Raw genomic sequence first — 49,654 nt, 5'->3', positions numbered from 1 at the left:
GAAAACTGGCTCACACTTACTACTTCCTTTACTCGCTCATTTAAAAATACTGCAGGTAAAGAACAAGCAATCACAGCTTATACAAATCATATGAAACGAAAACGAAGAAGCTCTATTAGCACTAGTCGTGCACTATTTGCCTAAACCGAAACTCGAAAATGTTTAAAGTAGCCTTACCCTTGGGCTAAGCTTGCCCAAAGTCAGGCCCTAGTCAGACAATGCCCCACAAAATTTTGTAAACATAACATTTTGATGTACAGATTAATTTAGTTAATTAATTTTGAGCGACTAAACTAGTTGCTCTTAGAGTTAGCTATTAAAAACTTCTACTATAGTGGGTGTCTTAATAGTTTTTATAATCTGTACCTGACTGACAGTGTCTCCTTCAAATCAATCATGTACATAAAAACGAAGTTCACATTTTTAATGTGTGTGTGTCTAATTAACTCTAAAGTGGATGTCTCGATAACTTAAAAAAACATACTTAAAGTTAAGTTTAATTAATACAGAATAAAAAAGAGTTCTAAAGAAAGCTTTAAAATGGAATTTAAATGAAGAAAGTCACCCAAAGGAGATTTTGGGTGGCAGTCTTACCAGCCGCATCTCGGCACACACGTCACACGCTGTGGCTGCTCCCTTCCGGGCCTGACCAGGTTCACCTGCTAGTGTTGCGAGAGGACCAATAAGACTACCATTGAGGGCCTTGTTTGGCGCGGGAGGGATTATCTCTACTTTTAGCCTGTTATTCAAGGGATATTCGAAAAAGAAAGTGCGATTGCATACTTGGTATACAATCGCACTGTCATTAAGGGGGTTATCGCTTACTTTTCAAGTTCAGCTTTGATGTTGCGCAGTGCTGCTTTCACTTTTTTCATATTTTCTGGGCCCATACGCAGTAATTGTTTTTGCGCATCAGGTAGGTTTTCCCACTCAGAGTAAGCATATTGATACGTAACTGAGTTGCGAACAAGTGGCATATCACCTTTTGGCTCTGGCGTATCAAGTAGTACGTCAATAGCCTCTTCTAGCGTGCCTGTGAATGCATCACCTTCGTAGCCAATTTCTGCATAAGCTTCGTTGATAAGTGGTTTGTATTCATCATACATACGAATTACTTGGGCCGCGCTCAGGCTGGTAAATAGTTTTACGTATGGCGTGTAGCGCTCATAACTATTTGGGTCGATTGTTAAAATGTCGCCCTCAATAACTTTAAATGACTCTTTAGGGCGCTCAACAGGTGCATGGCTTAATGCCACTTTACCTTTGGCGATGTTATCAACATACACAACACCACGGCGAATAAGATCGTCGGTCACCATTAAGCTCATCACTTGGTCACTTAGTAACTCATCCATACGGGCAACAACCACTTCATCGCTTTCATTTAACGTTGGTAATGGTTCAACTTCTGGAACTGGCTCTGGAGTGCGCTCTGGAGCAGTGTCCACTACAACTGGTTCTGGCTCAGGCTCTGTCACTTCAGACTCTGGTTCAGGCTCTTGGTACTCAACAACTGGCGCTTCTTCTGCAACAATATCTTCAACAACTTGCACTGGTTTATCTTCAGGCTTCAATAAAATAAACGCTGCCACACCAGCAACAAGAATAAGCACAACCACCGCAAAAATCAGGTTGTTATTTGATGAACCCTTTTGTACTTCAGGCTCTGACGAATGCTCTGACATAGACACTCCCTTAAAAATAAAACAGATAAAAATACGAAAAAACCATTTAGCCTTGAGCTAATCTTTGCTTCTTCTAGCTTAAAGACTTACAGTTGATAAATAAAGTAAAGACGCACAACTATTTAAATGCAACCATGAGCAGTAAGTTAAAAAAAACACAGCACTCTAAAATCGCTTTATTACTAACAGGTGGTGGCGCGCGAGCGGCTTATCAAGTTGGTGTGCTTAAAGCGATTACGCAAAGCATGCCTCGCACAGCACCGCTACCCTTTACTATTATTAATGGGACATCAGCTGGCGCCATAAATTCCGCTGCATTAGCATGTTATGCATCGTGTGCGCATTTAGCATGCAAAAAACTTGAATGGGTGTGGAAAAACTTTTCGACTTCTCAGGTTTATAAAAGCGACTTTTTAAGTGTGTTTTTGCATATTACTCGCAACATGCTTACGAGTTTTCAATCTGAACATATTAATCACCCACCTGCGAGCTTGCTAAATAATAAGCCTCTTAGAAAGTTACTACACGAAATACTCGATTTATCGCGTATCGAACGAAATCTACATAAAAACTACCTAGATGCAGTATCGATTACCGCTTCGAGCTATACCACGGGTGACTCTGTGGCCTTTTTTCAGTCACTTACACAAAAGCCGTGGCGCAGAGCAAAACGTGAGGGGCAAGCAACCCGCATTAATGTTGAGCACTTAATGGCATCGAGCGCTATTCCGATGGTGTTCCCGAGCGTGAATGTTTATAACCACTATTTTGGCGACGGCTCTATTCACCAACTTTCGCCACTGAGTCCGTCGGTTCACTTAGGTGCAGAAAAAATCTTTATTATTGGTGTTGATGAACCAAAAGAGTTGCACCCACCGGGTTACCAGCCTCATTACCCGGGCCTTTCTAATATTGCAGGTCACTTACTCGATAGCGTCTTTACCGACACGCTACAGTCTGATTTAGAACGTTTACAGCGTATCAATCGCACGCTGAGCCTATTACCTGCCCGCGACAAACACCAAGAGTTAAAACAAATCGAAACATGCGTGATCAACCCATCGCAAAACTTTAATGCAATCGCCGCTCAGTTTTATGATGACATGCCTATGGCAATCAAACTGTTACTACGCATGATAGGCGTGAAGAAACGTTCACAATCGAGTTTAACTAGCTACTTACTGTTTGAAAAACGTTATACCCAAAAGCTCATTGAAATTGGCTACCAAGATGGTCTTAAAAAGCTACCTGAAATTCGTAAATTCTTAGAGCTGGAGTAGCTATTAGCTACTCCATACCATCGAGTAAAAACCTCTCTACCCGCTCTACTCGGCGAGGCTTACCTTGCAACACTAAAATATCACCTGCCAATAAAATAGTTTGTGATGAAGGTGCGTCAATTTCTCGGTCTTGTCGGCGCAGCGCTCTAACCGACACACGGCGCTGCTCAAGTTTAAGCTCACTAATTTTCTGATTAACCGCATAAGCGTGTTCTGGCAGAGCTATAACATGTAAATACTCAAGCCTATCTGAACTTGCCTCTTCGCCATCGAGTTTATCGCCAGTGAAAAAGCCATTTAAAAACTTATAACGATTGCGCCGCTCTTTACTTACACGGCGAATGATCCGTGTCATCGGCACGCCAGACATATAAAGCACATGCGAAACTAACATGAGGCTTGCTTCAAGGGTTTCTGGTACAACCTCAGTAACACCTAGCTCTTTAAGTGTTTCCATCTCGGTATCATCGCGCATCCGTACCAGTATCTTCACGTCAGGAGCTATTTGCTTGATGGCATCAACAACAATTTGCGTTTGCTCAAAATCAGTAAAAGTAATAATGACTAGCCTTGCCCGCTCTACGCCCGCTGATTTTAAAATATCTTTTTGATTTACATGGCCAAAAATAACTGGCTCGCCAGCCGCTTTTGCTTCTTGCAATAAGATGGGGTTGCTCTCAACCGCGACGTATTCAATAGCTTCTGGTTTTAAAAAGCGTGCTACGGTTTGCCCCACACGAGAAAAGCCACAAATCACAATATGATTTTGATACAAGGGGCTACTTGTCGCAGGCTGCTGCCAATACTGCCCTGCATGGCTTAAAAGGCCAAGTTTTTTAAGAATAAGCGGTGTTTTTTCAATAAGGTAAGGCGTTAGCGCCATTGAAAGTACGCCAACTGCTATTAAAAACGAAGCTTGCTCTGAGCTTATCAGCAAATGCTGCGAAGCAAGTGCAATTAACACAAAGCCAAATTCTCCCATTTGCCAAAGCATAATACCCGCCGATACCGCATCTTGCTTACGCTCCCCCATCACTTGCGCAGAAATTGCGAGAACTGCTATTTTAAATAGCAATAAACCAATTAATACAGCGATGATCCAGTACCAACTATTAAGTACATAGAGCGCATCTAACTGCATACCGACGGTCACAAAGAATAGCCCCATCAAAATATCGCGAAACGGTCTAATATCGGCTTCTAGTTGGTGACGATAATGGCTTTCTCCTAACATCATGCCGGCTAAAAAGGCACCTAACGCCATCGATAAACCAAATAGGTAAGTCAGGCCTGCGGCAAACAAGGCAACCAATAAAGTCGTTAGCATAAATAGCTCATCGGTTCTTACCAGCGCTATTTCGCTAAACACTTTAGGCAAAATCCATTTACCTATGCCGAACAATAAAATACACACTAAAGCGCCTTTAGTGAGTGCAAGAGCCAATGCTCCAGCAATTTCTTCAGAGCCACTTTGAGCCAGTAGAGGATAGACAATGAGTAAAGGAACAACGGCAATATCTTGAAACAACAACACCCCTATTGCCAACTGGCCGCGGCGCTGGTTTAAATCTCCAGACTCTTTAAGTAACTTAACCACCACCGCCGTTGAAGATAGCGCCATTAAACTGGCGATGGTAAAACTATTTAAAAGGCTGTGCTCTAACAGCAGTAAAATCAGCATAAATACAATGCTGGTCACCACGACCTGCAAGGAGCCAAGGCCAAAAACAATATTTCGCATTGCCATTAAACGCGGCAACGAAAACTCAAGCCCTAAGCTAAACAGTAAAAATACAATGCCAAGTTCGGCAACAAAGTGCATTTCGTGGCTTTGCGCCATCCAGCCAATACCATGACTCCCCGCCAACACGCCGGTGGCAAGATAAGCAAGAATAGGTGGTAAACCAATTCGTTTGAAGAACCAAACAAATAATACGGCAGCGACGAGCAAGCCAAACACTTGAATCAGCACATTTTGCAAGCAATAAACTCCCTTCTACTTGATGATAAAGCTGTACCCTACCTTAAATATAGCAACCATCTGTTTTTCAGCCAGTTTAAAAATGTGGCACAAATCTCGCTAAGTATGAGTATCTAAACACTCCGGGGGGAGAATTATCATGGAAAATGTCCATATTTTGACGCAGCGGGTGTCTGCGCGAGGCGAGTTTCTGCCGTTTTCGGCAGAGCATTACCGAATAAATGAAACAAATAGTCCACACGATTTGGTCGCAAGATTACAAACTACGTTATCAATCGAAGAAATTTTGACAATTTTTGCCGAACACGCAAAACAACTGATCAATTTATCTGGATTACAGTTCCAATCTGCACTCGGAGTGTCACAAAGTGCTGGCAGCGATACCAGTCAAACACCGTACTCTTTTGATTTAGATATCGAAAGTGAACGCTTAGGGCAGTTAATTTATTTTAGCCAGTTCCCTATGGGTAAAGCGATTGAAGCAAAATTAAAGCAGCTTCATACAGCACTCGTTTACCCATTACGTAATGCGCTTATGTATACCCGCGTATTACGTTTAGCGACTAAAGATGCGCTAACAGGCTTAAACAACCGTAGTCAATTTAATGACAGCTTGGCACAAAAGCTAGAACGTTGCCGCCGTCAGCATCGTCCATTTAGTTTAATGCTGCTTGATTTAGATAACTTTAAACAAGTTAACGATAACTTTGGTCATAAAATTGGCGATGATGTACTGCAAGAATTTGCTAATGTATTACGCACTAGCGTGCGTGGCACTGACTCTATTTTCCGCTTTGGTGGAGATGAATTTGCATTATTAATCGACGACCCTGAATTCACCACTAATAAGGTAATTGCTGATCGTATTATGAGTTTGGTTGCTAGCTCAGGGTTGATGGCTCAATATGATGTAACATCAAGCATTGGTTATACACTCGCCAATAACCAAGACTGCGAAAACGAAGTGTTTGCCCGTGCTGACAAAGGTCTTTACAAGGCAAAAGCTGCAGGAAGAAACTGCGCAAGAGCTTACTAATTGAGTAAAAGCCTAGCATCCCCCGCTAGGCTTTTTTGTTTATAAATTTATAACCAAGTAATACTAACCAAAAACCAGCGAAGAAGCCGCTTAATAAGTAAAGCAAGGCAGCCATGGTGGTAAGGGGCGATACCATCACTAAAGCCAACGGCGTAAGTACGCCCAGAATAAAGAAAATACCGCCTTTGCCTGACCAGTAACCTAGCAGCAATAATGAGCAAACTAAGCCGCCAGCTAGTGCATAAAAAAGTGTATTTATTGTCAGCTCTGCATAAGCAAAACCGGCAACTACAGCTACTAGCACCGACAACACAAAGCCAAGTGGTGCCTTATTAACTAGTGATAAACCAACATGTGGTTGTTCACTCATAGAGTGTCTCCCATAGAATTCCATCTTCAACACTGTGCTGCTCACTAATAAAGTAGCCAACTACTTGCACAAGTTGATCGTTATAAAAAATTAGTGGTGTCTGCGCACGTAACCAAGGAGCTACTTTGGCATCTTTAAACCAATGCTTTAAAGTATTTGAGCCGGGTTTATGCAAAGGCTTTATACGCGCTTGTGGCTTATTAAATTCAACCCTTACTTGCTCATCCGGCTTTGGTTGTCTAATACCCTTACCCGCTTTCACTATTAGTTTTCGGCCACCAATCAGTTCAACGCTTTGCAAAGCAATATCCATCGCCTCAGGTATTGCCTGCTCTTTCACAAAGTACCAATGTTGCTGATGCCGACGAACATCGCCGCTTTGCAAACAAATTTTTAACTGAGCATCAGTTTTTGCCGTTAAACCTTGCTCAATAATTTGCTGTAGCTGATTCTCTGAAGGTAGTTGATGGGTAAACTGATTCAGCCACGCACGTACAAGGTTTGCTTGTCTGGGCTTACTAAACCCCGCAATTGCCTCGCAGCTTAAACCACCCTGTGAATTTTGGCAGTTTGTAAGGTCGCTTTGAGTATATTCATCGAGCAGTGATTGCTGCTTTTGTAACAGCCGAATACTGCGCGCTGCACTTTTTTCAAACCCTTGAAAACGCTCCGTTAAAATGGGCAGAACCTGATGACGTAAAAAATTGCGGTCAAAGCGCTCATCAACATTTGAATCATCGGTGATATGGGTAATAGCAAATTCACTGGCAAATTGTTCAATTTGCTCACGAGTGATATTAATCAGCGGTCTAAAACATACACGCCCAGACGCTAACAATCGCGTTTGTGGCATCGATGCTAAACCCTGCAAGCCAGAACCACGCTTTAGACGAAGTAAGAAGGTCTCAAGTTGATCATTTAAGTGCTGACCAAGCAGTATTACACTACCTGGTATACAGTTTTCGTCTAGTGCTTGGTAACGAGCCTCTCTTGCTTGTGCCTCAAGTGATGTACGCGAGCGCTCATAAATTTCAACGTGCACCGCTTTAAATGCGACATCGAGCTCTTCACACAGCGATTGGCAAAACCCCTGCCACTTATCAGCATACTTGCTCAAACCATGATTAACATACACAGCTTCAATTTTAAGTTCTGAGTGCTGCTGTTGAGCTTGTTTTATTAAATGTAACAATACAACCGAATCAATACCGCCAGATAAGGCAACGCTAAAGCTACTTTGCTGAGCGTTCAGTAAAGGCTGCAATTGTGCTAAAAAATGGTGGTATAAATCTGATGTTTGCATTTAAAACCAATGAGTATACAAGCGTCTTTGTTATCGGCATTATAAAACAAAAAAAGCCGCAAAAGCGGCTTTTTTCAATTTTAAGCTGTGTTTAGCAATAGCCAAACGACATTAAACGTTTGTAACGCTGATCAAGCATTTCATCTAGTGAAAGGCCTTGTAAGTCAGCTAGGTCACGCTTAAGTTGGTTTTTAAGGTTACGCGCCATCGCATCGTAATTACGATGTGCGCCACCAAGTGGCTCATCAATTACGTTGTTGATTAAATCAAGCTCTTTAACACGTGCAGCTGTTACACCCATGGCTTCTGCAGCTAATGGTGCCTTGTCTGCGCTTTTCCATAAGATTGATGCACAACCTTCTGGCGAAATTACAGAGTAAGTGCTGTATTGCAACATGTTAACGCGGTCGCCCACACCAATTGCTAATGCACCACCAGAACCACCTTCACCGATAACAGTACAGATAGTTGGTACTTTTAACGCAGCCATAACTTTAAGGTTACGCGCAATTGCTTCACTTTGACCACGCTCTTCAGCGCCAACACCTGGGTATGCACCTGGAGTGTCGATAAAAGTCATGATTGGCATTTTGAAACGCTCAGCCATTTCCATTAAGCGTAATGCTTTACGGTAACCTTCTGGCTTTGGCATTCCAAAGTTGCGTTTAATTTTTTCAGCCGTGTCACGCCCTTTTTGTTGGCCAATAACCATCACTGGTTGACCTTCAAAACGTGCAACACCACCTAAAATAGCTGGATCGTTAGCAAAAGTACGGTCGCCTGCTAGTTCGTCAAATTCCGTGAAAATGCGCTCGATGTAATCACGAGTATAAGGACGCAACGGATGACGGGCTAACTGAGAAACCTGCCAAGCACCTAATTCAGAGAAAATTTTCTCTTTCATTTCAGCACTTTTCTCTTTTAATCGACTGACTTCCTCTTCTAATCCAAGGTCTAATTCGCCAGCGCGGCTTACATTTTGTAATTCTTCAATTTTTGCTTCTAATTCTGCGATTGGAAGCTCAAAATCAAGATAATTGAGGCTCATGCTCTAAACTACCTAATTAATTAAATTCTAGTTCTACATCTTGCGCCGCCATCAGCGATAACTTATGAAGCAAGTCATCACTCGGCGTAACACACCATTCGGTTCCTAAGGTAATCTCAGCCAACGCATCCGGACGTTGATAGAATACTTTAATAGGACAAGTACCAAACTTATAAGGTTCCAGTACTTTTTGTAAATTATCGAAGAAGTTCGCCTCGATCTGCACCATATTCAAGGTCATTTTAATCGCTTTTATACGTTTTTCTCGCGCCTCAGCGATGGTGCATATGTCTCTAGCGGTCATTGTAATGCCACCAGAGAAGTTATCAAAGCTGACCTGTCCAGATATTACCAAGATATTGTTTACTTGCAGCAAATCTTGGTACATTTCAAACTGTTCTGGGAATAAGCGTACATCAATACGGGCACTCTTGTCATCTAAAGTTACAAGACCCCATCGATTTCCCTTTTTGTTTATCAAGGTACGGGCAGAAATCACTAAGCCTGCAGCCGTTGACTGCACATCGCGGTTAGTGGGTTGTAAATCAACCAGCCTTCCTGATGTATAATGCTTTAACTCTTTACGATACTGATTAATTGGGTGGCCAGTTAAATACAGACCTAAAGTTTCTTTCTCACCATCTAGCCACTCATTGTCGGTTAAATCTGTGGCTTTGATAAATGCTTGTTCAACTTCATCTGGCTCTGTGGCAAGTAATCCAAATAAATCTGCCTGCCCTAATGACTCAGCCTTATGATGCTGATCGGCCGCTCGCATGGCATCTTTTAAGCTTGCTAATAAGGTTGCACGGCCAGGTTGGGTTTTATCTGGGCCAAGTTGATCGAGCGCTCCGGCATAAATAAGCTTTTCAACAACTCGCTTGTTTAAACGCTTTAAGTCAACACGGGCACAAAAATCAAATAAGTCCTTAAACGGGCCACCTTCGCTACGGGCTTCTAAAATAGCTTCAACAGGCGCCTCACCAACCCCTTTAATGGCACCGATACCGTAAACAATTTCACCTTGTAGATTAACCGTAAACTTGTACTCACCGGCATTTACATCTGGCGGTAACAAGGTCAGTTTCATGTTTTCACATTCATCTACCAAGGTAACAATTTTATCGGTGTTATCCATATCCGCCGACATTACCGCAGCCATAAACTCTGCTGGGTAGTGGGTTTTCATCCACAACGTTTGGTACGATACTAAGGCATAAGCAGCTGAGTGAGATTTGTTAAAACCATAACCTGCGAACTTCTCTACCAAGTCGAAGATTTTCATTGCAAGTTCGCCGTCAACTCCGTTATTAACAGCACCTTCTTCGAAGGTTGAACGTTGCTTTGCCATCTCCTCTGGTTTTTTCTTACCCATCGCACGACGCAGCATGTCAGCGCCACCTAGCGTATAACCAGCCAGTACCTGCGCAATCTGCATTACCTGTTCTTGATAAAGAATGATACCGTAGGTCGGTTCTAGAATGGGTATCAAGCTATCGTGTTGCCACTGCACATCTGGGTAAGATAACTCTTCGCGGCCGTGCTTACGGTCGATAAAGTTATCTACCATGCCTGATTGCAATGGACCAGGGCGGAATAGTGCTACCAGTGCGATCATATCTTCGAAGCAGTCGGGCTTTAGACGACGAATAAGGTCTTTCATACCACGAGATTCTAACTGGAATACCGCGGTGGTTTCGGCGCGTAGCAGTAACTCAATACTTGGCTTATCATCAAGTGGAATAGCGTTGATATCAACTGGCTCTTTACCCTCTCGGGCTAAGCGCTCGTTAGTCATATCAATTGCCCATTGCAAGATGGTAAGTGTTCTTAGACCTAAGAAGTCAAACTTAACTAAACCCGCCGTCTCAACGTCGTTTTTATCAAATTGCGTTACCGGGAATTTACCCTCATCATCACAATAAAGGGCTGCAAAGTCAGTGATAGTGGTTGGTGATATTACAACACCACCAGCGTGTTTACCGGCGTTACGTGTACAGCCTTCAAGGATGCGACACATATCAATAAGCTCTTTGACCTCTTCATCACCGTCGTAGGCTTCTTGTAAACGAGGCTCAACATCAAACGCTTTAGCCAAGGTCATACCCGGATCGCCCGGTACTAGTTTAGAAATACGATCAACAAAGCCGTAAGGGTGACCAAGTACACGGCCTACGTCACGGATAACCGCTTTTGCAGCCATGGTACCAAAGGTGATGATCTGAGATACCGCGTCACGACCATAAAGTGCCGCTACGTGATCAATTACCTCATCACGCCTATCCATACAGAAATCGACGTCGAAATCGGGCATTGAGATACGTTCTGGGTTCAAGAAACGTTCGAATAGTAAGTCAAATTCAAGCGGATCAAGGTCGGTGATCTTCAGTGCATAAGCAACCAATGAACCAGCACCAGAACCACGCCCTGGACCTACCGGAATATTGTTATCTTTACTCCACTGAATGAACTCCATTACGATCAAGAAGTAACCTGGGAAACCCATTTGGTTGATTACGTCGAGCTCTATTTTCAGACGCTCATCATACTCGCCACGTTTCTCTTTACGCTCTTGCTCATCTGGGAATAAAAACTGTAAACGCTCTTCAAGGCCATCTTCAGAAACCTTAACCAAGAAGTCTTCAATTTTCAGCGAACCGGTTGGGTAATCTGGTAAGAAGTAAGTCCCGAGCTGTACGGTCACATTACAGCGCTTAGCAATTTCAACGGTGTTTTCTAACGCTTCAGGAATATCGCTAAATAGCTCAGCCATTTGCTCTGCTGTTTTAAGATATTGCTGCTCAGAAAAACGTTTTGGTCTACGTTTATCTTCTAAGGTGTAACCGTCATGGATTGCTACGCGGATTTCATGGGCTTCAAAGTTTTCTGGTTTTAAAAACACCACTTCGTTCGTTGCCACTACAGGTAACTGCTCTTTTGTAGCAAGCTCAACAGCTAGGTGTAAATAGTCTTCTTCTAAAGCACGTTCCGTACGAATAAGCTCAATGTAATAATGATCGCTAAAATGTTGCTTATAAAAACTAACAACCGATTCAATAAGGCCTGGGTTACCCTTTAATAGGGCTTTACCTAAGTCGCCATCTTTAGCGCCAGATAATAAAATTAGGCCTTTTTTGTGCTCCACCAGCCATTCACGGTCAACCACTGGGCGGTGAAATAAATGTCCGCGCTGGTATGCTTTAGAGATCAATAAAGTAAGGTTTTTATAACCTTCGTTATCTTTCGCTAAGATGGTAATTCGGCTAGGTTCATCTTCAAATTCAGGGCTTCTTAACCAAAAGTCTGCGCCGACAATAGGCTTAATACCAGCGCCATGGGCAGCGCCATAAAAACGCACCAAACCACATAAGTTCATCTGATCGGTGATAGCCAACGCAGGCATTTGCAGCTCTTCTGCTTTAGCGACAATTGGCTTAGTTTTAGCTAGGCCATCCACCATTGAGAAATCTGAGTGAACACGTAAGTGAACAAATTGTGGCGCAGGCATTACAGTTGCTCTCCTTTTAACGCCAAAATGCGCTGAACAGGTTTAAAGCTTTTACGATGCTCTGCAATAGCACCGTATTGTTCAAGTGCTGCAAAGTGTGCTTTAGTTGGGTAACCTTTATGGCCTGCAAAACCATAGTCAGGGTAACGCTTATCAAGCTCAATCATTTCATCATCACGAGCAACTTTCGCTAGAATAGATGCTGCCGAAATCTCTTCAACTAGGCTATCGCCTTTTACTACCGCCTGTGCTGGCACAGTTAATTGGCTAGGCACACGGTTACCATCAATAAAGACAAACTCAGGCTTTACGCTTAAGCCTTCAACCGCGCGGCTCATCGCGAGCATAGTGGCATGCAAAATATTTAACTCATCAATCTCACTTGGACTACAACGACCAATAGCATAGCACAGGGCTTTTTCTTTTATTTCTGCAGCTAATAATTGACGTTTTTTGTCTGATAACTTTTTAGAATCTGCTAACCCTGCAATAGGCTTATTTGGGTCCAATATTACCGCAGCGGTAACAACATCACCCACTAATGGACCACGGCCAACTTCATCTACACCAGCAATATAATTAACATTCGGTCGTTCAATTTGCATTTAGTAACTCCGCGACTGCTGCTGCAGCTTGTTCATTGGCATTTAATCTAATGTTTTTATGTATGGCTAAAAAGCGCGCTTTTAGTTCGCTGTTATCGGTATTCAACATAGGTGTTAGCGCAGCCGATAGGTTTTCAACATTACATTCAGTTTGTAAGTATTCTGGAACGAGTTCTTCATCGGCTAATAAATTAGGCAACGAGAAATACTTAATGTTAAAAGTAAATAAGGTTTTGAAAATCCAGTAACTCAGTGGCTTAATTTTGTAGCCCACAACCATCGGCTTTTTATACAGCATACCTTCAAGCGTTGCGGTTCCTGAGGCAAGTAAAATGGCATCAGCCGCTTGCATTGCAAGGTTTGACTGACCATCCAATAATTGCAGTTTTAGATCAGGGGCTGTTTTTTCTAAAATTTCACAAAACTGTGCTTTTCGTTTTTCATTGACTAACGGAACCACAATTTTAAGGTCAGGATTTTGCGCTTGCAATTTAGCCGCTGTTTCAATGTAGGTTTCGCTTAAAAGCCCTACTTCAGAACCTCGGCTACCTGGTAGTAATGCAAGCACTTTATCAGTTTGTGCTAAACCTAGTTGGTTACGAGCCTCGGATTGGTCGTGCTCAAGGGCAATATCATCAGCCAAAGTATGACCCACAAAGGTACAAGGTACATCGTGCTTATCGTAAAAGGCTTTTTCGAACGGTAATAATGCCAGTACTAAATTAGTTGCAGCACTGATTTTATGAATACGTTTTTCGCGCCACGCCCACACTGATGGGCTAACATATTGTACTGTTTTAATGCCCGCCTCTTTTAACGGTTTTTCGACACGTAAGTTAAAGTCAGGGGCATCGATACCAATAAATACATCTGGTGGGTTGTCGATAAAATGCTGCACCAATTGTTTGCGTATTTTTAGTAGGCGCGGTAATCGGCCTAGTACTTCAACTAGGCCCATTACAGATAATTCGTCCATATCGAATAATGTTTTACAGCCAGCCGCTTGCATACGCGGGCCTGCAATCCCTTCAAATATGGCATCCGGAAAACGGCGTTTAAGTGCTTTTACTAGCCCTTCACCTAAAATATCACCTGAAAACTCACCTGCCACCAAGGCAATACGTAACGGCTTTGTTTGTTCTTTCATTCGTTGATAATTCGCAACTTTTGGCACTAATAAAAACGAGTTTACCGTGTTTTAGCAGTCGGATAAATGTCACAGAGTTAATAAATACTAGAAATCGAAATTAGCCTGCCTACTTGCTCATTGGTTGAGCATTTATTTGCGTGTGTAGCCTGCAGGTTTACTCGCTACTATCTAAAAAGAGCTTAAAAAAGAATAAAATAAGCCATAGCAAAACGGCTTTTTATAACGATTAAATATTTGAAACTTTAGAGCTTTATCTCTAATCTGTAGAAAAGGTGAGCAGGATTAATTCATCTTTATTTCGTATTTTCCTATTGACTAAAATGAATACAGGTTTAATATTCATAAAGTTTCAATAATTACTGAAATTTCATAACCAATATTTGTCGTGTCTACCGCACCCGCTAACAAGGAGCTAAACAATGATAGATGAAACATTTGTGGATCTATCGCGATTGCAATTTGCAATCACTGCCCTATTTCACTTCCTATTTGTTCCCCTTACCTTAGGTATGACGTGGATTTTAGTGATCATGGAATCCGTTTACGTGATGACAGGTCGCGAAATTTATCGTGATATGACTAAGTTCTGGGGTAAGTTGTTTGGTATTAACTTTGCGATTGGTGTGGCGACAGGTCTAACCATGGAGTTTGAGTTTGGTACCAACTGGTCTTATTACTCTCACTATGTGGGCGATATATTTGGCGCACCGCTAGCGATTGAAGGCTTAATGGCTTTCTTCTTAGAATCAACCTTTGTCGGTATGTTCTTTTTAGGCTGGGAGCGTTTGAGTAAACGTCAGCATCTAGGTGCTACCTTCTTAATGGCTTTAGGGACTAACTTATCTGCGTTATGGATTTTAGTAGCAAATGGTTGGATGCAAAACCCAGTAGGTGCTGAATTTAACTACCAAACCATGCGCATGGAAATGACTAGCTTTGCTGAATTGGTATTTAACCCAGTCGCACAGGTTAAGTTTATTCATACCGTATCAGCAGGTTATGTTGCAGCATCTATGTTTGTACTTGGTATTAGTAGCTGGTACATCTTAAAAGGTCGCGACCTTGCTTTTGCTAAGCGTTCGTTCTCGGTTGCTTCAGGGTTTGGTTTAGCGTCTATTCTTTGTGTTATTTTACTTGGTGATGAATCTGGCTACGAAGTTGGCGAGGTGCAAAAAGTCAAACTCGCAACCATTGAAGCTGAGTGGCATACCGAAGAAGCCCCTGCCGCATTTACGCTAGTTGGTATTCCTGACTCAGAAGAACAAGTCACCCATGCCGCTGTAAAAATCCCTTATGCACTTGGCATCATTGCGACTCGCTCTATTGACGAGCAAGTAACAGGTATTAAAGACCTTGAAGAGCAGCACGAAGTACGTATTCGTAACGGTATGATTGCATACGAATACTTAGAAAAGCTTCGTGGCGGTGAAGACACACCAGAAAACATTGCAAAGTTCGATACCTTAAAAGACGACCTTGGCTATGGTTTGCTACTTAAGCGCTATACCCCTAACGTGGTAGATGCAACAGAAGAGCACATTCAAAAAGCAGTGAAAGACTCAATCCCTCAAGTCGGCCCTATGTTCTGGTCATTTAGAATCATGGTTGGCTGTGGCGTGATCATGCTTGGCGTATTCGTCCTCGCATTTTATTACAACGCACACCGCATTATTGAGCAAAAGCGCTGGTTATTATGGGCTGCGGTATGGAGTATTCCTCTGCCTTGGATTGCCATTGAATTTGGTTGGATTGTTGCGGAGTACGGCCGCCAACCGTGGGCAATTTCGGAAATTTTACCGACCTTCTTGGCAACCTCGTCACTCACGGTGAATGACTTATTGATTAGTATTACTGGTTTCTTAGTTTTCTATACAGGTCTTGCTGCTGTAGAAGGCTGGCTGATGCTGCGCTTTATTAAACAAGGCCCAAGCTCACTTCATACCGGTAAATATCACCATGAACTTGCTAAAGCGGATTCACTTGCAAGCCAAGGAGCTCAGTCATGATTTTTGATTACGAAACACTAAAACTAATCTGGTGGCTGTTAATTGGTGTATTACTAATTGGCTTTGCAGTAACCGATGGTATGGACATGGGTGTGGCAATTTTGCTTCGCCTAGTTGGTAAAACAGATGTTGAACGCCGTACAGTTATTAACACCATTGGCGCTCACTGGGATGGTAACCAAGTTTGGTTCATCACCGCTGGGGGCGCACTGTTTGCGGCTTGGCCTATGGTTTACGCGGCCGCTTTCTCTGGCTTTTACTTTGCTATGATGCTGGTGTTATTTGCGTTATTTTTCAGACCGCTTGGTTTTGATTATCGCTCAAAAATAGATTCACCGCGCTGGCGTAATAACTGGGATTGGGGCCTATTTGCTGGCAGCTTTATTCCTGCTTTAGTATTTGGTGTAGCATTTGGTAACTTATTACTGGGCGTGCCTTATCATATCGACGACCTACTGCGTGTCAGTTATCAAGGTTCATTCTTTGCGTTATTAAACCCATTTGCCATTGTAGTTGGCTTAGTGAGTGTACTGATGCTGGTTGGTCACGCTGGTATGTGGTTACAACTTCGTACTGATGCAGAGGTTGCTAAACGCTCAGCACAATATGGTCAATATGCACTGATGGCGTTTATTGTATTATTTGCCTTAGCTGGTGTGTGGGTATCACAAATTGACGGATATAAAATCGTTAGCATGGGCGATACTCAAGGGTTTGCAAACCCGCTTGCTAAAACAGTAACGCAGGCACCGGGTGCATGGCTTGATAACTATACAAAAATGCCATTAACCATGCTATTTCCTGCCCTAGCATTCGTGATGGCGGCACTGGCAATTGTATTATCTAAATTACAAAAACCAGCAATGGCATTGGCTGCGTCAAGCTTAATGCTTGCAGGCGTGATCTTAACTGCGGGTATGTCAATGTTCCCGTTTGTGATGCCTTCGAGCAACAACCCAAATATTAGTTTAACTATGTGGGATGCGGTTTCGAGCCATATGACACTTAACGTGATGTTTATCGCTGCGGTTATTTTTGTACCACTTATTCTTATCTACACAACATGGTGTTATGTGAAGATGTGGCGCAAAGTAACGATTAGTGAAATTGAAAACAACACTCACGGTAGCTATTAAGGAGATTTAAATATGTGGTATTTTGCCTGGATTTTAGGTGTTCTATTAGCCTGTACACTTGGGGTGATCAACGTAATGTGGTACGAATTTCACCAACATAAAGATTCGATTGCTGATGATGAGCTAGAGCTGTACGCGAGACTCAAAAACACCGATGACAACTAAACCCCGACCAAATCGCGCGCAGCAGCAAACGCTGCGCGCTTTTTTAAAGCAGTATAGCCAGTCCGCTTCAGGGCTTCTTAAATTAAGCATTAGTTTGGGCACACTCAACGCCCTATTAATGATTGCCTCTTGTTATCTTCTTGCAAACGCGGCTCATCAAGTCATGTTTGAACAAGCAAACTTGCAAGCCGTAAGCCCATTATTATGGCCGCTGGCTGGGCTAATTTTAGTTCGTGCTTTGTTGGTTACGCTAAGTGAACGGGTGAGTAACCTCGCCGCGTTAAAGATAAAAAACGTGATGCGTAATACACTGCTAGAAAAGCTCAGCAAACTTGGGCCAGCCTACAGTCAACAAAAAGGTCACGGCGCAACACTTAACACCTTACATAATGGGGTGGAAGCACTGCATCAATATTACGCAAACTACATTCCGAGTGTGGCTTACAGCGCGCTTATTCCATTAGCGATATTGGTGGTGATTTTTCCAACCGATTACAAAGCAGGCCTCATATTCCTTTTAACAGCGCCACTTATCCCTTTTTTCATGATTTTAGTGGGCCATAAAGCGGAGCAGTTAAACCAAGAACGCTGGCAACAACTGGCGGTACTTGGTAATTACTTTTTTGACCGATTACAAGGCCTGACTCAACTCAAGCTCTTCAATGCAACCAAGCGTGAGCTAAATAGCATCAGTCAGATTTCTGATGATTACCGTGGAGCAACCATGGGTGTATTGAAAGTCGCCTTTTTATCGTCTTTCGCCCTTGAATTTTTAGCCACCATTAGTGTGGCCCTTGTTGCTGTAATCATTGGCTTTAGATTATTTTTTGGTACGCTCGATTTTGCCACTGGATTTGTGGTGTTACTACTGGCCCCTGAGTTTTACTTACCACTTAGACAAATGGGTACTCACTATCATGCAAAACTTGAAGGGATCAGCGCTGCTGCTGATATGGTCGACATAATCAATCAAAGCGACGCTGATAAACATGTCGGGTCATCTAAGCTTGAGTTACCGATAAAAGATATACAGCTGAGTGCGCTTACCTTTCACTACCCTGAAACAAACGAAGGGGTAACTGATATCAACTTAAGCTTACCAAGCTCAGGCTTAATTGCCTTTGTGGGTGAAAGTGGTTCGGGTAAAAGTACCTTGTTTGATTGCCTATTGGGTTTTCATCATCAGGCCAATAGTGCCATTAGCATTAACGAGCAACCACTGAGTGATACTGCATTAGCTGATTGGCAAGCACAGCTGGCATGGATACCACAGCAAGCCACGTTATTTTATCGAACCGTTGCAGACAACCTGCGTTTAGCTAAACCCGATGCAAGCCAAGCAGAGCTCTATGAAGCAGCAAGTAAAGCTGGAGCACTTGAGTTTATTACTGCACTACCTGATGGCTTTGATACCTTGCTAGGTGAACAAGGAGAAGGCCTCTCTGGAGGGCAAAAACAGCGCATAGCCCTTGCCCGTGCATTTTTGAAGAATGCCCCTGTGCTGATGCTAGATGAGCCTACCGCTCACTTAGACAGCCAAACAGAGCATTTAATCAATCAAGCAATCCGCGATTATGCAAAAGACCATTTAGTACTGGTTATTGCTCACCGACTGAATACGGTAAAACACGCCGATAATATTTACGTTATGCAACAAGGTCACATTGTTGAATCTGGTCAGTACCAGCAACTGACTGAGCAAGCAGGCCTATTTGCTAAACTTGTGAGCCAAGGTGACACCCATGCATAACTTTATACGTCTATTAAAACTATGCAAACCTCATACTGGCATGTTGCTTTTAGGGGCTTTTTTAGCAAGCTTAACGGTACTCGCTAATGTGGGCTTGCTCGCTATATCTGGGTGGTTTTTAGCAGCCATGGCAGCGGCGGGCATTGCTGGTGTGCAGATGAATTACTTTACCCCAGCTGGAGTGATCCGCTTTTTAGCTATCGTGCGCACAGCGTCTCGTTACGGTGAGCGGATGATAACTCATAATGCTACCTTTTTATTGCTGAGCGAAATTCGCGTAAACATGTTCAAGACTCTGAGCCAACTGAACAACGTTGACTTAGCAATGAGTCGTAGTAGCGATTTATTTAACCGCCTACAGAATGATGTCGATGCGCTGGATAAATTCTACCTCAATGTGCTGCTGCCGATTATTGTCGCCTTGATCAGCATTCCTATCGTAATGGCCTTCATGGCCATGTATAACGCTGAGGTCGCATTAGTTTGCTTTACTTCACTGATGATTATTGGCGTGCTGCTTCCCGTATTGTTAAGCCATAAGCTTCATCAACAAGCGGATACTGAAACCCAACTTTCAGCCGAGTTAAGAGCTGAACTTGACGATACACTATCAGGTGCCAGAGAGCTTGCTGTCTATCAAGCACAGGCTGCGCAATTAGCGCATTGTGACTCACTCAGTAAACAATACAACAACCAGCTCTATAATCGCCACAAAGCCGTGGCAAATAGTAATGGTTTAAGCACTTTGGTGATCCAACTTACCATGCTGGCCAGTGTATTTATGATTATTCCACTGGTTGCAATGGGGACTATGAAAAACGTTGAACTGGCGATGCTCGCGTTATTTGTATTAGCAAGCTTTGAAACCGTGCTTACCCTGCCTACGGCATTTATTGAATTGCCGCTTACTTTAAGTGCCGCAAAGCGACTGTTTGATCTTGAAGATAAACACAGCAGCTTAGCCGAAAAGCCAAACAACCTAGATGATCAGCTAGCAAACCAATTAGCTGACAAATCAGGGCTTGGTCTTGAGCTAAGCGAGGTCAATTACCAATACTTGGGGGCAAAAAGTAAAGCCCTTAGCAATATCAATTTTGCGATTACACCCGGCAGTAAAGTTGCCCTAGTCGGTGCCAGTGGCAGTGGCAAAACCACCCTAGTTAACTTACTCACGGGCCTTTGGCCGCTGCAATCAGGCTCATTAAAGCTCGCCACCAAGCAAGAAGGCACCTTTGAACTTGAAAGCTTGAGCACTGCAACACGCTTTAAGCAGCTAACGATAGTTGCCCAGCAGCATCATATTTTTGATGGCACGCTACGTGAAAACCTTCGCTATGCAGCTTTTGATGCGACAGATGAGAGGCTTATTGAGGCCTGTGAACAAGCTGAACTTGGCTCTTGGCTTAGTAACTTAAAAGATGGGCTAAACACTCGTTTAGGAACCGCAGGCAGAAAGCTTTCTCATGGTCAGTCACGTCGTATTGCTATTGCCCAAGCTCTATTAAGGCAAGGTAATTTAATCATTCTTGATGAACCAACAGAGAGCTTAGATAATCACACTAAGCAAAACTTGCTGACTACAGTTGAGAGAATATGGGCAAATAAAACTATGCTGACCATTACCCATGACCCTGCAATGCTAAGTCGTGTTGATAAGGTTATTTGGTTAGAGCAAGGACAAGTAAGAGCCTTTGCGAGTCATGCTGAATTAGTGGCGAATGAAGCCGACTACGTAGAGCTTATTACCCGTTTTTAATCGAGCTGCTCAACGGTGACGTCAATCACACCTTGCTTGACTGAGGCAATTTGTGAAAACGCCTTTTTTGATAAGTCGATAATACGACCGCGGATAAATGGGCCGCGGTCATTAATAGTAACAATCACGCTTTTATTATTACTAAGATTAGTAACTTTTACTCTGCTGCCAAAACCAAGCGTTTGATGAGCCGCGCTCAATGCCCGTTGATTAAACACCTCACCACTTGCTGTCGTTCGGCCATGATATTTATCAGCGTAATAACTGGCTTTGCCTTTTTCTATTGCTCCTTTAGATACCGAAGGCACACTACTACAACCAGTTATAATTAAGCTTAATAATGCAAAAACGATGAGTTTGTTCATATTAGTAGATCCTTTTTTGCCGTGAAGATAGCAAGCACTGACTTAGCAAAACCTGAACTATATCAAGTTACCTAATTAAGCGAATGAGTATAAAAACAAAAAAGCCACCTTACGGTGGCTTTTATAGAAGTTCGCTTATGATTAGCGAATAATTCCGCGCTCAGAGCTTTTCACGAAGTCTATCATCAGCTGAACAGCTGGGTACTTCGCAGCATCTTCACTTAGCTCAGCGATTGCTTCTTCAACACCTAAGCTCTTACGATAAAGCGTTTTATATGCTCGGCGTGTTGCCATGATTTCATCGCTTTCAAAGCCACGGCGTTTCATGCCTTCAGTATTGATTGCTACAGGGCCTGCCGGTGTACCAATAGTAGTTACAAATGGCGGTACATCTTTATTAACGCCTGAGTACATACCTACAAATGCATGTGAACCAATTTTACAGAACTGGTGAACACCTGAATTACCTGCAAGGATCACCCAGTCACCTACGTGTACGTGGCCAGCAACAGAGGCATTGTTAGCAAAAATAACGTTATCGCCCACAACTGCATCATGTGCAACGTGTGTGTAAGCCATAAATAAGTTGTTGCTACCAATTTTTGTTACACCTTGGTCTTGAATCGTACCACGGTGAATTGTCGCACACTCACGGATCACGTTGTTGTCACCAATGATCAAAGTCGTTGGCTCATTCGCATACTTTTTGTCTTGGCAAGCTTCACCGACCGAAGCAAATTGGAAAATATGGTTACCAGAACCAATCGTCGATGGGCCTTTTACAACCACATGAGATTCGATGATACAGTTATCACCAATAGTTACATCGTTACCGATATAGCTGTAAGGGCCAACTGATACGTTATTTCCAAGTTTTGCACCTGGTTCGATTATCGCCGTAGGATGGATCACTATTAAAACTCTCTTCTCGCACACATGATTTCGGCAGTACACACTACTTTGCCGTCAACTTTTGCTTCTGCTGCAAATTTCCATATATTGCGGCGCTCTTTTACAAACTCTACATGCAAATGCATAGTATCGCCAGGTAATACCGGCTGTTTGAATCGCGCATTGTCGATCGCTGCGAATAAATATAGTTCGTTATCGCTACGATTTTCAACTGTCTTAAAACCAAGTAAGCCAGTTGCTTGAGCCATTGCTTCTAAAATCAACACACCTGGAAAGATAGGTTGATTAGGAAAATGACCCGTAAAAATAGGTTCGTTCACTGTTACATTTTTAATAGCATGTAACGACTCGCCTGGCGTGTAATCAAGTACACGGTCAACAAGTAGCATCGGGTAACGATGCGGAAGTAAACTCAAGATATCCTGGATATCAAGACTATTTAATTCATTTGCCAAAATAGCATCCTTATTTGTCTTCAATATTGAGTGACTTAGTCAGTGACTCAAGTGCTTTAATGCGGTCTTTCATATCGCCAAGGTTACGGATATGGGCAATACTACGTCGCCATTCTTTGTTGGTTAGATGTGGCAAGCCTGAAGAATAAATTCCAGGTTCTGTGATTGCCTTAGTCACCATACTCATGCCGGTGATTATAGCACCATCGCATACGCTAATGTGACCATTAATTGCAACCATACCGCCAATCTGACAATTCCTACCGATCACTGTGCTGCCAGCAAATACCGTACAACCAGCAACCGCTGTACCCGAACCGATCTCGACATTATGCGCTATTTGACATTGATTATCGATAATTACATTACTATGGATGATAGTATCGTCTAGCGCACCACGGTCAATCGTAGTAGACGCGCCTACCTCAACCTTATCACCGATGATTACTCGGCCAAGTTGCGGTATTTTCACCCATTCGCCACGCTCGTTAGCGTAACCAAAACCATCACTGCCCACTACCGTATTCGCTTGGAATAAACAGTCGCTGCCAATCTCTACTTCATGGTAAACGCTTACATTTGCCCAAAGCTTAGTGCCTTGGCCAATTTTTGCGTGCTCACCAATAAAACAGCCTGGGCCAATCTGCACATCGTTTGCAATTACAGCACCCGCTTCGATCACCACATTGGCGGCGATCGCGACATTATCGCCAATAGAGGCTGAATCGTGAATGACTGCACTTGGGTGAATACCGGTCACTGCTGAGCGCGGTGTGGTATCCATTAGCTGAGCAAGTTTGGCGTAACAAACATAAGGATTAGCAACAATGAGCTTATTACCCGAAAAGTACTCAGCATCTGCTGGTGATAAAATCACCGCACTTGCTTGAGTATCTTCTAATTGCGAGCGATATTTCTTGTTCGCTAAAAATGCAATATGCCCATGTTGGGCATTTGCAAGTGTAGATATTTTTTTAATCTCTGTGGCGCCGTCACCTTGAAGGTCAGCGCCCAGAAGATCCGCTATCTGCGAAAGCGTGTAGTTTTGCATATATGATTTCTATTGCTTACTTACTTTTTCAACAACTTTGCTTGATAAGTCATCGACAGTTTTAGGGTTAACATAAATCGTTGTTTCTTTAACTTTAACTTCATCGAATTTGCCAGCTTTCGCTACTTCTTCGATTGCATCTAAGATTAACTTTTGAACTTTAGCTAGTTCTTGGTTTTGACGCATTTTGATTTCTTGCTCTAAAGGACGACCTTTTTCAGCAAGTTGCTGCTGCATACCTTGGATCTTAGTACGTAATTCTTCTTTTTGCTTGTCGCTCATCGTTGTTGCTTCACGCTTGAACTTTTCAGCTTCAAAACGGATATCACCTTGAAGTTTTTCTAGTTCTTGACGACGCTCTGAGAATTCAGCTTCTAAAGTTTGCTCTACTTTCGCCATTTGTGGGATTTGCTTGTAGATTTCTTGCATATCAACGATACCTACTTTGTGCGCGAATGCGTTAGTAGATAGACCCATAGATAAAGTAGCAAGTAGTGCAAAAGCTGTTGATTTAATTGATTTATTCACGAAAAAACTCCTTTAGAATGTATTACTAATGTTAAAGCTGATGGTCTTCGTATCGTCATCTTCTTCTTTTTGCAATGGATACGCAAAACTGATCAGCATTGGACCCATCGGAGAGATCCATTGTAGAGAAAGACCGGTTGAAACCCTAAAGCGCATTGGATCTGAGTAATCATCCAATTTTGCACGTTCATCTGTTGAAAGGTTTTGATAACGGTCAATATTAAACTCTGTATCCCATACATTTGCAGCATCTACGAAGAAGCTAGTACGTACAGAGCTGGTGTTTTCTTCATCTAAGAAAGGTGTTGGAACAATAAGCTCCATCCCTGCTACCGCTTTGGCGTTACCACCAATTCGGCCTGCTGTTTGTAATTGGTCAAATTCTGATGCACCACCAATGCTACCTGTTGTCGTACCATCAGGTAACGGTGTACCAGGAATGCTTTGCGGAAAACGTGATACAGCACGAGGTAAGATCGTATTACGGTCAAAGCCACGTAGTTCCATTTCAGTAATTCTGAAGAACTCTTGGAACGGCAGTGTTTGGTCATAACCATTGGTTGTACCGTAACCATTACCGTAACCAAGTGCCGCACGCGTTGAGAACACCCAGCGGTGGTCATTACTGATTGGCCAGTAGAAACGCGAGTCATAATTTAGCTTAAAGTACTGTAAATCAGAGTTTGGCGTTGTCGCAGTTAAGTTAAGAGATTGGCGCGAACCTGCTGTTGGAAATAAACCACGGTTAACAGTAACACGTGACCAACCTGCGCTTAACTCGTACTTAGTAAAGTCAAAGCCTGCGTCTGGATTTTCAGGGTCTAAGAATGTTTCACGAATAACACGTGTTTGCTCATATTCTGCAATATCAGACAGCTCTTCTTGCACCCAACGCACACCAAAGTTAATACGGTTTACTGCATCGATTGGGAAACCAATGTTTGTACCAATACCATAACTCTTCGATTTATAGTCGATTAGGCTGAATTTACTTGCATCATAGTTACTGTAGAAGATGCTACTACCTTGCGATACACCATCCGGCGTAAAGTAAGGGTCAGTGTAAGACACACTAATACGCTCAGAACCACGTGAAGTATTGATGTTAAAACCAATTTGGTTACCGGTACCTAAGAAGTTTGATTCACTCACACCAATGTTAAATTGCAGACCCAAGTATGAACCATAAGCAAGGCCTGCGTTAAAGCTACCTGCAGATTGTTCTTTAACAGTAAAATCTACATCAACTTGGTCATCTACACCTGGTACTGGTACAACATTAAAATCAACGCTTTCCATGTAAGGTAAACGCTGGATTTGCAGTTTAGAGCGCTCAAGGCTTTGGTTTGATAACCATGCACCTTCAAGCTGTGTCATTTCACGACGAACCACTTCATCAGAAGTATTTTGGTTACCGCCCACAATGATACGACGAACATAAACACGTTTGCCCGGATTAACAGAAAGCGTTAATTGAACTTCTTTGTTTTCGTCATCAATCTCAGGGATGGTACGTACTTCAGCATTGGCATAACCAAAACGTGCTAAGTAGCTTTTGATAAACTCTTCTGATGATGTCACCACAGAGCCGTTATAAAGCTCGCCAGTTTTTAGCGGGATAACGCTCTTAATAAGCTCTTCACGGCCTAACAGGTCACCAATAAAGTCAAAGCCTTTAACTTTGTATTTAACACCTTCGGTGATATTTGCTGTTACATAAACAGAATCACGCTCAGGGCTAACTGATACTTGTGTCGAATCGATATTAAAACGTAGGTAACCACGGTCTAGGTAGTAACTGCGGATTTTCTCTAAATCGCCTTCGATAGTTTGCTTTTGATAACGGTCGCTCGACATGAACTGCCACCAAGGCAAATCTTGTTGAGACTCGGCTAACTTAAGAAGCTCTTCATCTGAGAAAAGCTCGTTACCAACCAAGTTGATTTGACGAATTGACGCTGCGTCACCTTCATCAAATGTGAATAAAAGTTTTACACGGTTACGCGGTAACTTAGTAATGCTTACATCCACTTTTGCATTGTATTTACCAATACTGTGGAAGAATTCAACTAAGCCTTTTTCAATGTTATCAAGGACTGTTTTATCAAGCGGCTCACCAGTACGGATATCTTGCTGGTCTAGCGACTCATTAAGTTGCTCATCTTTGATGTCTTTATTGCCATCAAATTCGATCATGCTGATCGTTGGGCGCTCAGTCACTCGGAAGATAACACTGTTGCCATCACGTAATGCTTTAATATTGTCAAAGTGACCTGAACGATAGAGAGCCTTTATGGTTCTAGAAATTGTGTACTCATCAATATTATCGCCCACGTTGATCGGAATATGCGTTAACGCTGCACCCAGTGCAACACGCTGTAAACCTTCAACTTTTAAATCATCTACAATAAAGGAGTTTTGGCCTAGGGCTGCAAAGCTAGCACCTAATAAACTTGAAACTGCCAAATGTTTTTTTATAGCCATTTTGTTATCTTTATCCTTTACAACTGTATTACCGCTCAACACCTTATAAATTTAACTTTTGCGGTGTTTTACAATCGTGTTCAAATTGGAATTTTTCGCTTACTTGTTATAAACGCGATACATCATTGAACAAAGCGAAACATGTTAAAAACAGAAGCAGCAAGGCCCCCACTTTAAAACCAAATTCTTGCGTCTTTTCAGAGACCGGCTTTTTGCGAAAAAGTTCAATTATGTAATACATTAAGTGCCCACCATCTAGCACTGGCAGCGGTAATAAGTTAAATACGCCAAGGTTTACACTAATTAATGCTAAAAAGCTTAAAAATGCAACCAAGCCATAGCTTACGCTAGTTCCCGCGCCAACTGCAATGCCCACCGGGCCACTTAAATTTTTAACCGACACCTGACCGGTAATTAAATTACCAATCATGTCAAAACTAAGGGTAATTAAACGCCATGTTTCTTGTATGCCCAGCACAATACTATCGACAGGGCCATAATGTCTAGTTTCAATATAGTTTTCTGGCCATGGCTCAACCACTGGAGACACACCTAAAAAGCCCTGAGCAACGCCCGCATCATTGGTTCTGCTTTGTGGCGTCACTGACAGCTCTTTTATACTATCTTGCCTTTGTACACTAAATTGTAAGGATTTGTTAGGTGATTGCTGAATTAGTGAAACTAACTGGGTCCAACTGCTGATATTTTCACCATTTACAGCAAGAATTTTGTCTTTAATCTGTAAGCCTGCAGCTTCTGCCGCCGAGCCTTTACTGATCATTGCCACTTCTAAAAGTGCTTTAGGACGAAACGGCACAATGCCAATCGAGGTTAATGGTGGTACGTCTTGTTGATCTAATTTCCAACCATCTAAGTTAAGAGTACGCACATGCTTTTGATAATTCTGATCACGAAGCGTTACCACAACACTTTGCTCACCTAAGCGGCTCATTAGCGAGAATGTTGCATCTTGCCAAGTATTGATATCGTCTTCACCAATTTTAATAATTTGCTGATTTGGCTGAATATTAGCAGCTGCGGCACGGCTGCCTTGAGACACCTCACCCACCACAGGTTTTAATGACTGAACGCCGACCATATACATTACAGCAAGGGCAAAAATAGCGAATAAAAAGTTTGCCATCGGGCCAGCAGCCACAATCGCAATACGTGCTTTTACTGATTTAGCATTAAATGATAAATGTCGCTGCTCTGGCGGGACTTCGTCAACACGCTCATCAAGCATTTTGACATAACCACCTAGTGGGATTGCTGCAATCACATATTCGGTTTGCTGTTTGTCGTACCACTTGATCAACGGCTTACCAAAGCCAATTGAAAAACGCAGCACTTTCACGCCGGCTTTTCGCGCAACCCAGAAATGACCATATTCATGCACAGTCACTAAAATACCCAGAGCAAGAATAAATGAGCCAAGATTCCAGAAAAAATCAAACATGCTAGTTGATGCCTCTTTTTAAAAACTCAGTCGCTTTTACACGTGCAGCTTGGTCGCAAGCTAAAATCTCATCGAGGGTCTGCACGTTGATATTTTGTGTTGCATTAAGCGTTTCAGCGTTAACTCGATAAATATCTGTAAAGCCGATTTGACCATTTAGAAATGCTGCAACCGCTATTTCATTCGCCGCATTTACTGTGGTGGTTGCACCTTGCCCCATTTCACACGCATCAATGGCAAGTTTTAAATTAGGGTAACGAGCATAATCTGGTTTAGTGAAAGTAAAATCTGCCATTTGTGAAAAATCGAGCGGTTTTACACCCGCATCGACACGCTCAGGAAAAGCTAAAGCATGAGCAATTGGTGTGCGCATATCTGGATTGCCCATTTGCGCAAGCACTGAGCCATCTTGATATTGCACCATAGAGTGAATAATACTTTGTGGGTGGATCACCACTTCAATATCACTGGCACAGCAGTTAAACAGCCACTTGGCTTCTATAAACTCTAGGCCTTTATTCATCATAGTCGCTGAGTCGACAGAAATCTTTTGTCCCATTGACCAGTTTGGATGTGCCACTGCTTCTGCAACAGTCACTGATGGTAGTGTCGATAAATCACGTTTTAAGAAAGGACCACCAGAACCTGTAAGCAAGATTTTACTCACGCCATTGTCGGCAAGTAGGCCAGATGCATTTTGTAATGATGCTGGCATACATTGGAAAATCGCATTATGTTCGCTATCGATAGGCAGTAAAGTGGCGCCATGTTGTTTTACTTTATCAATAAACAACTGACCCGACATAACTAGCGACTCTTTATTCGCTAGCAACACTTTTTTGCCTGCTTCAACTGCACTTAGAGTCGGTAACAGACCCGCTGCACCTACTATCGCCGACATCACTGCATCAACATCGGTATGTGCAGCAAGCTCACACATCGCATCAACACCTGCTAGCACCTGTGTGTTACACGAGCTATTTGCAAGTAAATTTGATAGCGCACTAGCGGCTTGTTGATCAGCCATTACAGCAAACTTAGGCTGATGTGCGACACACAGTTCAGCCATTTGCTCGGCATTTTTACCCGCCGCTAAAGCAAAAACCGCAAAGCGCTCTGGGTTTCTAGAAACAACATCTAAGGTGCTTAAACCGATTGAACCAGTTGCGCCCAGTACGACAAGTTGCTCTACTTTGCTCATAAACTCAGTGTCCATGCGTAGCAAAGTACAAAGATTGGCGCAGCTGCGGTTAAGCTATCGATACGATCTAAAATACCGCCATGACCTGGTAAACATGAACCGCTGTCTTTCAAGCCAACTTCACGTTTAAACATACTTTCGAGTAAATCGCCTACCGCTGAGAATAACGCGATAAATGCCGTCATCACGGCATAGATTGGCCAAACACTCATATCAACATTAGTGAAATGGCAAAAGGCTAAAACAAAAACAACCGAAGCCACTACACCACCTAATAAACCTTCAATTGTTTTATTGGGACTTACCTTTGGCATTAGTTTACGTTTACCTAAGTTCTTACCAGTAAAGTAAGCACCAATATCTGCGCTCCACACAATACCAAGTACAACTAAAATTAACATTGAACCAAAGTGAGTAGATTCGCCATAACCTGCGCTACGTAGTGTATTTAGTGCAAGCCAAAGTGGCACTAGCGTTAAAAAGCCTGCAATGGCACGCATTACAATGCCTTCATTCCAAGCCTTTGCCATAGCTGGGTAGCGCCAAACTAAATAAGTTGCCACAATCCACCATGCAAATGACAAGGTAAATAGGTAGTTTGCATCACCCACTAATTGACCATTTTGCCAAAGTGATTCAATGGGCCAATGCCAGTTCAGTAATGCCAAAAATGCAGCCGTTGCTGCAACAAATCCAAAACGTTTAACTTTATCGCATAGGCCCATAAATGCAGACCACTCCCATGCACCGAGTAAAACAATACCGGCGGCGATATAACTAAATAGTGTTAATGGGGTATAAAAAACCAAAATAAGTGCAAGTGGTGCCAACACGAGCGAGGTTAAAATTCGTTGTTTTAGCAATGTGTGTACCTTCAACTAGTAATTAGGTCTCGGCGAGTAATTGTTTTATTTGTTCGCCTGTACAACCAAATCGTCGCTCTCTGGCAACGTAACATGCGATAGCGTCAGCAAATGCAGCTTCATTGAAGTCTGGCCAAAGCGTATCGGTAAAGTAAAGCTCAGCATAAGCCGCTTGCCATAAAAGGAAGTTACTGATGCGTAAATCTCCACCGGTGCGGATCATTAAATCAAGCTCACCTTGGTCGGCCATACTCATTTGTTCAGCCATTAGCTCTTCAGTAATATCTTCTGCGGCCATTTCACCGGCTGCGACTTTTTTCGCAAGCGTTGTTGCGGCGTTAGTAATATCCCAACGTCCACCATAATTAGCTGCCACGTTTAACTGTAGACCCGTATTATTACGAGTTAATTCATGGGCTGCATCAACTTTATTGCGCAAACCTTCTGAAAAGCGTGATAAATCACCAATTATGTTTAGCTTTACATTATTTTTATGAAGTTTTTTAACTTCTTTGCCCAGTACAAATAAAAATAGCTCCATGAGCGTATTTACTTCGTCTTCTGGACGTCGCCAATTTTCGCTACTAAATGCGAATAGTGTTAACGACTGTATACCTAAGCGAGTACAAAATTGCACTGATTGACGAACCGCATCAACGCCCTTTTTGTGCCCATAAACACGTGGGCGATTTTTCGCTTGTGCCCAACGTCCGTTGCCATCCATGATTATAGCGACATGCTTAGGCAAACTTTGCTGGGAAATTTTATCAGCGTTAAGAACCATAAATATCGAGTATTCCATAAAAAAACGCCGTCTAGTATACCCTAGACGGCGTTTCAAAACTAATAAATTTAGTTGCGCCTGTTTACTTGCAGAATCAATGTCTGAAAGATAAACAGCAGCGATTAGATTTCCATTAACTCAGCTTCTTTTGCAGCTAGTTGTGCGTCCATCTCTTTGATGAACTTATCAGTAAGCTTTTGGATCTCGTCTTCTGCTTGACGTGCTTCATCTTCAGAAATGTCTTTTTCTTTCAATAAGCTCTTAATGTCGCCATTTGCGTCACGACGGATGTTACGTACAGCAACACGGCCGCTTTCAACTTCACCACGTACGATTTTAATCAGGTCTTTACGACGCTCTTCTGTTAGTGGAGGAAGTGGAACACGAATAACAGTGCCTGCAGACATTGGGTTTAAACCTAAATCTGAAGCCATAATCGCTTTTTCTACTGCTTGAGCTAGTGACTTATCGAACACGCTAATTGCAAGTGTACGTGAGTCTTCAATTGTTACGTTAGCAACTTGGTTTAATGGTGTGTCTGCACCGTAGTAAGACACTTGAATACCGTCAAGTAATGCAGGGTGCGCACGGCCTGTGCGAATTTTAGATAATTGACTGCCTAGTGCCGCAACACTTTTTTGCATACGTTCTGACGCATCTTTTTTGATATCGTTAATCACGGTTCAATCCTAATCTATTTGCTAGTTTCATCTGAGGCTTGTGAAGAGATAAGCGTTCCTTCATCTTCGCCCATAATAACACGCTTAAGCGCGCCTGATTTATTCATGTTAAATACGCTTAATGGCATGTTGTGGTCACGCGCCAGCGTAAATGCAGCTAAATCCATAACCTTAAGCTCTTTATCAATGATTTCATTGTAGCTTAAGTGGCGATATAGTGTAGCGTCTGGGTTTTTCACTGGGTCATCAGAGTAAACACCATCCACTTTAGTCGCTTTGATTACAGTATCTGCTTCAATTTCAATACCACGTAAACACGCTGCTGAGTCAGTCGTGAAGAATGGGTTACCTGTACCCGCTGAGAAAATTACAACGCGGCCAGATTTTAATAGGCTGATAGCTTCTGCCCAGTTGTAAGCATCACACACACCGTTAAGTGGGATAGCAGACATTAAACGACAATTTACAAATGCACGGTGCAGTGCATCACGCATTGCTAAACCATTCATTACAGTCGCAAGCATACCCATGTGGTCGCCAACTACGCGGTTCATACCCGCTTCTGCTAATGAACCACCACGCAAGAAGTTACCGCCACCGATAACTAAACCTACTTCTACGTCGAGCTCTACAAGTTCTTTAATTTCTTGAGCCATACGGTCAAGTACTTTTGGGTCGATGCCGAAGCCTTCGTCTCCCATTAATGCTTCACCGCTAAGTTTAAGAAGAACACGTCTAAAAATAGGTTTACGATTGATAGTCATAATATTTGGGCCAGCCTTAGTAATGAGATAAAAAATAACCGCGCTATGGTTACACATAAAACGCGGTTATTTTAAAGAATTTTCATCAGTGACGCAAAAGCTAATAGCAGATTAATTTCATCTTATTGCCCTACGTCACTAAGTTAGAAAATTACTCGCCTTTTGCAGCAGCGATTTGAGCAGCTACTTCAGCAGCGAAGTCTTCTTCTTTACGCTCGATACCTTCACCAACTTCTAAACGGATGAAGTTAGAAACAGTTGCGCCTTTCTCTTTAAGAATTTCGCCAACTGATTTTTTAGGTTCCATGATGAAAGCTTGACCAGTAAGAGAGATCTCACCAGTGAATTTCTTCATACGACCGATAACCATTTTCTCAGCGATTTCAGCAGGCTTGCCTTCGTTCATCGCGATATCGATTTGAACTGCTTTTTCTTTTTCAACAACGTCAGCTGGTACGTCTTCTGGGTTTACGAACTCAGGCTTAGACGCAGCTACGTGCATAGCAACTTGCTTAAGTGTTTCTTCGTCAGCTTCACCAACTACAACAACACCGATACGGTCGCCGTGGCGGTAAGAAGAAAGCTTGTCACCGTCGATGTACTCAACGCGACGAACGTTGATGTTTTCACCGATTTTAGCAACTAGAGCAACACGAGTTTCTTCGAATTGTGCTTTAAGTGCTTCGATGTCTGCTTTAGTTTCTGCAGCAGCGTCAAGAACTTGGTTAGCGAAACCAAGGAAGTTAGCGTCTTTAGCAACGAAGTCAGTTTGACAGTTAACTTCAAGAAGTGCAGCGAAACCGTTACCTTCTTTGATTAAGATTGTACCTTCAGCAGCGATGTTACCTGCTTTTTTAGCAGCCTTTGCAGCACCGCTCTTACGCATGTTTTCGATCGCTAACTCGATGTCACCGTTAGTTTCAGTTAACGCTTTTTTACAATCCATCATGCCAGCGCCAGTACGCTCGCGTAATTCTTTAACTAGGGCAGCAGTTACAGCCATTAGAATATCCTCAATTGAATTCTGTTATAGGGAAGCGGTATAGGCCGCTTAACAAGAATAACAAGTCTTCACCTTAAATAGATGAAGACTTGATGACAGCTAATTACTCAGCTTCTACGAAGTCGTCTTTCTCAGCTTGAGCAACGATGTTGTTCTCACGACCTTCAGTGATCGCAGCTGATACAGCGCCTGTGTAAAGTTGGATAGCACGGATCGCATCGTCGTTACCAGGTACGATGTAATCAACACCGTCTGGGTTAGAGTTAGTATCAACGATAGCAACAACTGGAATACCTAGGTTGTTAGCTTCACGGATAGCGATGTGCTCGTGGTCTGCATCGATAACGAAAAGCGCGTCAGGAAGACCGCCCATGTCTTTGATACCACCAAGGCTCTTTTCAAGCTTTTCCATTTCACGAGTAAGCATTAACGCTTCTTTCTTAGTTAATTTCTCGAAAGTACCGTCTTGGCTTTGCGCTTCAAGGTCTTTAAGACGCTTGATTGATTGACGAACTGTTTTCCAGTTAGTCAACATACCACCTAACCAACGGTGGTTTACGTAGAACTGCTCGCTTTGGATCGCTGCTTCTTTAACTGCTTCGCTTGCTGCGCGCTTAGTACCAACGAAAAGTACTTTACCTTTGTTAGAAGCTGCGTTCGATAAGAACTTAAGTGCTTCGTTGAACATTGGTACAGTTTGCTCTAGGTTGATGATATGAACACGGTTACGAGCGCCGAAGATGAAAGGCTTCATCTTAGGGTTCCAGTAACGTGCCTGGTGACCAAAGTGAACACCAGCTTGAAGCATATCGCGCATTGAAACGTTTGCCATTTGTATAATCCTCTATAATTTAGGGTTAGGCCTCCACATATCCCATAGCACCAACACCGTAGTTAATTTGTAACTTAAGTGCACCCAAGTGTATGTGACGATACGTGTGTGTGTTAAAATAAAATTGTGTTTGCCTTAAATACAAAAAATCAGTTAAGAATTTATTTGTAAAAAGACGGCGCGCTTTATACCATATTAAAATTGAAAACTCAACGTCTAGTGCAAAATTTGTGCACTAAAAACTGACCTGAAAAACAACTTTGGAGCCTCAATGAGTGCTGTGATCAAGACCCCTGAAGAAATCGAAAAAATGCGTGTTGCCGGGCGCTTAGCCGCCGAGGTACTAGAAATGATAGAACCGCATGTGGTGCCAGGTGTAACCACAGATGAACTAAATACAATTTGTCATGATTATATTGTTAATGTTCAAGATGCTATTCCAGCACCGCTTAATTATCACGGTTTCCCAAAATCAATTTGCACCTCAGTGAACCATGTAATTTGTCACGGTATTCCAAATGACAAACCACTTAAAGAAGGCGATAGCGTAAATATCGACGTAACTGTGATCAAAGATGGCTATCACGGTGACACATCGAAGATGTTCCACGTTGGTACGCCTAACATTCAAGGCAAGCGTCTTGCTGATATCACACAAGAAAGCCTTTACCTTGCGATTAAAATGGTAAAACCAGGCGTACGCTTAGGTGATATTGGTGCTGCAATTCAAAAATACGCAGAGGGCTTTAGCTATTCAATCGTTCGTGAATATTGTGGTCACGGCATTGGTGCTGAGTTCCACGAAGAGCCACAAGTAATGCACTATGGTAAAGCAGGTACTGGCGAAGTATTAAAAGCAGGTATGTGCTTAACAATCGAGCCTATGGTTAATGCTGGTAAACGCCAATGTAAGCTACTAAAAGACAACTGGACTGTCGTAACAAAAGACCGTTCACTGTCTGCACAGTGGGAACATACACTGTTAGTGACTGAAAATGGTGTTGAAATTTTAACGCTCCGATCAGATGATACTATTGACAGGATCATCGAACACTAGGAGCCAGCCCCAGTGGCATTACCCAATAAAGTAAAAAAGTTGCTCAGCCAAGCTGAGCAACTTAGCGATTATCGCGACTGTTCTAGTTATTTTTATAAATGGCTACAGAACGAATTCTCAAAACAACCCGTTAGCAACTTAATTAATGCCCGCGCTGAGTTTATCGACCGCTTATTAATTAAACTGTTTCACGATTACGATCTTGCTCACGAAAGTGATCTTGCCCTGATTGCTGTGGGTGGTTATGGTCGTGGCGAACTACACCCCTATTCCGATATCGACTTTATGTTGCTAGTAAGCGAGCAGCCAAGTGAAGCCGTGTGCGAAAAAATTGGCCAGTTCGTTACCATGCTTTGGGATCTAAATTTAGAAATTGGTCACAGCGTTCGCACTATAGAACAAGCATTAGAACAAAAACGCGAAGATGTGACATTTGCCACCAGCTTACTCGAAAGCCGATTAATTTTCGGTAACCATATCGAATTCGAAAAATTAAAAAATCATTTAATTGATACGCCTATTTGGCGTTCAGACGAATTCTTTTTGGCAAAAGTACAAGAACAAAGTTTACGCCATAAAAAATGCCATGGTACGGCTTATAACCTTGAACCCAATATCAAAGAGAACCCGGGTGGCCTGCGCGACTTACAGACCATTATTTGGGTTGCTAAAAAGCACTTTAGAGCCGAAACATTACAAGAACTCATAAATCACGGCTATCTTACTCACGAAGAATACCAAGAGCTGTCTGAGTGTTTGGAAAACCTATGGAACATTCGTTTTGCGCTGCACATCGCTGCGGGTCGCTCTGAAAACCGCTTATTGTTCGATCATCAACCTAACGCCGCTGAAATTCTTGGCTTTGGTAGTGATGGTAAAGCCTCGGTCGAGCGCATGATGAAACGCTTATTTAGGATCATGAGCCGCGTACGTGAGCTTAACCAAATGCTGCTTTCATACTTTGAGCAAAGCATTTTACCGGGTGCCGGTGAGTTACCTGTGATTGAGCTTGACCGTAACTTTGAGCGTATTGGCCATCAAATTCGTGTTAAGAATCCATCGGTGTTCTTCCGCCGTGATCAGCTATTTGTGTTGTTCGAGCATATTGCTGATAACCCAGAGATCACCCATATTTACCCAAGTACCATACGTACAATGCGCCAAGTTCGCCGTCGTTTATTGGGTGATTTACAAGACTACGCCGCCTGTCGCGAAGCATTTTTGCGTTTAATCAAACACCCTAACGGTATGGGCCGCGCATTTACGCTGATGCACAAACACGGCATTATTGCTGCCTACTTACCACAGTGGCGTAATATTTTTGGGCAAATGCAGTTTGATTTATTCCATGCCTACACCGTGGATGAACATACCCATAAACTCATCAACAATATTTATAAGTACTTTGATAAATCAAAAGTCAGCGAATTTCCGTTATGTAGTGAAATTGTCACTCGCATGGACAAGCCTGAGTTACTTTATTTAGCCGGTATTTTCCACGATATTGCTAAAGGCCGTGGTGGCGATCACTCTGAGCTTGGTTCAGTTGATGCAATTGCGTTTGCTAAGCTACACCGCTTCCCAGCCTCAGATGGCAAGCTGATTTCGTGGTTAGTGGCTAATCACTTACTTATGTCGGTTACAGCGCAGCGCAAAGATATTAATGACCCAGATGTGATTAAAGACTTTGCCAGTAAAGTGAAAAATGAGCGCCAGCTTGACTACTTGTACTGCTTAACGTTAGCCGATATTCGCGCAACTAACGATAACCTGTGGAACGATTGGAAAAATACCCTACTACGTGAGCTGTATTTACACACCCAGCGCGCGCTTCGTTTAGGGCTTGAAAACCCAATGGACCAACGTGATCAAATACGTGATAAAAAACAGCAAGCCAAACAGCGCTTACTGAACCACGGTTGTAACGAAGATCAAATCGACTTAATTTGGAGTCGCTTTAAAGCCAATTACTTTACTGCTTTTAGCGAGCAACAGATTTCGTGGCACACAGAGCACCTACTAAGCTGTGAAGATTTAAGCCAGCCTAGCGTTGCCGTGTCTAACACCGCAATGCATGGTGGTACACAAGTATTTGCTTATAGCCCTTACTCGGGCAGTTTATTCTCACGTTTAGTTAGTGTGATTGGTTCGAAAAAAGCACAAATTCAACATGCGCAGGTACTGACCACAAAAGATGGCTACGTGCTATTTAGCTTTGTTATTTTAGAGGTCAATGGTGACCCGATTGCGAGTAACCGTTCGCAAGGCATTAAACGTGCTTTAGATCTTGCAATTAGCGACCCGAAAAAGAAAATTCGCCTCAAAAAGAATCGCTCTCAGCGCTTCAAAGACTTTAATATCAAACCAAAAATTGTGCTTAGACCGCATGCCCGTAAAGACCGCAGTTTAATTGAAATTCAGGCGGTGGATATTCCGGGTCTATTAACAAAAATTGCAGAAGTATTTCAAGCGCACTTATTACATATTCATGCCGCACGGATCACCACAGTTGGTGAGCGTGCAGAAGATTTCTTCGTGGTATCAAATAACGAATACCAAGCATTAACAGACGAAGAACAGGCTAAAATTCATCAAGCATTGCGTAAAAAACTCAACGCAGAAACCGAATAAGAGGATCTTATGTCAGATTTAAAAACCATGATCGAAAACGCCTGGGACAACCGCGATAGCATCAGCCCAAGCACGGTATCAAGTGAAGTAAAACAAGCTATTATTGACGCGCTTGAATTACTTGATAGCGGCGCTGCACGTGTTGCTGAAAAAATCAGTGGTGAGTGGGTTGTACATCAATGGTTAAAAAAAGCGGTGCTACTGTCTTTCCGTATTCGTGATAACCAACCAATGAGCGATGGTGTTAATCAGTTTTACGACAAAGTACCACTTAAATTTAGCGACTATACACCAGAGCAATTCCAACAAGGCGGCATGCGTGTTGTGCCTAATGCTGTGGCACGTAAAGGCAGCTTCGTAGGTAAAAACGTGGTGCTTATGCCATCTTATGTCAACATTGGCGCCTACGTTGATGAAGGTACCATGGTTGATACATGGGCAACGGTTGGCTCATGTGCACAAATTGGTAAAAACGTTCACTTGTCGGGCGGTGTAGGCATTGGTGGTGTGCTTGAGCCACTACAAGCTAACCCAACTATTATTGAAGACAACTGCTTTATTGGCGCACGTTCTGAAATTGTTGAAGGTGTTGTAGTTGAAGAAGGCGCCGTTATCTCGATGGGTGTTTACATCAGCCAAAGCACTCGTATCTATGACCGTGAAACTGGCGAAATCCATTACGGCCGAGTACCAGCCGGTGCGGTTGTTGTTCCTGGTTCTTTACCGTCAAAAGATGGTTCGCACAGCCTATACGCTGCCATCATAGTGAAAAAAGTTGATCAACAAACTCGTGAAAAAGTAGGTATTAATGCCCTACTTCGCTCGATTGATGAATAATAAAGCGGAGCTTTAACCTGTCAGCCGTCAGCTTTAAGTTTTAGAGATTAAGAAGCGCGATGCTAGCTAGTTTCGCGCTTTTTTATTATCTGTAATGCAATGATTTTTAGCTAGTTTGTTGAGATATACTCACAAATATGTTTTAGTATAAAAAACAAACAAATCAATAGTGAAAATGTTTAAGTCTTTTCGGAGTTTTACCCACACGGAGTTATTTTATTACACAGGGTTATTCTATCTTGTGGCAATCTTGCTGTTTGTATCACGTAGCTATCTATACGAATTGCTTATAACCGATACCAATTCACATCGCGCTGAGGTCAAAAAACTTGAAGTTGCTTTAACATCGCACGTTCGTAAAGAATATGTTTTTGAAGCATTGCAAGCGACCTTAGATGGCCTTGCAACCCCAGATCGAGTTGAAGTTACAATCCAGTGTTATACAGCTTTGTGTGATGTTAGTTTTACGAACCCGTTTATTATCATTAACGACCACAACCACTACAGTGCAGAAGTAAAGCGTGTGTTTGAGCAAAATGTTGCTGCCATTCGCCGAAAAGATATTCATTAAGCTGATCTGCTTCTCATTTAGCGCTTTTTTGTGCTTAGAGCTTAAGGCTTTTAACTTAGAGCTCCCCAGCTAAATTGTTACATCTTATTTCAAATACACATTTTATCGCTTAATTACGGCTATTCAGCGTTACTTCTGAAACACATTTCATTTACCTCACTGGCACTTTTTTTACATCGCACTACAATGCACACAAACTGATTTTGGAACACACACAATGAACCTGACACGTAGTTCGCTGAAAAACCCTGCGAGTGTTATTGTCATCTTGGTGTTGATTATGTTGTTTGGCATGTTGAGTATTTTTAAGCTGCCAATTCAGCTCACACCAGATATCGAGCAACCGCAGATCACTATTTTCTCTGGCTGGCGCCAAGCTGCACCTGAAGAGATTGAATCGGTGATCATTGAGCCGCTCGAGAACGCAGTAAAAAACACCCCGGGTGCCTTAGAGGTTAATACTTACATTAACCGTGGCAATGGCTCTATCACGTTGACTTTTGCTGTTGGGCAAAACATGCAACAGGCCATGCTTGATGTGTTAACTAGCCTTAACCAAGCGCCGCCTTTGCCGTTAGATGCATTTGATCCTGTGGTTTTTGCTGGCGGTAATAATGGAGAAGCCGCTGCAACGTTACTGGTCACCCCAAAAGATTTTAATAGCGACAGCCTTGATTTAGACATGGCGCAGTTCCAAAAACAAATCGATGAATTTGTTGAGCCCCGTTTGGCACGTATTCCTGGTGTTGCCCGCGTTGATTTAGCCAGTGAGCGACCAAAAGAGTTACGTATCACCTTTGACCCTCACAAAGCCGCCGCACTTGGCGTCAGCCTTGACCAAATCAGTAACGTATTAGCCAGCTCACGCGATACCTCTGGTGGCCTTGCCAATGTTGGCCGTCGTCAATATACCGTACGTTTTACTGGGCAATATGATTTATCGAGCATGGCACAAATGCGCGTTGGTTATTCAGGCGATAGACCCATTTACCTTGGCGATATTGCAAGTGTAGAGCGCACTTTTTCTGACCGTTTAGGGATGAGTGGTCGAAATGGTAAACCCGCGTATTACATTCGTATTTCGCGCGCTAACGAAGCCAATACCGTTGCCCTACTCGACGAAATTAACCTTGCCATTAAAGAGCTAAACGAAGGGCCGCTGGCTGAGAATGGCTTATCGATTGAATTAAGTTTTGATGCCTCAGTGCATATTCGTAATGCTTTGTCGTTGGTTAAAAGTAACTTAGGCCTAGGTGTTCTGCTGTCGTGTTTAATCTTGTGGCTGTTCTTTAGAGGCTTAAAGGCCACGTTTGTGATTGCAGCAACAATTCCTGTTTCTTTATTAGTCGCGTTTTTAACGTTAAATATTTTTGACCGCAGTTTAAATGTTATTTCACTGGCGGGTCTTGCCTTTGCTGTTGGCTTAGTACTTGATGCCGCCATCATTGTGCAAGAAAACATCGCAAGGCTCAGAAGTGAAGGCTTTGATAGTAAAAAAGCCGCGCTAAAAGGCGCAGCTCAAGTAACAGGTGCCTTATTTGCCTCAACCACCACCAGCGTTGCTATCTTCTTGCCTATTTTATTTATGGCAGGTATTGAGGGGCAGTTATTCTCTGACTTGGCACTCACCTTATCTATTGCTGTTATTGCCTCTATGATTTGCGCAATTACACTTATTCCGTTGGCTAACCATTTTTGGCCAGACAAAGAGCTCAAAGCGGATCCTTATCGTGAATATTGGCACAAGCTGACTAACTTCATCATGGCGCTTACCAATACCCGCGTTAAACAAATAGTGTGGATAGTGTCGTTATTGGGTGGCTCAGTCGTCGCGACCATGACCATGCTACCGAAAACTGATTTTATGCCGCGCGCACCAACCGATGGCTTTTTCTTTAACTTAAATACCCCGCCTGGCGGCAATGTGCAGTTTATGGAAGAGGAGCTGCTGATGCGTATCAAAAAGCGCTTAATGCCTTATTACACAGGTGAAAAAGAGCCGGGGATAAAAGATTTTAACTTTTATGCTTTTGGTTCGAATGCTGGCGGCTTTATTTATTCTGCCGATCCGCAACGTGTTGAAGAATTAATGAAGGTAGCCCGAGAAGAAATCTTCATCGATTTACCCGACACCCAAGTATTCTTCTTTAGAGGGTCGATGATCCAAGTTGCTAATGGCGGTGATGGTCGTAATATCAATATCGATTTAACGGGCCCGAATATGGACGAGCTAATCGCCGGTGCTAATGTGGCGCTGCAAGCTGTCACCGACGCAATGCCGAATGCCACTGCAAGGCCACAACCACGACTCGATATGGCAGAGCCAGAACTTAGGCTCACACCCAATGACCGTCGTATAACCCAAGCTGGGCTAACTCGTCGTGATGTATCTCAAGCAGTGCAAGCCTACACAGGTGGGTTATTTGTTAATGAATACTTTGATGGCAACGAACGCATGAACGTGATTTTGCGCGGTATACCGTGGCAAACCCCAGAAGAGCTTAAAGCACTACCCATTGTGACCCCGCAATCAGGTATTCAAACTTTAGGCGAACTTGCCAATATTGAACGCACCGTAGGACCAACCCAGCTTAGGCGTGTTAATGGCCGTCGTACCGTGAGTATTGTTGTCACGCCACCAGCAGACATGAGCTTGCAACAAGCGCAAACTATTCTCTCAGAGCAAGTTATGCCAAAAGTACGTGCAAGCTTACCCGACAGCTCTGGCGCGATTTTGGCGGGTAACGCACAAAAGATGAATTCGGCCATGCAAGAAATGACAATCAACTTTATCTTGGCTCTGTTTATTTTATTCTTACTAATGACCGCATTGTTTAAGTCAGCCAAAGACAGCGCATTAGTTTTACTGGTCATGCCATTGGCAATTGCAGGCGGTGTCCTGGCCCTATTCGTACTTAACTTATTTACCTTCCAATCACTCGACTTACTGACCATGATTGGCTTTATTATCTTGCTGGGTCTGGTGGTAAATAATGCCATTTTATTGGTTGACCAAACCCGTGTTGCGATGGCCGCAGGACTCAGTCGAGAAGGCGCCGTTCGTCAAGCTGTACTGCTGCGCGCAAGACCCGTTTACTTAAGTACTTTAACCAGCTTATTTGGCATGCTGCCACTGATGCTAATGCCGGGGGTAGGATCAGAAATTTACCGTGGTCTTGCCACTGTGATCGTCGGCGGCATGGCCATTAGCGCCCTATTCACCCTGATATTAATGCCAAGTTTATTGCAACTTGGCAGACAACTGCCGCCTGTTAATAACAAACAGCAACCAGAAAAAACGCCTTTAAGCTTGGTATCGAATCAATGAGTATTAAAACAATGAACACACCTTTTCGTAAATTAACCGCTCGTTTTTGTGCGCTATTCAGTCTTATCGCATTTAACGCCTTTGCAGTCGTACCTGTTACAGTAGAAACCGTCACACAAGCCCCGCTTACAAGCGAAATTGAAGTAAGCGGCACTTTGTATGGCAAAGATGATGTAACCTTAACAGCAGGCGTTAGCGGGCGTTTATTATATGTTGTTGAGCCAGGTACTCTGGTTAAAAGTGGCGATACCCTAGTACGTATGGATACTTTGCCGCTTGAACTTGAAAAAGCACGCCAGCAAGAAATGCTCAATCGCGCCAAAATAAACTTACGTTTATATCAACAAGAACTCGCTCGTTTACAAAAACTCGCCAAAGCCAGCAGTGCTGCAGCAAGCCAAGTCGATGATATGCAAAATAAGCATGATCTTGCGTTATCTGATATCGCACTGGCTAAGGTTGAATTAAAAGTAATAGACGATCAGCTTTCGCGTGCAACAGTGCGCGCCCCATTTGATGGCGTGATCAGCGAGCGCTTTAAACGCGCTGGTCGCGAAATAAATCGTGCAGATGAACTGGTCACCCTGCTTGATATTAATAACTTAGAAGTGCGTTTGTACGTGCCTGTTAAATACTTAAAGTTTTTACACAAAGGCATAGAGTTACCAATTCAAGCCGGCGACTTATCAGCCCCTGATATGACAACAGCCACCGTAACAGCGGTGATCCCATCAACCGATCCGCGTTCACAAACCGTAGAAGTACGTGCCTTACTACCCAATGATGCCGAGCAGACATGGGCAATTGGCCAACTGGTAGATGTAGCCGTGCCACTAAAAAGCAAAGGTGATGTACTACTGGTGAATCGCGATGCACTGATCTTACGCAAAAAAGGCACCCATATCGTCAAAATCGACAACGACAACAAAGCCCTGCAAATTCCCGTAAAAGTCGGTAATGGTAAAGACAAACTTGTTGAAGTCACCCCGACTTCTAACATCACTTTAAATGCGGGCGATAAAGTGGCAGTACGCGGCGCCGAGCAACTACAAACCGGGCAAGAAGTCGAAGTTCAGGTAAAGCAATAACTGCTAGGCTTGAGATGACTGCCAGCTATTTAATATTTTAAGAGCTGGCAGTTCTGATAAAAAGTAGTAACGATTATTAAAAGTTGCGCTTGTTTTTGACTTTCTAGGAAGCAAGACAAGACCTCTTTATTCTTATACTCTGCTCCTAGTTCTACTCTCTTAGTTCCCTCAATGACATACTATATAATAAAGCCTCGTCTAGCGAGGCTTTGGATTCAAACAAATAGACTATAAAGCTTTCCCATCTTCAAACCTAAAGTGCTCTTGAGAAGCTGAAGTAAACCTCCCAATAAACTTAGCCTCGTAATGTAGTGGCTTTTTAGGTGTAAAATAGTCTTTTTCTAAACACCAATCATACACCCCTTGATTTAAGGGGTATTCAGTTAGCAGCCCAGTTAGGCTATGTTTATTAATCCAACTTTCTGCTTGTGAGTAGTCAGAGAATACACCGCTGGAGAAAGTCGCTCCATCTCCGTGAAATACCCAAACTGATTCATTCATTGTTCAAATTCTCCAATAATTGCAAAAAAGATTCACGAGTTGTTTTCTCTATCTTGCAAAACTTTACCTATCTTCTTAACAGCACGCCTTATTTTACTCTTGTTAGCGTCTACCACTTTCTTCTGTTTACCTGTCAACTCTAGACTACCTTTAATAGGCTTACCATTTTGTCCAATTTTGGTTTTTCCACCACCACCGTTAAAATGAACATGTGCAGGGGCGTGATCATTTCCTTTATAATAGTGTTCAACAGTCACTCCATCCTGTTCTGCAATTTTACTGTCAGGTAATTGTGGTTTACCACAATTATGAACAAGTACATTTTGTTCGGTAACAAAGTAAGTATGGAAATCTTCTACAGTGAAATTATACGCAGTATCTATTCTATTCAAAGATTTCAATGAAGACACTTTGATAGGTACGCCTCCATTATTTATGAATTGATCACCAAGTGTAAGGTCAACTGTGTTGACCCAGCCTTTCCCAATTACATAAAACGGATGACTCTCTGTTGACTCAATAGTTTGATAACTTCCTTCAGGAGAGACTATGCCAATTTCATATATGTCTTTGTCTAATACAGTCCATTGATGTGTTACTTTTTTCCATGCAGATTCATTTGTCTCAACATTGGTAGCCCAAACTAAATCACCTACTTGGATATTTTCGATACCCTTATAACCTTCCTTTGTTAAAACTTGAGTACCAGCAACAAAACAACTTAGCGGACAGGGACTACTTTTACTTCCCTTCATTACTTTAGCTAAACGCTTTGCTTTTTGTAATGTTTTAGCCGGGTTTACAATCCCTACAGCTGCATCAGTAACTGCGCTTCCTAAATTCAACTCCCCTGTTTCTGCATAGTTTAATGCGGCTCCAAGTGCGACATCTGCTATAAACTTAATAGCAAAGTTAGCAAATTTACCCGTCGGGTCATTTTTATTTAATGGATCATTACCTACATACGCATACATATTCATCCCATCTTTATATCCAATGGGATCAGTCTGCATAAAACGCCCTAATTCAGGGTGGTAAACCCGTGCTTTGTAGTGATAAAGCTTAGTACCTGGGATTAAGATTTGACCTGTGTAACGAAAACGCGATGAGCTGGTATTAATCGGCTCTCCAAATGGGCCATATTTATGTGTTGCTATTAATGAACCTGAGCCATTCGTTTTCACTAATAAGTTGCCACTTCAGACTTACCAAGGGCAAAAAGCAAGACCTGACCCCTTCATTCCACCACCAAAAAATGACACCAACATTTCTTGACCGGACATACTTCCACCTTTGGAGATATAATCAAAAGTAAGGCCTACATTACCGCCTACAAAACCACAGACTATTGTTTGTAAAAATTCACCTGTAGGATCAACCATATTAATTGGATCATTCCCCACATAAGCATACAAATTCATCTGATTTTGAACTAAAGATCAAAAAAACACAGCTGCCTGCTTGGCCGGAGTTTTCTAATGGGTGACACTTTTGGCTCCCTCGCTCAAAACTAAGCCACTGTTAAGAGGCTTATATTCATGCGGCAAAAGAACCAAGATTATTTATAGTCACTTTCGAGTTCAAGATCAGATACTATTAGCTTTCTTAAGCTCTCTAAAACCAGCAAATACATGGCGTACTCATGGTACTTTAGATGATATTTTGAAAACCAAGATTTAAAATCAGTATTTTCAAATAGTGTTAACTTTTGTAGTTTAAGTAACTTTTCAGAGCGTCCGGAAATAGTCTGTTTAGAGTATTTATAGGCTACACCTTCGATAACTTCAGAATAGAATAGGGCTTCGCCATATATTGAAAATTGATCTTCTTCTAATGCAAAACACTCAACCCCGATAGCTTTAATATCTTTCCTTGCCTTTTCAAATTGCTTAAAACTTAAGTTCAACAAATTTTGAACTTGTTGTTCTGAATCGCTTAAATTCATAACTCTAATTTTTTCCGTATGTTAAAGTTTTCCCGTTCAACTCTATTTTGAATTCTCCATCTTTTCTAGTAAATGTCGTTGAACCATCAATATTGTGCTTTTTCCTAGCTCATTTTTTATTGAAATTACTGTTATGAGGGTCAAGTCTTGTTTTTTGCCTTATAAAAGCAAAAAGCAAGACCTGACAACTTTTACAAATTAGTTTTCTTATGAAGAAAGTACAAAGCGAGTAAGCCCAGTGCAGCTTGATAAACTATAACGAACCCTACTTGAATAATAGCTGTTGTAATTTCATCTGAAGATTCAAGTAGTAAGTATGCATTTTTAGAGACTATTGAAGTAACCAGTAGTGCTCCTAACGTTTTCGATAACAAATACTGCTTCATAACAAAAAGCACGGAAAAAATTACAGAAACGATGATGTTTATAATCTCCCATTGAGAAAGATGTAGAAACTTCGTAAACGCATGTAACAAAATACCGATTGCGGGAAGAAACAAAAAGAAAAAAATAACTATTAGTTTATGAATCATCTTTATTCCACCTTCTTATTAAGTTCTTCTTTTTTAGGGCCTTCAACAGAGGAGTTTGCTTTTTCCTATAGCTCCTACTACCTCTCTTTAAAAATCGCCATTAGTGCAATTAACACAGAAACAAGCACGGATCCCACACCAATAATTAAGATGCCCGTGAGTATGGAAAATAACGTCACATTTTCCGCATCGTCATATAAGAATAACAAAGCAACTCGTAAGGCAGAAAACCCGAAAAGTACAAAAAAGATATATTTAAATACACCTTTCCAATATCGACTAAAATTAGCTTTTTCTTGTTTACTGAACATTATTGTTTTTCCTTTTTTTGTGTAAGGTCCAGTTATATACATCAGCCCATTTACCAATGTATCTCTAATAGATGGTGTATTGCTAATTGATGATTCATTGACTGCATACCCTATTGCTCCAGCTGCACCGCTACCTGCTGGCAGAACGGCACAAATCAGATCCTATTTGCTTTGAGAAGTATTTCAAAGAAATCCTATTAATTCATTGGTTTATCTGCATCTGGGTTAAAGTACAGGTAAACAATTAGTAAGATGTAAACGCAAGCATAAACAAAAGGCCAAGCAAAAATATACCTTATGGCTATTTCAAAATTTGTACCGACCCTTTCTCCTATAGCGAGTCTGATAGTTACAAATATCATAATAAGTACCGTGGCCCATAATGCATGTTTAATTGGGCGTCTAAAAAAAATTTTTTTCTTTAAGCATTAATCAATTTCCTATACGACAACTTAGAGTTGCTTCTTTTTATTTAACTTAGAGTCAACTATCTTCGACGCAGAATTACCGACTAAATCCGACGTTACATCAACAGGCCACTTTATTCCAACCCCTTCGATTACAAATTTTATGTCATCAATCGAGCTTAATGCAGAGCTTAGTATATCCATAGCTCATCTATGCATTCATAGTCTTGTGCAATTTGAAAAACTTTGCCTACACTAGGAATTTGAGAAAATCCCTCAACTCTAATCTAAAACATATCTATTCCACTGATAGGATCAGGTCTTGTTTTTTTACTTATTAAAGTAAAAAAGATAGAGCAGCCCACTTCATATACGCTTAGTTAAAAAACTAAATAAATTTAGCTGAAGTAAGATCAAATTGTGACAATGTACTTTTTCCTTTTTTATATTCAAGAATATTGCCCTTTGATATAGAAAGCTTGCCTAGATAACTATTAAACAAGAGTTCTCTTGGTAGAGTCTTAGCAATAATTAGTTGATCTGCTAATTTGCAATCCAAATAAACAAATTGAGTTAATTTAAATTCATGCATTGAGAGTGTAGCAATGACTTTAGATTCTATTGATTTCTTGGCCGATACTTTTTCAGATTGAACCCATTCATTCTCATAATTGTTAGCTTCGAACCGTTGCAATATATCCAAGCTTTGTTCAAGAGGAATTGGCATTGCAGATATAGCAGCCGACAAAGCTTTTTCTAATATCCTTATGTAATGCTGTTGAAACTGAGAATCCTTTAAATGGCTTATTTTCTCTAACGGGTAATGAACTACAACTTCGAGGAAAGGCACAACTTTCATTGGCTGCACCCTTATCTCTGTACTGCCATCTGTCACATAAACATTTATTCGTGAGTATTTAGAGGTAAACTTGAGTTTACTGATTTCCCTTTCCCAAAAATTACACAAGCAACGAGACTTAAAAAGAAACACCTTTTTATCTTCTTCCGAATAATTACCGTCAAGGTAAAGTTCTATTTGACTTAACTTTGGCATAAATCTATTGCCTCTTAGTTTTAGACTTTTTAGAAGCCGAAAGGTAGCTCCACCCTCCATTTGCTCTAACCAGTAGAGTAATTTTATTTTTCGAGAGTGGCGATTATATTAATGATTGCTAACTCACCACTTATGAATTCAGAAAGACACCAAACAGATGTATTACCCTCTATTGCAATTGGCTGTAAATCGTCCTGTAAGCTACTCTTAAACAAAGAAAGACTTCTTTCAGATGTTTTTATTTCTTCAATACTTAATTGATTTAACCAACCCTTAGTTGCTTCTTGAATATTGTCACCCCTAGACTGAGATATGAAAGTACCGCCATTCCAATCCATTAAAAATGTATACAACTTTTTACCTGACATTTATCTATAACCTTTAATTTTTTTCAATCTATTGGGTTAGATTCTGCTTATGACTTTTTACTCAATAGGCATAAGACCTAAGCCTTCAAAATTAAACAATTCATTATTTTTACCAGCTACAGGGTACTAAAAAGTTAAACCTTACAATTTGTATCACCAAACTTAATTAAGTTGTTTAGTTGATGTTTTGATGCTTGGTATGGTGAGCACAAAACTTTAATGAATTGTGATTTATCTTCCTCATCCATATCAATCCAACTTCTAGTTTCTCGTATCCAATTCTTTATACATTCATAGCCATGCCAATCTTCATTTAGTTTAATTAATGACGACCAACCAATCGCTTCATCGTGCTCGCCGTTTTCTTGCAGAGCATGGACAATATCAGCAAGAATCCTTGATGATAAGTCTGCAATAATCCCACTATATGGAATGGCGGAATCAAAGTGCGACTCTTTGAACTTTGCCTCGACAATGGCTCTGTGAAGGGCCATCAACTCTGATGCTTTTGTAATATTCATATTTCCCAACCTAAAGTTTTAAGAGGGCCAAGTCTTGCTTTTGCCTTATGAAAGAAAAAACAAGGTCAGGGCCCTTCGACTTCCTTACTATCCAGAGTACCTAACTTAATTCCGATGACAGTACCAACAATCGCAAAGGCTATACTCAGAGGCACTTCTACAAACCATAAAGGTGGGATAAATAACGTTTGTAATAGTATCGATACAATTACTGTTCCCATTATAAAACTCAGTAAATATACACTTAGGGCATAAGTTAGTGCATCATTCTTTCTGTAATTTCGCCTGAGCTGGAAAAGGTGCAGGTCAAAGTTTATCCTTTTGATTTACCGACCAAAGTAA

Annotated in this window: 45 protein-coding genes and 1 other RNA gene; 13 read left to right on the top strand and 33 right to left on the bottom strand. The window is 42.0% G+C overall.

Features of this window, described 5'->3' with window-relative positions:
- Nucleotides 1-588: 588 nt before the first annotated feature.
- Together ffs and AN394_RS15575 are read right to left on the bottom strand one after the other, a co-directional pair.
- An RNA gene (gene ffs, locus AN394_RS21735) (signal recognition particle sRNA small type) lies at nt 589-685 on the bottom strand.
- 136 nt (nt 686-821) lie between these two features.
- Nucleotides 822-1,685, bottom strand: a complete 864-nt coding sequence (locus AN394_RS15575; protein WP_054562026.1) for a DUF3014 domain-containing protein — start codon at nt 1,683-1,685, stop codon at nt 822-824.
- Nucleotides 1,686-1,819: 134 nt separating this feature from the next.
- Here AN394_RS15575 and AN394_RS15570 point away from each other — a divergent pair, with 134 nt between their 5' ends.
- On the top strand, nt 1,820-2,965 hold the full coding sequence (locus AN394_RS15570) for a patatin-like phospholipase family protein (RefSeq protein WP_054562027.1): 1,146 nt from the start codon (nt 1,820-1,822) through the stop codon (nt 2,963-2,965).
- A 7-nt stretch (nt 2,966-2,972) separates the two neighbouring features.
- Here AN394_RS15570 and AN394_RS15565 read toward each other — a convergent pair whose 3' ends face one another.
- A complete protein-coding gene (locus tag AN394_RS15565) occupies nt 2,973-4,946 on the bottom strand; it encodes a monovalent cation:proton antiporter family protein (RefSeq protein WP_054562028.1) in 1,974 nt (657 codons plus the stop codon).
- Nucleotides 4,947-5,085: 139 nt separating this feature from the next.
- On the opposite strand from AN394_RS15565, the gene AN394_RS15560 reads away from it, so the two are divergent.
- Entirely contained in the window at nt 5,086-5,982 is an 897-nt protein-coding gene (locus AN394_RS15560) for a GGDEF domain-containing protein (RefSeq protein WP_054562029.1), read from the top strand.
- A 25-nt stretch (nt 5,983-6,007) separates the two neighbouring features.
- Here the strand turns inward: AN394_RS15560 and AN394_RS15555 are convergent, their stop codons facing one another.
- The 6 genes from AN394_RS15555 to lpxB form a co-directional block, all read right to left on the bottom strand.
- Nucleotides 6,008-6,352, bottom strand: a complete 345-nt coding sequence (locus AN394_RS15555; RefSeq protein WP_055021944.1) for a hypothetical protein — start codon at nt 6,350-6,352, stop codon at nt 6,008-6,010.
- Nucleotides 6,345-7,655: a tRNA lysidine(34) synthetase TilS gene (gene tilS / locus AN394_RS15550; protein ID WP_055021943.1), complete on the bottom strand. Its 1,311-nt coding sequence runs from the start codon at nt 7,653-7,655 to the stop codon at nt 6,345-6,347. Before tilS ends, AN394_RS15555 begins: the two co-directional genes overlap by 8 nt.
- A gap of 91 nt (nt 7,656-7,746) precedes the next feature.
- On the bottom strand, nt 7,747-8,703 hold the full coding sequence (gene accA, locus AN394_RS15545; RefSeq protein ID WP_054553102.1) for an acetyl-CoA carboxylase carboxyl transferase subunit alpha: 957 nt from the start codon (nt 8,701-8,703) through the stop codon (nt 7,747-7,749).
- Between the two features lie 16 nt (nt 8,704-8,719).
- The gene (gene dnaE, locus AN394_RS15540) at nt 8,720-12,211 is read right to left on the bottom strand and encodes a DNA polymerase III subunit alpha (RefSeq protein ID WP_055021942.1); all 3,492 of its coding nucleotides are present in this window, start codon (nt 12,209-12,211) and stop codon (nt 8,720-8,722) included.
- On the bottom strand, nt 12,211-12,816 hold the full coding sequence (gene rnhB / locus AN394_RS15535) for a ribonuclease HII (protein ID WP_055021941.1): 606 nt from the start codon (nt 12,814-12,816) through the stop codon (nt 12,211-12,213). Before rnhB ends, dnaE begins: the two co-directional genes overlap by 1 nt.
- On the bottom strand, nt 12,806-13,963 hold the full coding sequence (gene lpxB / locus AN394_RS15530) for a lipid-A-disaccharide synthase (RefSeq protein ID WP_055021940.1): 1,158 nt from the start codon (nt 13,961-13,963) through the stop codon (nt 12,806-12,808). Before lpxB ends, rnhB begins: the two co-directional genes overlap by 11 nt.
- 422 nt (nt 13,964-14,385) lie before the next feature.
- Between lpxB and AN394_RS15525 the strand changes: the two genes are divergently transcribed.
- Genes AN394_RS15525 through cydC form a run of 5 tightly spaced genes read left to right on the top strand, consistent with a single transcriptional unit; the run spans nt 14,386 to nt 20,779 of the window.
- Nucleotides 14,386-15,972, top strand: coding sequence for a cytochrome ubiquinol oxidase subunit I (locus tag AN394_RS15525; RefSeq protein ID WP_054562035.1), 1,587 nt, complete (start codon nt 14,386-14,388; stop codon nt 15,970-15,972).
- Complete coding sequence (gene cydB / locus AN394_RS15520) at nt 15,969-17,108, top strand: cytochrome d ubiquinol oxidase subunit II (RefSeq protein ID WP_055021939.1); 1,140 nt, start codon at nt 15,969-15,971, stop codon at nt 17,106-17,108. Before AN394_RS15525 ends, cydB begins: the two co-directional genes overlap by 4 nt.
- Nucleotides 17,109-17,120: 12 nt before the next feature.
- The gene (gene cydX, locus AN394_RS15515; RefSeq protein WP_054553108.1) at nt 17,121-17,273 is read left to right on the top strand and encodes a cytochrome bd-I oxidase subunit CydX; all 153 of its coding nucleotides are present in this window, start codon (nt 17,121-17,123) and stop codon (nt 17,271-17,273) included.
- Nucleotides 17,263-19,023 carry a thiol reductant ABC exporter subunit CydD gene (gene cydD, locus AN394_RS15510; RefSeq protein WP_055021938.1) on the top strand — a complete coding sequence of 587 codons (1,761 nt, stop codon included), beginning with the start codon at nt 17,263-17,265 and terminating at the stop codon, nt 19,021-19,023. Before cydX ends, cydD begins: the two co-directional genes overlap by 11 nt.
- Entirely contained in the window at nt 19,016-20,779 is a 1,764-nt protein-coding gene (cydC, locus tag AN394_RS15505) for a thiol reductant ABC exporter subunit CydC (protein ID WP_055021937.1), read from the top strand. Before cydD ends, cydC begins: the two co-directional genes overlap by 8 nt.
- On the opposite strand, the gene AN394_RS15500 is transcribed toward cydC, so the two are convergent.
- From AN394_RS15500 to rpsB, 14 genes are all read right to left on the bottom strand, one after another.
- A complete protein-coding gene (locus AN394_RS15500; RefSeq protein WP_054562039.1) occupies nt 20,776-21,144 on the bottom strand; it encodes a septal ring lytic transglycosylase RlpA family protein in 369 nt (122 codons plus the stop codon). The genes cydC and AN394_RS15500 overlap by 4 nt on opposite strands.
- Nucleotides 21,145-21,285: 141 nt before the next feature.
- Nucleotides 21,286-22,056, bottom strand: a complete 771-nt coding sequence (gene lpxA / locus AN394_RS15495; protein WP_054553112.1) for an acyl-ACP--UDP-N-acetylglucosamine O-acyltransferase — start codon at nt 22,054-22,056, stop codon at nt 21,286-21,288.
- A 2-nt stretch (nt 22,057-22,058) separates the two neighbouring features.
- Nucleotides 22,059-22,511 (bottom strand): 3-hydroxyacyl-ACP dehydratase FabZ, encoded by a 453-nt coding sequence (fabZ, locus tag AN394_RS15490; RefSeq protein ID WP_054562040.1) that lies wholly within the window; start codon nt 22,509-22,511, stop codon nt 22,059-22,061.
- Nucleotides 22,512-22,521: 10 nt separating this feature from the next.
- A complete protein-coding gene (gene lpxD, locus AN394_RS15485; protein WP_054562041.1) occupies nt 22,522-23,562 on the bottom strand; it encodes a UDP-3-O-(3-hydroxymyristoyl)glucosamine N-acyltransferase in 1,041 nt (346 codons plus the stop codon).
- A gap of 9 nt (nt 23,563-23,571) precedes the next feature.
- The gene (locus AN394_RS15480; protein WP_054553115.1) at nt 23,572-24,090 is read right to left on the bottom strand and encodes an OmpH family outer membrane protein; all 519 of its coding nucleotides are present in this window, start codon (nt 24,088-24,090) and stop codon (nt 23,572-23,574) included.
- Nucleotides 24,091-24,102: 12 nt separating this feature from the next.
- Nucleotides 24,103-26,574 carry an outer membrane protein assembly factor BamA gene (gene bamA, locus AN394_RS15475; RefSeq protein ID WP_054562042.1) on the bottom strand — a complete coding sequence of 824 codons (2,472 nt, stop codon included), beginning with the start codon at nt 26,572-26,574 and terminating at the stop codon, nt 24,103-24,105.
- 106 nt (nt 26,575-26,680) lie between these two features.
- Nucleotides 26,681-28,033: a sigma E protease regulator RseP gene (gene rseP / locus AN394_RS15470; RefSeq protein WP_054562043.1), complete on the bottom strand. Its 1,353-nt coding sequence runs from the start codon at nt 28,031-28,033 to the stop codon at nt 26,681-26,683.
- 1 nt (nt 28,034) lies between these two features.
- Nucleotides 28,035-29,234 carry a 1-deoxy-D-xylulose-5-phosphate reductoisomerase gene (gene ispC / locus AN394_RS15465; RefSeq protein WP_055021936.1) on the bottom strand — a complete coding sequence of 400 codons (1,200 nt, stop codon included), beginning with the start codon at nt 29,232-29,234 and terminating at the stop codon, nt 28,035-28,037.
- The gene (locus AN394_RS15460; RefSeq protein WP_054553119.1) at nt 29,231-30,097 is read right to left on the bottom strand and encodes a phosphatidate cytidylyltransferase; all 867 of its coding nucleotides are present in this window, start codon (nt 30,095-30,097) and stop codon (nt 29,231-29,233) included. Before AN394_RS15460 ends, ispC begins: the two co-directional genes overlap by 4 nt.
- Before the next feature lie 22 nt (nt 30,098-30,119).
- A complete protein-coding gene (locus AN394_RS15455; RefSeq protein ID WP_054553120.1) occupies nt 30,120-30,899 on the bottom strand; it encodes an isoprenyl transferase in 780 nt (259 codons plus the stop codon).
- 104 nt (nt 30,900-31,003) lie between these two features.
- Complete coding sequence (gene frr / locus AN394_RS15450; RefSeq protein WP_054553121.1) at nt 31,004-31,561, bottom strand: ribosome recycling factor; 558 nt, start codon at nt 31,559-31,561, stop codon at nt 31,004-31,006.
- Nucleotides 31,562-31,575: 14 nt separating this feature from the next.
- A complete protein-coding gene (gene pyrH, locus AN394_RS15445; RefSeq protein WP_054553317.1) occupies nt 31,576-32,325 on the bottom strand; it encodes a UMP kinase in 750 nt (249 codons plus the stop codon).
- A gap of 151 nt (nt 32,326-32,476) precedes the next feature.
- Nucleotides 32,477-33,328 carry a translation elongation factor Ts gene (gene tsf / locus AN394_RS15440; RefSeq protein ID WP_054562045.1) on the bottom strand — a complete coding sequence of 284 codons (852 nt, stop codon included), beginning with the start codon at nt 33,326-33,328 and terminating at the stop codon, nt 32,477-32,479.
- A 103-nt stretch (nt 33,329-33,431) separates the two neighbouring features.
- Nucleotides 33,432-34,160 (bottom strand): 30S ribosomal protein S2, encoded by a 729-nt coding sequence (rpsB, locus tag AN394_RS15435; protein WP_054562046.1) that lies wholly within the window; start codon nt 34,158-34,160, stop codon nt 33,432-33,434.
- A 247-nt stretch (nt 34,161-34,407) separates the two neighbouring features.
- On the opposite strand from rpsB, the gene map reads away from it, so the two are divergent.
- The 6 genes from map to AN394_RS15405 all read left to right on the top strand — a co-directional run bounded on the left by map (nt 34,408) and on the right by AN394_RS15405 (nt 43,672).
- Nucleotides 34,408-35,217, top strand: coding sequence for a type I methionyl aminopeptidase (map, locus tag AN394_RS15430; RefSeq protein ID WP_228482666.1), 810 nt, complete (start codon nt 34,408-34,410; stop codon nt 35,215-35,217).
- 12 nt (nt 35,218-35,229) lie between these two features.
- Complete coding sequence (gene glnD, locus AN394_RS15425; protein ID WP_055021935.1) at nt 35,230-37,848, top strand: [protein-PII] uridylyltransferase; 2,619 nt, start codon at nt 35,230-35,232, stop codon at nt 37,846-37,848.
- Between the two features lie 9 nt (nt 37,849-37,857).
- On the top strand, nt 37,858-38,685 hold the full coding sequence (dapD, locus tag AN394_RS15420) for a 2,3,4,5-tetrahydropyridine-2,6-dicarboxylate N-succinyltransferase (protein WP_054553126.1): 828 nt from the start codon (nt 37,858-37,860) through the stop codon (nt 38,683-38,685).
- A gap of 175 nt (nt 38,686-38,860) precedes the next feature.
- Entirely contained in the window at nt 38,861-39,256 is a 396-nt protein-coding gene (locus AN394_RS15415; protein WP_152968942.1) for a hypothetical protein, read from the top strand.
- 217 nt (nt 39,257-39,473) lie between these two features.
- The gene (locus tag AN394_RS15410) at nt 39,474-42,584 is read left to right on the top strand and encodes an efflux RND transporter permease subunit (RefSeq protein WP_055021933.1); all 3,111 of its coding nucleotides are present in this window, start codon (nt 39,474-39,476) and stop codon (nt 42,582-42,584) included.
- A complete protein-coding gene (locus AN394_RS15405) occupies nt 42,581-43,672 on the top strand; it encodes an efflux RND transporter periplasmic adaptor subunit (protein ID WP_408003014.1) in 1,092 nt (363 codons plus the stop codon). The genes AN394_RS15410 and AN394_RS15405 overlap by 4 nt, the downstream gene beginning before the upstream one ends.
- A 228-nt stretch (nt 43,673-43,900) precedes the next feature.
- Here AN394_RS15405 and AN394_RS15400 read toward each other — a convergent pair whose 3' ends face one another.
- From AN394_RS15400 to AN394_RS15360, 10 genes are all read right to left on the bottom strand, one after another.
- Nucleotides 43,901-44,173 (bottom strand): hypothetical protein, encoded by a 273-nt coding sequence (locus tag AN394_RS15400; protein ID WP_055021932.1) that lies wholly within the window; start codon nt 44,171-44,173, stop codon nt 43,901-43,903.
- Between the two features lie 32 nt (nt 44,174-44,205).
- The gene (locus AN394_RS22060) at nt 44,206-45,357 is read right to left on the bottom strand and encodes a polymorphic toxin-type HINT domain-containing protein (RefSeq protein WP_082423005.1); all 1,152 of its coding nucleotides are present in this window, start codon (nt 45,355-45,357) and stop codon (nt 44,206-44,208) included.
- 21 nt (nt 45,358-45,378) lie between these two features.
- Nucleotides 45,379-45,594 carry a hypothetical protein gene (locus AN394_RS15390; protein WP_055021930.1) on the bottom strand — a complete coding sequence of 72 codons (216 nt, stop codon included), beginning with the start codon at nt 45,592-45,594 and terminating at the stop codon, nt 45,379-45,381.
- A 137-nt stretch (nt 45,595-45,731) separates the two neighbouring features.
- Nucleotides 45,732-46,118, bottom strand: coding sequence for a hypothetical protein (locus AN394_RS15385; protein ID WP_055021929.1), 387 nt, complete (start codon nt 46,116-46,118; stop codon nt 45,732-45,734).
- Between the two features lie 191 nt (nt 46,119-46,309).
- Nucleotides 46,310-46,651 carry a hypothetical protein gene (locus tag AN394_RS15380; RefSeq protein WP_055021928.1) on the bottom strand — a complete coding sequence of 114 codons (342 nt, stop codon included), beginning with the start codon at nt 46,649-46,651 and terminating at the stop codon, nt 46,310-46,312.
- 77 nt (nt 46,652-46,728) lie between these two features.
- Nucleotides 46,729-46,962, bottom strand: coding sequence for a hypothetical protein (locus AN394_RS15375; RefSeq protein WP_055021927.1), 234 nt, complete (start codon nt 46,960-46,962; stop codon nt 46,729-46,731).
- 452 nt (nt 46,963-47,414) lie between these two features.
- On the bottom strand, nt 47,415-47,573 hold the full coding sequence (locus AN394_RS22055; RefSeq protein ID WP_161805759.1) for a hypothetical protein: 159 nt from the start codon (nt 47,571-47,573) through the stop codon (nt 47,415-47,417).
- Between the two features lie 184 nt (nt 47,574-47,757).
- Nucleotides 47,758-48,423 carry a hypothetical protein gene (locus AN394_RS15370; protein WP_152966947.1) on the bottom strand — a complete coding sequence of 222 codons (666 nt, stop codon included), beginning with the start codon at nt 48,421-48,423 and terminating at the stop codon, nt 47,758-47,760.
- Nucleotides 48,424-48,506: 83 nt separating this feature from the next.
- Entirely contained in the window at nt 48,507-48,791 is a 285-nt protein-coding gene (locus AN394_RS15365) for a hypothetical protein (protein WP_054562053.1), read from the bottom strand.
- A gap of 134 nt (nt 48,792-48,925) precedes the next feature.
- Nucleotides 48,926-49,312 carry a hypothetical protein gene (locus AN394_RS15360; RefSeq protein WP_054562054.1) on the bottom strand — a complete coding sequence of 129 codons (387 nt, stop codon included), beginning with the start codon at nt 49,310-49,312 and terminating at the stop codon, nt 48,926-48,928.
- Between the last annotated feature and the right edge of the window lie 342 nt (nt 49,313-49,654).

The sequence above is a fragment of the Pseudoalteromonas sp. P1-26 genome (genome assembly GCF_001401795.1).
In the GTDB taxonomy this organism is placed as follows: Bacteria; Pseudomonadota; Gammaproteobacteria; order Enterobacterales; family Alteromonadaceae; genus Pseudoalteromonas.
Note: the sequence above shows the minus strand (reverse complement) of the source record. Positions and strands in the feature narration are given on the sequence as shown.

Coding starts and splice junctions, on each gene's coding strand:
- AN394_RS15575 (WP_054562026.1), bottom strand. CDS start 1,685: ATGTCAGAGCATTCGTCAGAGCCTGAAGTACAAAAGGGTTCATCAAAT.
- AN394_RS15570 (WP_054562027.1), top strand. CDS start 1,820: ATGAGCAGTAAGTTAAAAAAAACACAGCACTCTAAAATCGCTTTATTA.
- AN394_RS15560 (WP_054562029.1), top strand. CDS start 5,086: ATGGAAAATGTCCATATTTTGACGCAGCGGGTGTCTGCGCGAGGCGAG.
- AN394_RS15555 (WP_055021944.1), bottom strand. CDS start 6,352: ATGAGTGAACAACCACATGTTGGTTTATCACTAGTTAATAAGGCACCA.
- tilS (WP_055021943.1), bottom strand. CDS start 7,655: ATGCAAACATCAGATTTATACCACCATTTTTTAGCACAATTGCAGCCT.
- accA (WP_054553102.1), bottom strand. CDS start 8,703: ATGAGCCTCAATTATCTTGATTTTGAGCTTCCAATCGCAGAATTAGAA.
- dnaE (WP_055021942.1), bottom strand. CDS start 12,211: ATGCCTGCGCCACAATTTGTTCACTTACGTGTTCACTCAGATTTCTCA.
- rnhB (WP_055021941.1), bottom strand. CDS start 12,816: ATGCAAATTGAACGACCGAATGTTAATTATATTGCTGGTGTAGATGAA.
- lpxB (WP_055021940.1), bottom strand. CDS start 13,963: ATGAAAGAACAAACAAAGCCGTTACGTATTGCCTTGGTGGCAGGTGAG.
- AN394_RS15525 (WP_054562035.1), top strand. CDS start 14,386: ATGATAGATGAAACATTTGTGGATCTATCGCGATTGCAATTTGCAATC.
- cydB (WP_055021939.1), top strand. CDS start 15,969: ATGATTTTTGATTACGAAACACTAAAACTAATCTGGTGGCTGTTAATT.
- cydX (WP_054553108.1), top strand. CDS start 17,121: ATGTGGTATTTTGCCTGGATTTTAGGTGTTCTATTAGCCTGTACACTT.
- cydD (WP_055021938.1), top strand. CDS start 17,263: ATGACAACTAAACCCCGACCAAATCGCGCGCAGCAGCAAACGCTGCGC.
- cydC (WP_055021937.1), top strand. CDS start 19,016: ATGCATAACTTTATACGTCTATTAAAACTATGCAAACCTCATACTGGC.
- AN394_RS15500 (WP_054562039.1), bottom strand. CDS start 21,144: ATGAACAAACTCATCGTTTTTGCATTATTAAGCTTAATTATAACTGGT.
- lpxD (WP_054562041.1), bottom strand. CDS start 23,562: ATGCAAAACTACACGCTTTCGCAGATAGCGGATCTTCTGGGCGCTGAC.
- bamA (WP_054562042.1), bottom strand. CDS start 26,574: ATGGCTATAAAAAAACATTTGGCAGTTTCAAGTTTATTAGGTGCTAGC.
- rseP (WP_054562043.1), bottom strand. CDS start 28,033: ATGTTTGATTTTTTCTGGAATCTTGGCTCATTTATTCTTGCTCTGGGT.
- ispC (WP_055021936.1), bottom strand. CDS start 29,234: ATGAGCAAAGTAGAGCAACTTGTCGTACTGGGCGCAACTGGTTCAATC.
- AN394_RS15455 (WP_054553120.1), bottom strand. CDS start 30,899: ATGGAATACTCGATATTTATGGTTCTTAACGCTGATAAAATTTCCCAG.
- pyrH (WP_054553317.1), bottom strand. CDS start 32,325: ATGACTATCAATCGTAAACCTATTTTTAGACGTGTTCTTCTTAAACTT.
- tsf (WP_054562045.1), bottom strand. CDS start 33,328: ATGGCTGTAACTGCTGCCCTAGTTAAAGAATTACGCGAGCGTACTGGC.
- rpsB (WP_054562046.1), bottom strand. CDS start 34,160: ATGGCAAACGTTTCAATGCGCGATATGCTTCAAGCTGGTGTTCACTTT.
- dapD (WP_054553126.1), top strand. CDS start 37,858: ATGTCAGATTTAAAAACCATGATCGAAAACGCCTGGGACAACCGCGAT.
- AN394_RS15415 (WP_152968942.1), top strand. CDS start 38,861: ATGTTTAAGTCTTTTCGGAGTTTTACCCACACGGAGTTATTTTATTAC.
- AN394_RS15410 (WP_055021933.1), top strand. CDS start 39,474: ATGAACCTGACACGTAGTTCGCTGAAAAACCCTGCGAGTGTTATTGTC.
- AN394_RS15405 (WP_408003014.1), top strand. CDS start 42,581: ATGAGTATTAAAACAATGAACACACCTTTTCGTAAATTAACCGCTCGT.
- AN394_RS15400 (WP_055021932.1), bottom strand. CDS start 44,173: ATGAATGAATCAGTTTGGGTATTTCACGGAGATGGAGCGACTTTCTCC.
- AN394_RS15390 (WP_055021930.1), bottom strand. CDS start 45,594: ATGAATTTGTATGCTTATGTGGGGAATGATCCAATTAATATGGTTGAT.
- AN394_RS15385 (WP_055021929.1), bottom strand. CDS start 46,118: ATGAATTTAAGCGATTCAGAACAACAAGTTCAAAATTTGTTGAACTTA.
- AN394_RS15380 (WP_055021928.1), bottom strand. CDS start 46,651: ATGATTCATAAACTAATAGTTATTTTTTTCTTTTTGTTTCTTCCCGCA.
- AN394_RS15375 (WP_055021927.1), bottom strand. CDS start 46,962: ATGTTCAGTAAACAAGAAAAAGCTAATTTTAGTCGATATTGGAAAGGT.
- AN394_RS22055 (WP_161805759.1), bottom strand. CDS start 47,573: ATGGATATACTAAGCTCTGCATTAAGCTCGATTGATGACATAAAATTT.
- AN394_RS15370 (WP_152966947.1), bottom strand. CDS start 48,423: ATGCCAAAGTTAAGTCAAATAGAACTTTACCTTGACGGTAATTATTCG.
- AN394_RS15365 (WP_054562053.1), bottom strand. CDS start 48,791: ATGTCAGGTAAAAAGTTGTATACATTTTTAATGGATTGGAATGGCGGT.
- AN394_RS15360 (WP_054562054.1), bottom strand. CDS start 49,312: ATGAATATTACAAAAGCATCAGAGTTGATGGCCCTTCACAGAGCCATT.